Annotated in this window: 45 protein-coding genes and 1 pseudogene (1 of these 46 cut by a window edge); 32 read left to right on the top strand and 14 right to left on the bottom strand. The window is 45.5% G+C overall.

Annotated elements, in window-relative coordinates:
• The 4 genes from KUV50_RS11015 to KUV50_RS10995 form a co-directional block, all read left to right on the top strand.
• Positions 1-1,773 carry the 3' portion of a glucoamylase family protein gene (locus KUV50_RS11015; RefSeq protein WP_222580198.1) on the top strand. It extends 219 nt beyond the left edge of the window, so the window shows 1,773 of its 1,992 coding nt (coding positions 220-1,992); the start codon falls outside the window, past its left edge; it ends in the stop codon at positions 1,771-1,773.
• Complete coding sequence (locus KUV50_RS11010; RefSeq protein ID WP_222580197.1) at positions 1,766-3,337, top strand: glucoamylase family protein; 1,572 nt, start codon at positions 1,766-1,768, stop codon at positions 3,335-3,337. Before KUV50_RS11015 ends, KUV50_RS11010 begins: the two co-directional genes overlap by 8 nt.
• Before the next feature lie 317 nt (positions 3,338-3,654).
• Positions 3,655-3,942: a type II toxin-antitoxin system RelB/DinJ family antitoxin gene (locus KUV50_RS11000; RefSeq protein ID WP_222580196.1), complete on the top strand. Its 288-nt coding sequence runs from the start codon at positions 3,655-3,657 to the stop codon at positions 3,940-3,942.
• Positions 3,920-4,189 (top strand): Txe/YoeB family addiction module toxin, encoded by a 270-nt coding sequence (locus KUV50_RS10995; protein ID WP_222580195.1) that lies wholly within the window; start codon positions 3,920-3,922, stop codon positions 4,187-4,189. Before KUV50_RS11000 ends, KUV50_RS10995 begins: the two co-directional genes overlap by 23 nt.
• Before the next feature lie 394 nt (positions 4,190-4,583).
• Here KUV50_RS10995 and KUV50_RS10990 read toward each other — a convergent pair whose 3' ends face one another.
• Both KUV50_RS10990 and KUV50_RS10985 read right to left on the bottom strand, forming a co-directional pair.
• Complete coding sequence (locus tag KUV50_RS10990; protein WP_222580194.1) at positions 4,584-7,748, bottom strand: HEAT repeat domain-containing protein; 3,165 nt, start codon at positions 7,746-7,748, stop codon at positions 4,584-4,586.
• Between the two features lie 169 nt (positions 7,749-7,917).
• Positions 7,918-9,447 (bottom strand): N,N-dimethylformamidase beta subunit family domain-containing protein, encoded by a 1,530-nt coding sequence (locus KUV50_RS10985; protein WP_222580193.1) that lies wholly within the window; start codon positions 9,445-9,447, stop codon positions 7,918-7,920.
• Positions 9,448-9,894: 447 nt separating this feature from the next.
• Here KUV50_RS10985 and KUV50_RS10980 point away from each other — a divergent pair, with 447 nt between their 5' ends.
• Positions 9,895-10,569 carry a hypothetical protein gene (locus KUV50_RS10980; protein ID WP_222580192.1) on the top strand — a complete coding sequence of 225 codons (675 nt, stop codon included), beginning with the start codon at positions 9,895-9,897 and terminating at the stop codon, positions 10,567-10,569.
• Between the two features lie 5 nt (positions 10,570-10,574).
• Here KUV50_RS10980 and KUV50_RS10975 read toward each other — a convergent pair whose 3' ends face one another.
• On the bottom strand, positions 10,575-12,116 hold the full coding sequence (locus KUV50_RS10975) for a DUF1501 domain-containing protein (RefSeq protein WP_222580191.1): 1,542 nt from the start codon (positions 12,114-12,116) through the stop codon (positions 10,575-10,577).
• A gap of 12 nt (positions 12,117-12,128) precedes the next feature.
• Positions 12,129-13,709 carry a DUF1800 family protein gene (locus tag KUV50_RS10970; protein ID WP_222580190.1) on the bottom strand — a complete coding sequence of 527 codons (1,581 nt, stop codon included), beginning with the start codon at positions 13,707-13,709 and terminating at the stop codon, positions 12,129-12,131.
• A 244-nt stretch (positions 13,710-13,953) separates the two neighbouring features.
• Here KUV50_RS10970 and KUV50_RS10965 point away from each other — a divergent pair, with 244 nt between their 5' ends.
• From KUV50_RS10965 to KUV50_RS10945, 5 genes are all read left to right on the top strand, one after another.
• A complete protein-coding gene (locus KUV50_RS10965; protein WP_222580189.1) occupies positions 13,954-15,519 on the top strand; it encodes a sulfatase in 1,566 nt (521 codons plus the stop codon).
• Positions 15,520-15,536: 17 nt separating this feature from the next.
• On the top strand, positions 15,537-17,033 hold the full coding sequence (locus KUV50_RS10960) for a sulfatase (RefSeq protein WP_222580188.1): 1,497 nt from the start codon (positions 15,537-15,539) through the stop codon (positions 17,031-17,033).
• Positions 17,034-17,144: 111 nt separating this feature from the next.
• Entirely contained in the window at positions 17,145-17,396 is a 252-nt protein-coding gene (locus KUV50_RS10955; RefSeq protein WP_222580187.1) for a type II toxin-antitoxin system ParD family antitoxin, read from the top strand.
• Positions 17,302-17,583, top strand: a complete 282-nt coding sequence (locus KUV50_RS19760) for a type II toxin-antitoxin system RelE/ParE family toxin (RefSeq protein ID WP_410000044.1) — start codon at positions 17,302-17,304, stop codon at positions 17,581-17,583. The genes KUV50_RS10955 and KUV50_RS19760 overlap by 95 nt, the downstream gene beginning before the upstream one ends.
• A gap of 167 nt (positions 17,584-17,750) precedes the next feature.
• Positions 17,751-17,891 carry a zinc-binding dehydrogenase gene (locus KUV50_RS10945; protein WP_222580185.1) on the top strand — a complete coding sequence of 47 codons (141 nt, stop codon included), beginning with the start codon at positions 17,751-17,753 and terminating at the stop codon, positions 17,889-17,891.
• A 330-nt stretch (positions 17,892-18,221) separates the two neighbouring features.
• Here KUV50_RS10945 and KUV50_RS10940 read toward each other — a convergent pair whose 3' ends face one another.
• The 5 genes from KUV50_RS10940 to KUV50_RS10920 all read right to left on the bottom strand — a co-directional run bounded on the left by KUV50_RS10940 (position 18,222) and on the right by KUV50_RS10920 (position 23,895).
• A complete protein-coding gene (locus tag KUV50_RS10940) occupies positions 18,222-18,863 on the bottom strand; it encodes a hypothetical protein (RefSeq protein WP_222580184.1) in 642 nt (213 codons plus the stop codon).
• Between the two features lie 93 nt (positions 18,864-18,956).
• Positions 18,957-20,138, bottom strand: coding sequence for a lipocalin-like domain-containing protein (locus KUV50_RS10935; protein WP_222580183.1), 1,182 nt, complete (start codon positions 20,136-20,138; stop codon positions 18,957-18,959).
• Between the two features lie 12 nt (positions 20,139-20,150).
• On the bottom strand, positions 20,151-22,700 hold the full coding sequence (locus tag KUV50_RS10930; RefSeq protein ID WP_222580182.1) for an FtsX-like permease family protein: 2,550 nt from the start codon (positions 22,698-22,700) through the stop codon (positions 20,151-20,153).
• On the bottom strand, positions 22,697-23,407 hold the full coding sequence (locus KUV50_RS10925) for an ABC transporter ATP-binding protein (RefSeq protein WP_222580181.1): 711 nt from the start codon (positions 23,405-23,407) through the stop codon (positions 22,697-22,699). Before KUV50_RS10925 ends, KUV50_RS10930 begins: the two co-directional genes overlap by 4 nt.
• The gene (locus KUV50_RS10920) at positions 23,404-23,895 is read right to left on the bottom strand and encodes a CIA30 family protein (RefSeq protein ID WP_222580180.1); all 492 of its coding nucleotides are present in this window, start codon (positions 23,893-23,895) and stop codon (positions 23,404-23,406) included. Before KUV50_RS10920 ends, KUV50_RS10925 begins: the two co-directional genes overlap by 4 nt.
• A gap of 293 nt (positions 23,896-24,188) precedes the next feature.
• Between KUV50_RS10920 and KUV50_RS10915 the strand changes: the two genes are divergently transcribed.
• Entirely contained in the window at positions 24,189-24,629 is a 441-nt protein-coding gene (locus tag KUV50_RS10915) for a hypothetical protein (protein WP_222580179.1), read from the top strand.
• 97 nt (positions 24,630-24,726) lie between these two features.
• On the opposite strand, the gene KUV50_RS10910 is transcribed toward KUV50_RS10915, so the two are convergent.
• Complete coding sequence (locus KUV50_RS10910; protein ID WP_222580178.1) at positions 24,727-25,593, bottom strand: formate/nitrite transporter family protein; 867 nt, start codon at positions 25,591-25,593, stop codon at positions 24,727-24,729.
• Positions 25,594-25,950: 357 nt separating this feature from the next.
• Between KUV50_RS10910 and KUV50_RS10905 the strand changes: the two genes are divergently transcribed.
• The 4 genes from KUV50_RS10905 to KUV50_RS10890 all read left to right on the top strand — a co-directional run bounded on the left by KUV50_RS10905 (position 25,951) and on the right by KUV50_RS10890 (position 32,092).
• Positions 25,951-26,346, top strand: coding sequence for a hypothetical protein (locus tag KUV50_RS10905; protein WP_222580177.1), 396 nt, complete (start codon positions 25,951-25,953; stop codon positions 26,344-26,346).
• Between the two features lie 352 nt (positions 26,347-26,698).
• Complete coding sequence (locus tag KUV50_RS10900; protein WP_222580176.1) at positions 26,699-27,271, top strand: pentapeptide repeat-containing protein; 573 nt, start codon at positions 26,699-26,701, stop codon at positions 27,269-27,271.
• A 454-nt stretch (positions 27,272-27,725) separates the two neighbouring features.
• Positions 27,726-30,929 (top strand): LodA/GoxA family CTQ-dependent oxidase, encoded by a 3,204-nt coding sequence (locus KUV50_RS10895; protein ID WP_222580175.1) that lies wholly within the window; start codon positions 27,726-27,728, stop codon positions 30,927-30,929.
• A gap of 11 nt (positions 30,930-30,940) precedes the next feature.
• Positions 30,941-32,092 (top strand): NAD(P)/FAD-dependent oxidoreductase, encoded by a 1,152-nt coding sequence (locus KUV50_RS10890; RefSeq protein ID WP_222580174.1) that lies wholly within the window; start codon positions 30,941-30,943, stop codon positions 32,090-32,092.
• An 887-nt stretch (positions 32,093-32,979) separates the two neighbouring features.
• Here the strand turns inward: KUV50_RS10890 and KUV50_RS10885 are convergent.
• Complete coding sequence (locus KUV50_RS10885) at positions 32,980-33,693, bottom strand: MBL fold metallo-hydrolase (RefSeq protein WP_222580173.1); 714 nt, start codon at positions 33,691-33,693, stop codon at positions 32,980-32,982.
• Between the two features lie 678 nt (positions 33,694-34,371).
• Here KUV50_RS10885 and KUV50_RS10880 point away from each other — a divergent pair.
• The 9 genes and pseudogenes from KUV50_RS10880 to KUV50_RS10840 all read left to right on the top strand — a co-directional run bounded on the left by KUV50_RS10880 (position 34,372) and on the right by KUV50_RS10840 (position 44,635).
• Positions 34,372-36,381: an alpha-amylase family glycosyl hydrolase gene (locus KUV50_RS10880; RefSeq protein ID WP_222580172.1), complete on the top strand. Its 2,010-nt coding sequence runs from the start codon at positions 34,372-34,374 to the stop codon at positions 36,379-36,381.
• A 1,209-nt stretch (positions 36,382-37,590) separates the two neighbouring features.
• Complete coding sequence (locus tag KUV50_RS10875; RefSeq protein ID WP_222580171.1) at positions 37,591-38,682, top strand: Fic family protein; 1,092 nt, start codon at positions 37,591-37,593, stop codon at positions 38,680-38,682.
• A gap of 91 nt (positions 38,683-38,773) precedes the next feature.
• Positions 38,774-38,905, top strand: a pseudogene (locus KUV50_RS19755) (type I restriction-modification system subunit M N-terminal domain-containing protein); the annotation flags it as partial.
• A 999-nt stretch (positions 38,906-39,904) separates the two neighbouring features.
• Complete coding sequence (locus KUV50_RS10865; protein WP_222580169.1) at positions 39,905-40,264, top strand: hypothetical protein; 360 nt, start codon at positions 39,905-39,907, stop codon at positions 40,262-40,264.
• On the top strand, positions 40,254-40,403 hold the full coding sequence (locus KUV50_RS10860) for a hypothetical protein (RefSeq protein WP_222580168.1): 150 nt from the start codon (positions 40,254-40,256) through the stop codon (positions 40,401-40,403). The genes KUV50_RS10865 and KUV50_RS10860 overlap by 11 nt, the downstream gene beginning before the upstream one ends.
• Before the next feature lie 122 nt (positions 40,404-40,525).
• Positions 40,526-41,479 carry a calcium/sodium antiporter gene (locus tag KUV50_RS10855; protein ID WP_222580167.1) on the top strand — a complete coding sequence of 318 codons (954 nt, stop codon included), beginning with the start codon at positions 40,526-40,528 and terminating at the stop codon, positions 41,477-41,479.
• Positions 41,480-42,142: 663 nt separating this feature from the next.
• Positions 42,143-42,874 carry a hypothetical protein gene (locus KUV50_RS10850; RefSeq protein WP_222580166.1) on the top strand — a complete coding sequence of 244 codons (732 nt, stop codon included), beginning with the start codon at positions 42,143-42,145 and terminating at the stop codon, positions 42,872-42,874.
• A gap of 273 nt (positions 42,875-43,147) precedes the next feature.
• Positions 43,148-44,101, top strand: a complete 954-nt coding sequence (locus KUV50_RS10845; protein ID WP_222580165.1) for a family 43 glycosylhydrolase — start codon at positions 43,148-43,150, stop codon at positions 44,099-44,101.
• 81 nt (positions 44,102-44,182) lie between these two features.
• Positions 44,183-44,635 (top strand): GNAT family N-acetyltransferase, encoded by a 453-nt coding sequence (locus KUV50_RS10840; RefSeq protein WP_222580164.1) that lies wholly within the window; start codon positions 44,183-44,185, stop codon positions 44,633-44,635.
• A gap of 40 nt (positions 44,636-44,675) precedes the next feature.
• On the opposite strand, the gene KUV50_RS10835 is transcribed toward KUV50_RS10840, so the two are convergent.
• Positions 44,676-45,599 (bottom strand): mechanosensitive ion channel family protein, encoded by a 924-nt coding sequence (locus KUV50_RS10835; RefSeq protein WP_222580163.1) that lies wholly within the window; start codon positions 45,597-45,599, stop codon positions 44,676-44,678.
• A 783-nt stretch (positions 45,600-46,382) separates the two neighbouring features.
• On the opposite strand from KUV50_RS10835, the gene KUV50_RS10830 reads away from it, so the two are divergent.
• From KUV50_RS10830 to KUV50_RS10820, 3 genes are read left to right on the top strand one after another with little or no spacing between them, the layout of a single operon-like run.
• Positions 46,383-46,865, top strand: coding sequence for an OsmC family protein (locus KUV50_RS10830; protein WP_222580162.1), 483 nt, complete (start codon positions 46,383-46,385; stop codon positions 46,863-46,865).
• A gap of 56 nt (positions 46,866-46,921) precedes the next feature.
• Complete coding sequence (locus tag KUV50_RS10825; RefSeq protein ID WP_222580161.1) at positions 46,922-47,392, top strand: SRPBCC domain-containing protein; 471 nt, start codon at positions 46,922-46,924, stop codon at positions 47,390-47,392.
• Positions 47,389-47,757 carry a DUF2200 domain-containing protein gene (locus KUV50_RS10820; RefSeq protein WP_222580160.1) on the top strand — a complete coding sequence of 123 codons (369 nt, stop codon included), beginning with the start codon at positions 47,389-47,391 and terminating at the stop codon, positions 47,755-47,757. The genes KUV50_RS10825 and KUV50_RS10820 overlap by 4 nt, the downstream gene beginning before the upstream one ends.
• A 142-nt stretch (positions 47,758-47,899) precedes the next feature.
• Here the strand turns inward: KUV50_RS10820 and KUV50_RS10815 are convergent, their stop codons facing one another.
• Positions 47,900-48,625, bottom strand: a complete 726-nt coding sequence (locus tag KUV50_RS10815; protein ID WP_222580159.1) for a LytR/AlgR family response regulator transcription factor — start codon at positions 48,623-48,625, stop codon at positions 47,900-47,902.
• A 57-nt stretch (positions 48,626-48,682) separates the two neighbouring features.
• Positions 48,683-49,735, bottom strand: a complete 1,053-nt coding sequence (locus KUV50_RS10810) for a sensor histidine kinase (protein ID WP_222580158.1) — start codon at positions 49,733-49,735, stop codon at positions 48,683-48,685.
• A gap of 287 nt (positions 49,736-50,022) precedes the next feature.
• Between KUV50_RS10810 and KUV50_RS10805 the strand changes: the two genes are divergently transcribed.
• The 5 genes from KUV50_RS10805 to KUV50_RS10785 all read left to right on the top strand — a co-directional run bounded on the left by KUV50_RS10805 (position 50,023) and on the right by KUV50_RS10785 (position 57,391).
• On the top strand, positions 50,023-50,424 hold the full coding sequence (locus KUV50_RS10805; protein WP_222580157.1) for a Spy/CpxP family protein refolding chaperone: 402 nt from the start codon (positions 50,023-50,025) through the stop codon (positions 50,422-50,424).
• A 98-nt stretch (positions 50,425-50,522) separates the two neighbouring features.
• A complete protein-coding gene (locus KUV50_RS10800; protein ID WP_222580156.1) occupies positions 50,523-53,330 on the top strand; it encodes a TonB-dependent receptor in 2,808 nt (935 codons plus the stop codon).
• A gap of 150 nt (positions 53,331-53,480) precedes the next feature.
• Complete coding sequence (locus KUV50_RS10795) at positions 53,481-54,944, top strand: sulfatase (RefSeq protein WP_222580155.1); 1,464 nt, start codon at positions 53,481-53,483, stop codon at positions 54,942-54,944.
• A 197-nt stretch (positions 54,945-55,141) separates the two neighbouring features.
• Positions 55,142-56,650 carry a sulfatase-like hydrolase/transferase gene (locus KUV50_RS10790; protein ID WP_222580154.1) on the top strand — a complete coding sequence of 503 codons (1,509 nt, stop codon included), beginning with the start codon at positions 55,142-55,144 and terminating at the stop codon, positions 56,648-56,650.
• Between the two features lie 213 nt (positions 56,651-56,863).
• On the top strand, positions 56,864-57,391 hold the full coding sequence (locus KUV50_RS10785; RefSeq protein WP_222580153.1) for a YceI family protein: 528 nt from the start codon (positions 56,864-56,866) through the stop codon (positions 57,389-57,391).
• Positions 57,392-57,671: the final 280 nt, after the last annotated feature.

The raw sequence follows: 57,671 nt of genomic DNA, 5'->3' as shown, positions 1-57,671 counted from the left end.
GTAGTTGCTGAGTCGGAAGAATACTTTCGGGTGCTCGAAGAATCCCGTCCCATCGAGACCAATGTCTCCTGGTCCACGAACCGAACAGAAGTAACACTGACTAACCCAGATTCCTGGAAAGAAGGAGAAAAATATAGCGTCATTCTAAGCCCGGCAATTTCGGCGGAAGATGGAGGTACTTTTGCAGGAGACACCCTCACTTTTTCGATCATCGTAGGAGAGTTAATGTTGACATTAAGAACCAGAAACGGTGACGTTCTGGACCGGGGAATACGAAATGCCGGAATTGCTTTACTACCTGCCTTGGACCTGATCCTTTCCCATCCTGTGCCGGAGTCTGTGATGCAAAACAATATATCCTGGTCAGGCTCCGGACCAGCGGCACTTATACTCACCGCTACTTCGGACACATCCTATCTCTTGACTACGGACCATCCATTGCCTTACTATACCTCTTATACATTGACTTTTTCCGGCGACCTGGCAGAGGACACCGGTCGTCCTTTTGTCCCCGTCACTTATGAGCTCTTCACAAAACTGGATTCGACCTATAAATTCCAGGAACTAACGGATGAAGCATTACTTACTTTGATACAGAAACACACATTCAAATATTTCTGGGAAGGCGCTGAACCGAACAGCGGTATGGCCCGAGAGCGCAACAGCAGTGCCAACACCGTGACCACGGGCGGGACGGGGTTTGGTCTGATGGCCATGATCGTTGCAGTAGAACGGGGATTTATCACCCGGGAAGAAGCGGTAAAACGATGGCAAAAAATATTTAATTTCCTGGCATCAGCAGATCGCTTCCATGGTGCTTGGCCCCACTGGCTCAATGGCGAGACAGGAAAGGTCAGACCTTTCAGTCAGAAGGATAACGGGGCAGATTTAGTTGAAACCGCCCTTCTCACGCAAGGGGTTTTGACAGTACGGCAGTATCTGGATCCTGATCTTTCCAAAGAAAGAGCGTTAATCGATCAGATCAATATGCTGTGGCGGAACATCGAATGGGACTGGTTTACCAAATCGGATGATAATGTGCTGTTCTGGCACTGGTCGCCGGACTACGAATGGGAAATCAATCTTCCCATTCGGGGTCACAACGAGACCCAAATCGTCTATGTCCTGGCTGCTTCATCACCAACCCACACCATTGATAAGAGCGTTTATGACGAAGGGTATGCCCGTTCGGGAGGAATGAAAAATGGGAACACCTACTATGGATACCCCCTTCCGTTGGGTCCCGAGAAGGGAGGACCGTTGTTTTTTGCACACTATTCTTACGTGGGCATGGATCCCCGAAACCTAAAGGATCAATATGCAGATTATTGGGGCCAGAATAAGAATCATACGTTCATCAACCAGGCCTACTGCATCGAGAACCCAAAGCATTTTATTGGGTATTCGGCAGATTGCTGGGGACTGACCGCCAGTGATGAGAAAGGAGGCTATTCCGCCCACAGTCCCACCAATGACCGGGGCGTGATCACTCCGACAGCGGCTCTCTCTTCCTTTCCATACACACCGGAAGAATCCATGCAGGCCCTACGTCATTTTTATTACCTATTGGGGGATCGGTTGTGGGGTGATTACGGATTCTATGATGCATTCAACATCGGCGAGGAATGGGTCGCCGACTCCTATCTGGCGATCGATCAGGGGCCGATCATCTGCATGATCGAAAATTACCGAACGGGGTTGCTGTGGGAGCTGTTTATGAGCGCCCCTGAAATACAAAATGGATTAGAAAAACTAAACTTTACCTATGAATAAGAACTATCGGTTGAATCATCCCAATGAGAAAGAAGAGGGAACTACTACTATCAATAAATCTCTTAGCACCCAGAACTTCAACATTTGCAGTAGCCCAAGTAGCGGCGACTTCAGTCGCCGAATGGCCGTCGGCTATCTTTTTAATCCGCGGTTGTCCCATGCGGATGACTCTGTGAAACCACCGCTAATTAAAATCAAGAGAAGAATTAATGATCCTTATCGTACATTTTGTACACTTGGCTACTGTCTCTTGTTCGTAGCATTTATATTATTCCTCCCCTCCTGCAACCGCAAGATTGCTGAAAAACCCTTGTCACACCACGGCCTCCTGGACAAAGTACAGGAACAAACCTTCAATTACTTCTGGGAAGGCGGCGAACCCATATCAGGAGGCGCCCGGGAAAGGATTCACATGGACGACGTATATCCCAACCACCCAAAAGACATCATAACTTCAGGTGGAACCGGATTTGGAATCATGGCTACACTGGTCGGAATAGAACGGGGATTTATTACCAGAGAACAAGGCTACGAAAGACTGTTAAAACTCACCAATTGGCTGGCTACATCGGACCGATTTCACGGTGCCTGGCCACACTGGTGGATGCCCGATGGCAAAGTGACCCCTTTTAGTAAATACGACATTGGTGGTGATTTGGTGGAGACTGCCTTCCTGGTGCAAGGTTTGTTAACAGCGCGTCAGTATTTTAAAAAAGGCAATGCGAAAGAAAAAGAACTGGCGCAGAAAATGGATGAATTGTGGCGGGGGGTAGACTGGAAATGGTACACCAGGGGTGAAAATGTGCTGTACTGGCACTGGTCCCCGGAATACGAATGGAAGATGAACTTCCCCGTCCATGGGTATAACGAGTGCTTGATTATGTATGTGCTGGCAGCAAGCTCACCGACCCATGGGGTAGACGCAGCCGTTTACGAAGAAGGCTTTATGATGGATGGGAAAGTGGTGAGCAACGATAAGCACTATAGATTGCCGGAGGTACTGTACCACTATGGTAACGCAGACCGTATGGTGGGTCCTCTGTTTTGGGCACATTATTCGTATCTTGGACTGAACCCGCAAGGTCTGAAAGATCAATACGGCGACTTTTGGAAACTCAATCAAAATCATGCACTTATCCAATACCGGTATTGCGTGGATAATCCCAATGAATGTGAAGGCTACAGCGATTCGTGCTGGGGGCTGACCTCCAGTTATTCGATCAAGGGTTATGCCGGTCACAACCCGGATAATGATTTGTGCGTGATCTCACCCACGGCCGCATTGAGTTCATTTCCTTACACCCCGGAAGAAAGCAATCGCTTTCTGCACTTTCTCTATGATGACCATCCCGAGTTGATCGGCGAGTATGGACCTTATGATGCGTTCAGCCTGGAGAATGATTGGTTCACGCCGCGCTATCTGGCGATCGATCAGTTACCCATCCCGGTGATGATCGAGAATTATCGAACAGGGTTGTTGTGGGATCTTTTTATGTCGGCACCGGAGATACAACAGGGATTGGATAAACTGGGGTTTGAGTATCTTAAGGCTAAATCTTATTAGGATAAGTACAAAAATGAATTCAGATTACATCAAACAGATTTATTTAGGACGAAAGTTCAAATCGCATATTTTATATTTTATCAGGTATCAGATCCAAATGAACTAAAAATCATCAGAATCCTTCACGAGAAAATGGACATCCCAAATATATTGGAGGATTAAACTACTGTTATAAAATCAACACATATCTGCTTTTTATTTTCAGGATATACAACAGCACAGTCCGGTTTTAGGCTAAGAAAGAGAGAAGCGAAAAAATAAATTTGGCCAGATAAATCATTTGTATCACTTTTGATACCAACAAATATAATAGAACAATGGCTGGCAAAATAATTACCACCCGAGTGGATCCGGAAGTACTAGGTGATGCAGAGGAAATACTGACTACCCTTGGTATAAGCCGATCTGTAGCAATCAACATGTTTTACCGGATGGTGATTTTTAAGAAAGGGTTGCCATGGGATCCTAAACTCGATGAAACAGAGTATATCCAGATGAATGAAAATCTTGTAGAGCAAATCGAGAAAGGATTGAAGGACTTTGAAGAAGGAAAATTTTTTCCAGCACCATCCAGCATGACAGATGAGATCAATAGCCTTTCATAACAGGTCATTTCAGGAATATGAAAAGCTTCGACAAAAGAACAAGAAGTTGCATATAAAACTGTTAAAAATCCTTGTCGAGATGCAAAGAAGTAATCCATGGGAAGGTACTGGGAAACCGGAAATGTTGAAAGGAGAATATTCCGGATTATGGTTGCGACGGCTCAATGCAAAGGATAGATTGATTTATCGATTTGACGAGAAGACGATTTATATTTTTGCGATCGGCGGCCATTTTGATGATCATTAGTTTGGAGAGATAGAGCAGCCAGCTTCATTTAACTATTTATCATCTGACCCCAATAGTACTCACCCGCCTGTTGCCATAGGTTTATTCGATGGAGTACAGTTTGGTTAGTAAATATCGCTATAGTACGTGCTGTGTTACGCAGCGTATGCGGCACAAACTCTGCGAAAATCTGAGAGATCAACGGGCAATATAGTATCGAGGATTTAATTCCCTACGGTCTAATACCATTTGTATTTGATCATGCCGTATAAGATTTTGTAAAGATTTTCGAGGAAAAAAACGGAGGTATAGCTGGAGTTACACCACGTATTTTGACGAAGAGAATCGAAGTATATTTCGGAATATATGCGGCAATTACGAATTCAAATGGTATAAGTCAAACGCTCCAAGCGTCTTACTCTGACAACTCCAGCAGCCGGTCCACCGTATAGGGTAGTGCTTCCATAAATGCGATTAGATCGGAAAGTTCCTGATTCGAAAGCGCCTGATCCAGTCCGGGGGGCATCAAAGATAGGTCTCCGGGCTCCATAGAAAGTATATCTTCCCTCGCAATCCGGATTTCCTGACCCGGCGCCGTTTTGACAACGACCACATCTTCCGCCAAGGATTCTTTCAACACCCCGGTATAGGTTCGCTCCGCTGTTTTTATGACATAAGTTTCATATTCCCGGGCAAAACTGACACTCGGGAAGGCAATAGCTTCCAACAGATCATGCTTCGAACGAATGGCGCCAATATTGGTGAGGTCCGGTCCGAAATCATCGCCATCCTGTCCGATGGCATGGCAGGTGGAACAAATCGCTTTTCCAAAAAACAAATCCCGACCCCGCCCAACATCTCCCTTAACCAATCCTTCTTCCATCGCATGCAGTTGACTCAACCGGTTCGCATTTTGTTGACGCAATGTTTCCATCAGTGGTTCTGCAGATTGCTGCACCGAAGTGGGATACCCCTTCAATACGTTGGTCAAATCCTGTTCTGAGAGCGCACCCAACAAATCCTGTTGTTTCAAAAGAGACCCCACCACCAACTCACCGATCTCTGCGGTAGAATCTTTCTCAAAAACACGTACTAATCCTGGAAATACTACTTCATCTGCTTCCGGCAAACTGGATTTAGCCAATAGAACCAGCTGATCCTCGTTCAATGAAGCCCGGTCCATAACCTGTATGGCCGATCGTCGAACGGGCATCGAAAAGGTAGAGTCCATATAGGACTGAACCTGGCCAAACTCCTTTTCGGACAACTCAGGCTGGCTGGTCAATCGGGCGTTGAGGACTTTAAGATACAATGCAGGTTCCTGTGCGGAGGAGGCTAATAAGTTCGTTAATTCGGGCTCCAATTCCTCGATTTGACGAGTCTCTATCACACTCAAAGCGGTGGACCGTACCACTTCTGAAGATGATTGCAGCTGTTTCCCCAGACTGACAATCCATTCTTGCGGTACCGATCCGGCGCATTGCCTCATCACACCGAGCAGCGCCAGCCGAACGGGCTCCGAGGAAGACGACCGGGTCAGTGTCTGACGTATATACGATTGCATTTCAGAATCTCCGCAAAAGGAAATCATTAGATTTTTCAAATCATCCAATTCTTCTTCACTGAGCGTTTTTGCATTCAATCTCCCTTTCAGATAATCGGTGACCATCGAAGACCATTCACTGTGATGCCGGGTGACCCATATCCCCGCTTCTTGCAGTGGTTTCTCTTCACTATCCAAAAACGGGCGAACTTGTTCTTTGGTCAGCGGTGAGTCATCCAGCTGATCCAAAACCATCAAGGCTGTTATTCGGACCGAAGAAGAAGTGTGGTTCAATGCTGAAACCATAGGATCGGTTTGATTCAACGTAATCAGCGCATACCGTATAGCATGCAGCAAAAAACGATCTTCAGCATTCACAGAAGCTTCAATCAAGGCAGGCACAGATTCAGCATCTCCAATCTGACCAAGCGCAGTGGCTGCCTGACGACGAACAGGCAGAGAAGGGTCGGTCACTACAAGATTCATCAACGTGGAAACAGCCTGCTGATCTTTAGCTAATCCGCTTAAGCGGGCGGCCGCTGTACGAACCTCGGCCTTGGCATCCAACAATCCGGAGCGAACCCGTTCGTTTCCTTTTTCCGTACCGATCCGATGCAGTGCATAAATTGCCTCCAGCCGTACTAATTCATCTTCAGATTCATATAGAGTGGACAAGCTTTCCGTTGATGTACCACCCAGCGCTATCAAATGTTCCAGTGCCTTTTTTCGAACCAGGGGTCGATCATCTTCGACAAATGTGAGCGTTTCCTCCGGGGTCATTTCTGAAAATGCGATAGTGGTGCCCCAGGGATCCTTCTTTTCAGGCGTACCATTTTTCTTGATCCGATATATGCCACCCGGCACATTCGGCTTGGCAACCCGGGACAAAGGACACCCCTTGATAAACCAACCACCCGTCACGACGACCAGCATATTTCCATTTCCATCTTGAAGGACATCGGTTGGATGAATATCCGGTAAGTTGGCTGACAAAAAGGTTTCTTCCTCGGAAACGTAAGAACTTCCTTCCGGACGAATGTTATGACGCAAAATTTGACCCGTATTAAAAATAGCACTAAACCACGCCCCCTCATAATCCGACCCCCACTGATCTCCCCGAAACCGGACAATCCCCGAAGGAGCCACCCGGGGCATTTTCGTCACCACCGGCATGAGATCACCGGTCAGCTTTAGTTTATCTTCCGCAATCACAGCCTGTGGTTTGGGATAAACGCCTCCCTTTACCCAATGCATTAAAGCATCCCGCTGGCCATCCGCCGGATCCCGGAAGTAGGTCATGGTGCCGATGGGATCCCCGGAAGGCATAAAATCAATTTCTATACTGTTATCAAACCCACCACCGCTCAGCCACTCCAATTCACTCCCATCCGGAAGACAGCGCCAGATTCGGGCACCTTTGCCCTGAAACCGAACCCCTTCCTGCGAAGTGACATCAAATCCCCGTCGTGCCCCCGCCATGTAGAATCGGCCATCCGGCCCCATAAACGGACCGCTAAGAATAGCTCCATTCACATTTAGGGTCCAACCTGTGAGTACAACCTCTCGTTCATCTGCTATCCCATCCCCGTTCGTATCCGTCAATTTTAACAAATCCGGAGAAGCCACGACATACAGACTGCCATCGTGAAATGTACCCCCCATCGGAAAAGGAATCTTATCCGCATAAACCGTCGATTCATCAAAAATTCCGTCCTGGTCCGTGTCTGTAAGCAGACGAACCTGGTAGGACGGTTCAGCAAGCATATCTTCGGTACTCATCTCATTGGCCTCTGTAGATTCAAAAACAAACAGTCGACCATCCGGATCAAAGCTGGCAAAAAACGGATAAGCAATCAAACTGGAATCTACCACAGGCTCTATGGTGAATCCTTCCGGTACATTAAAACCATTATTTGGAGGTTCCGGTGACGTACACGCTGACACAAAAAGGATCAGTATAATTAGGACCAAGGCGGAGGGTATATACCGCACCTTAAAATGAGAATTTACTGGCTCTGTGCGTTTTCTATTTTTCATATGCTCTATTATTCTCCCAATGTAGGAAATTGAAAATTAATCACCGCTAAAACGGGTGAATAGTCAAACCGACACTATTCAACACAACACCTATTATTTGCTCTTATAATCAACATTATCAACGATTTATTCTTGGAAGGTCTTTGTGTAAAATCCATCCAAGACCGATTTATTTTATAGACCGATTCAAAAGATTGTGTGTGATTTGCTGCACCCGTTCATCCGGCCCGTGCGGACGGCTAAAATGGGACCAGGGCAAGGTGTGCCCGGGTGGCCGGCTCAATCCCTGGCACCAAAATATAGTGGAGGCATTGAATACAAAATTATTTTTGGGACCGGGGTAAAGGACGGCAGACCAGGTTTGTGGATTGTCACCACCCTGCCAGGCGGTTCCAGAGGCCACAACTTCCAGACCGGGTATGTCCGGCGGATCCCCATGGTATTCCCACCCCACCAATCCAGGGATGCCATCTCCTTTCCGAATTTTCGTTTTATCAAAAATCCAATGATCCGGGTTCGTGATCACCCAATCACCCCCACCGTTCACCGGACTAATGTTTCGCACGCCCATCAAATACCCTTCATCGGGCCCTCGCTCAGGAAACGGGCCGTGTCGTTCTTCTCTCAGCACAGCGTATTTGTAATCACCGCCATAGGGTCCGCCACGAAATAGCGTCCGGTTCTCTTTTCCGCTGCTATTGGGGGTAAATGGAGATACCCAACACACAGAATTACCGGAAAAAAATAATAAGTTGATCCCCTGATCTCTCATTTTCTCCACGCTGCGATATTGGCGGATATCCCAATATTCATCGTGGCCGACACTCAAAAAGGCTTTGCATTTCAATCCGCGATCCGGTGTAACCAGATCGCTATTGGAACAATAGGTCACATCGTAACCGTGCTTTTCCAGGAAGTACGCCATGGGAAATTCGAAGGATAAATACTCGCCGGATCCAAAAGACAGGGGATCATTGACTATCGCATTGTACTGGGACTGACGGCCATAGGGTCGGTCGAAGCTGACTTTTGCCCAGGGCCCTTGAATCCCTTTGGGGTCTGTATAGACAGAGTATTTATCGGGCCATCGATTGTAGGCTTGCCAGGTATTGTCCGAGCACTGAAATAGTACATCGGCTGGCCGATCGTCTTTAACGATAAAAACAACATAGCTCTGCCAATACGCGTCCGAAGCATCGGTCTGTACCGTGCTCAGTCGCCCCAGATATACGCCACTGACCCAATCTTCTTCGATTTCTACACTCAAGGCCGGATCCCACTGACATTCATGAATGTTTTTTTCGCCCGGTTCAGGCGTCTTTTGAATGACGCCCTGGAACGGACCCAGTTTTTTCATTAACCGGGCGCCTTTTCCATCATAGTAACCGGTTCGAAAAATCTCTACCGTGAATTCCCGGACCGGATCGGTGGAGACCATGATATCGATGGTCTCTCCGGCCCGAACACTTTGCCGAGAACAATACCCTTCGATCCAGGGCATGCGCTGACCGGATTGGTCAGGCCGCACCCGGGTGAGTTGCCAGTCATCTGAGCCAGGCTTCCCGTTTTCGATAGAAATTACTTTGGATCGTTTTTCACCACTTGAAATGGTGGTCGACGAGAATGGCAACGAAGCGCCAACCCCGGCTAAGGTGGCCTTTTTTATAAACTCTCGTCGTTCGTTTTTCTCGATACCCATAGAAGATGTTTATGTATTTTTCAAATATAAGAAAAGTTAACAAAGACTTTTCGACTTATTTGCACTGCTCTTCTCTAATGCAGTTTCTAATTCTATGCTTTCACGGGTACAGGGTATGGTTGTAATGGCTTGGGTATTTGTGGAGAAGAATTCAAACAGCCTGCATATTACCAACATACACACAAGTTGCATTAAGTGTAATTTCGTACAGAACAAGATGACAAATTCAACGTCTTACGAGTTTATTGACTAAACCTTAAAGACCCACCAATTAAAAGAGGGATGACTTCGGTATCTCTTTTAAAAAATATATCAATAAACTGTGATTAATCTACCAACAGAACTTAATTTAGTATATTGAATGCTTAATTCGAAATTAAGTTAGGTTAGAACAAATCTGAACTAACATCATTTAAGCTGCTATTTAATTATGTAAAAAACCACAAAATGAAACAAGGTATTTTATTATCAATATTGTTATTACTATTCTGTACATCTATGAATTCTCAGGATTTGACTAATTCCAATAATACTATTGTCAGATTCAGTGTAACTTTTACCGGCATACTGGACAAAATGGACCCCTATGAAGCTTCGACAAAAAAAGAAGAAGCGATCCTCAAAAAGAATAAAGAGAAGCTGTATCAAATCCTGTATGATCAAATGTATGGGTATTTTACTGATAAGTTGTCAGATAATCAAGTCCAAATTGAAGATATTGCCGTATTGACTGATCGCGGGGTCATCTATCTCAAGGAGGGATACCCCAATCCAATGTCTGCAAAAAGTGCGATCAAAAAAGCTAATAAAAAGGGGCATACCACGGATTATTATCTGGATGTTCGGATCTCAGTTGGCGCAACACTAGATGTTCTTGGTGGGAAACTGACACGCCAGGTAAAACCTACATCCACGGTAATCATTAATGTATTGGACAATGAAGGGAATAAGCTTGTAAAGCTGGAAGAAACGATAAAAGCAGAGAAACGACTGAAATCTACACAGGTTGTTTCTTCAGGGGGTGGATTTGATAAAATGGATGCTGATCATTATCCTCTGCTTGTTAGTGCGCTCACTCCAATATTGCATGATTGCATTGATAGTGCTGTAGAGCAGTTGTAGTTGCTTCATTGAACGATCACCTTCTTGCTTTGTGTCGAAATGGCTTGATGCACACGGAGGACATAGGCTCCTGCGGGAACAGATGATATATCGACTGATTTTTCAATGCTTTTCGATCCGCTACCGTACAGGGTCCATTTTTTAATTTGACTACCCTGGAGGTTAATTAATTGAGCATTGACCTCTTTTGATTCAATTCCATCCAGCCGGATGAGCAACTCACCACTGGCGGGGTTGGGGTATACATCAACCTCAAAAAAATCCTTACTTCGCACCCCAGGTTCTTTAGCACTGCGCACGCCACAGCCTGGTCTTAAAAGATCCACGTGCTCTGGCGCGTGATCTGGAAGTAAAGTGGGTAGATCGGACGCCGGGACCGCAAACCAATCACTCAGGATGGAACCATATATATTTCGAAAATCTATTTCATACGGGACCCCGTCTTTGGGGCTCACTTCGGGATCGATCACCGGATTGGTTCCGATAATAGAATTCTGAAGGCATGATCCGAATAAAAACATCGGTGCTGCATCTCCATGGTCCGTTCCAAAACTCGCATTGGACCGGATTTTCCGGCCAAATTCGGAATACGTCATTGCCAGTACCCGGTCTTCCAGGCCAAGCAATGCCAGATCATCCCAGAATGCTTCCAGCGCATCGCCGAGGGTCTGCAACAATCCTGGAAACGTCCCTTCCAACGGATTGCCACCATTGACCTGACCAGCATGCGTATCAAACCCCCCGAGCGATACAGTATAGACAGGACTTTGCAGCCCACCCGCCATCAATGTGGCGATCGTACGAAGCTGTTCTGCCAGTGGATTATTGGCCGGATATTTATCAGACATGCTCTTTCCGGCATTGTATTTTTCTTCAAAAAGTGCTCCATATACATTGTTGGCTTTTATCGTGGAATGGATGAAATTCATGTTTTTTGCAAAGGCTCCGTCTCCCCAGTCATATGCTTCTCCATAGGGAAGTTCATTGATCTGTGTGGGATCTTTTAAGGAAACACCATGATTGGTGGCTAAGCCCTGACATGTCTCCGAAACCGTCCGGCCCAGACTTACGGCCCATGGATACTCGACCGGTTCTCCGGATGCCATTTGATCGACATACCGGCCGACCCATCCTGTATCGAGGTATTCATTGGATTGAGAGGCAGTATTCCAGATGTCGGTCGATCGAAAATGGGATCGATTTTGAAACGGGTACCCCACATTTTGCACCACGGTCATTCTATTCTTCTCAAACAGCGAATGAAACCCGGTCAGGCTTGGATGAAAACCGTTTTTATCCCCCGCTTTAAGAAAAGCTTTTTCATCAGGCAGGATATTGGAACGGACCGCCTGGAGAGCACCGTACTGATCTATGGGGATAAAAGCATTGAGCCCGTCACATCCCCCGATCAGCTGAATAATAATCAGTACCCGATCCGTTTCCATTTGCATAAGCCGGGGGCCCCAAAAACCTGAGAATCCCGGAAGACCCAGCCCGACCGGAAGCGTTATAGCAGAAAAGTTTTGTAAAAATTGTCGCCTGTTCATAATCCGTGTTTTTTAGATCACCTGATAATCGGGTAAGGAAATAATGTTGTAAGCCAGAAACTTCAACTTGTCATTTAGGGAGCGTTTCAGCTTTCCATCCGATGGATTATTGAGGTACTGATTGTACTCCACCGTCCATTCATAATCCGGTAGTCCCGGGATAAATAGTTCTTTCAGCTGGATAATTTGTTCATCGCTCAGTGGCTTCGGCAGCATGAACAAGGTCAATTCCCGAACCAGTTCAGTGGGATCTTCGGGTTTTTCAAATTCTTCCAAAAGTTGAAGCATATTGGCTCCAAAACGACTTTCATCAAACCGGGTGTTAATTTTTAGCAAACGCTGGGCATATTCATTTCGGTTGCTAAGAGAAGTTGTCGTAATCCAGTGCTGATACCAGGCCGGGCTCTGGTAATATGCCTTCCAGCCTGCCACCTGAGGGATATTGAAAAAAGCCTGTCCCAACAAATTCGTTGTGTAGTAAACAGACCGGAAGCCTTGGAAGTACTTTTCGGATTGGTCATCCAATTCAAATGAAATATGGTAATATAGCGGCAGCAGAAACTCGAGCGGGGATTTTATGATCGAGCCACAGAATGCTTCGTCATAAAGCACCTGACTGTTCAGCAAGGCCTGAAGTGCCGGTCTGATTTCGTAACCAGAATCAAAGATGAGCTCCCCCATGGGCTGGATGACATTGGCTTCGGTCTCTTCGTCAATATCAGAACCCACAAACCAACGAAAAAGCTTGCGGCTGATAAAATTGGCCGTTTCTTTTTTACTAAAAATGATATCGATAACCCGCCGGTATTCCTGTTCTTCCAGATTGGGTATTTTTTCATGGTCAAACCGTGCGGACAATGTTTTGGTGGACTTATCATGTCTGTTCGTTCTGAAAAAGGAACCAATATCACTTCGCTCCTCGCTGAAATATCCATAGTCCCGCCACCCCGTCAGGCATTTGGCAATCGCCTGCACATCCTGTTCGGTGTAGTTCGAATAATCCCCTTCACCAGCTAATTCGCCTTTTCCGATCGTAAACAGTTCCAACAATTCCCGGGCAAAGTTCTCATTGGGATTTCTACTGGTGTTTTTATTCCCGTTCAAGTACCTTAGCATGGCGGGATGGATGGTCATCTCATAGGTCAGATGCTTAAAGTTGCCCAGCGCATGCTTATGCAGCAAAATGTAATAGTCATAATCAAACCGGAGATCATTCACCTTTGCAATAGGAAAATGATTGTGCCAAAAAAGGATCATTTTTGGATAGATCAAGGCATCCTTTCGCGTCATCTCATGGATCACCCAAGAGATCAAACTATTCCGGCGAAACCGGACAGCCTCTTTATTCTTGCGTGGATAGGGCTTATTCACCCAGGTCTCTCCTATTTTTACATACGGATCGTCCGAAAAATCAATATTGACAGGTGGCTCCGGAACGGACCGTTTCTTCAGTAACGTATTAACCACCTCCTCGCGTGACAGCTTTGATCCTTCATTCCACATGGATTTGCTGTATCCCATCATCGTACGATTCAATAAGGTTCGAAGGTTTGCCGGATTCCAGTCGCTGGAGAAGGGTTGGAGAGTTTTCATAAGTGCTTTTATTGATAACGCAACCTTAACATTCAAATATATGTGTCGGTTTGTTAATTAGATGCGAAATGGCGCCATAGGTTTAAACGCGGAATGAAATATTTTGACAGAAATCAAAATATGTCATCCACATGTCAAGCTATTTAAAAATACAGACTAAATCGGTATATTTGAATTTACAATTGCGTCGCCCGGGTATTTCTGTCATCCAGACCCGACCACTTACATCTAAAAAAAGAGAATTGTGAACTACCGTTACTTTGTGCTGTTTCTTGGTCTTTTGGTTCTGGCTTGTAATCCGGATCAACAGGAAGAAAATCCCGAACCACCCAATATTATTTTCATCATGAGCGATGATCATGGGTACCAAGCCATCAGTGCTTATGGCCATGGCATCAATGAAACACCCAATATTGACCGGATCGCAGACGAGGGGATATTATTTAATCGTTCGACCGTGACCAATTCTATTTGCGCACCCAGTCGGGCCGTGATGTTAACCGGAAAACATAGCTTTGTCAATGGCAAAGTAGACAATCTTCAGCCCTTTAACTGGGACCAGCCCAATTTCCCCAAAGTCCTGCAAGCCAACGGGTACCAGACGGCTATGATCGGAAAAATTCACCTCGATGGATTACCGCAGGGGTTTGATTATTCGATGGTACTCCCCGGACAAGGCCATTACTACAACCCCGACTTTATCGTCAATGGAGAGCGAAAGCGATTCCCGGGCTATGTCACTGATATTACCACCGATCAGACTCTGAAATGGCTCAAAGAAATGCGCAACCCGGATCAACCGTTTTGCCTGCTATACCATCAGAAAGCGCCGCACCGAAACTGGAAACCGGCAGAAGAATACCTCACGCTTTATGATGACATCACCTTTGATCCCCCGGCCAACTTCTACGACGATTACGAAGGACGGGGCAGCGCTGCCAAAGAACAGGAAATGGAAATCGTGCGGGACATGCGTTGGGGACACGACATGAAATTCGTGGTCAATCCGTACACCGGCGACACGACAGCGTTGGCGGGTCAGCTTAAGCGACTGTCTGCGTATCAACTCAAAAACTGGAAAGCGGCGTATGATCCCAAAAATGAAGCGTTCGTAAAAGCCGATTTGAAAGGCAAAGAATTTGCAGAGTGGAAATTCAACCGATACATTCGGGATTACCTGCGCACCATCAAGTCGGTGGATGATGGTGTCGGCGAGCTCTTGGACTTTCTGGATGAAACCGGCCTCGCGGAGAATACCATCGTCGTCTACACCTCTGACCAGGGTTTTTACCTGGGTGAACACGGCTGGTTCGACAAACGATTTATGTATGAGGAGTCGTTCCGGACGCCTCTATTGATGCGATACCCTAAGGAAATCAAAGCCGGCACCGAAACTGATGCATTGGTTCAAAATCTGGACTTTGCACCGACCTTTTTGGATTATGCCGGGATAGAAGCACCAGAAGAAATGCAGGGCGAATCGTTCCGTGACTTGGTCAGCGGAGAAGATCCCTCGTGGCGAGATGCGGTCTACTACACCTACTATGAGTACCCCGCAGAGCACATGGTCAAACGTCACCATGGGGTATCAACCGAACGATACAAGCTCATCCATTTTTACTATGATGTAGATGAATGGGAGTTATACGATCTGCAGGAAGATCCCCGGGAAATGAACAACGTGTACGACGATCCGGCCTATGTAGAGGTACAGGAACAGATGCACCAAAAGTTGGATTCCATACGGGCGGAGTACGGGGACAGCGATGAATTGGATCAAAAATTTCTGGATGCGTGGTTAAATAGATAGAGACAATGGTTATAAGCGTGATTAGAATAACTTCCATAGTACTTCTGTTTTTACTTCTAAGCTGTACCGGCCAAGATAACACAGAACCCGAAGAACCCGCCCGACCCAATATACTTATCCTGATGTCCGATAATCAGTCCTGGAATCATGTGGGGGCCTACGGGGATTCTGTGGTCCACACACCGGCGATGGATCAGGTCGCGAAAGAAGGGGTGTTGTTTGAAAATGCTTTCTGCTCCGCACCGTCGTGCTCACCGGCGCGGGCAGCTATGATTACCGGTCAGGACATCTGGCGGCTGCAACAAGCGGCGAACCTATGGAGCAGTTTTCCAGAGGAAGTTGTATTCCCTGATTTATTAGCAGAAGCAGGCTACCGGGTAGGTATCGAAGGCAAAGGTTGGGGACCGGGCGATGCAACGGCCACCGGATGGCCGCACAATCCAGGTGGACCATCGTATAAATCATTGGATGTGTTTTTGGACTCTACAGCCTCAGAAGAACCCTGGATGTTCTGGTTTAGCAGTCGTCATCCGCACCGCCCGTACCCGGAGAATGGCTGGGAAAATGCACAGGTTAATCTGGAAGATATTGAGGTGCCCCCTTATCTCCCGGATGTACCAGCGGTCCGGGAGGACATTGGAGATTATTACGATGAGGTACAGTCCTTCGACCGTCAGGTCGCTGAATATTTAGACCTTCTCAAACAACGGGGAGAAAGAAAAAACACGATCGTTATCGTCTGCAGCGACAATGGATGGCAGATGCCCCGGGGATTGGCCAATTTATACGATTTTGGCACCAAGATACCTTTCATCGTATCCTGGCCCGGTCACTTCGAAGGCAATCGAAAAGTAACCGATTTTATCAACTTGAGTGATTTGGCTCCAACGATTTTGGATTGGGCCGGACTGGAAACACCGGAGGAAATGACCGCCAAAAGTTTTGCCGACATCCTGGATTCCAAAAAATCGGGGCAGATTTCAAACGACCGCAACCAGGTCTACATGGCCCGGGAACGACATGCATACGTCCGATCTGAAGGATTAGGGTATCCGGGGCGGGCATTGCGCACCAAGGACTACTTGTACATCCGGAACTACGAACCGGATCGTTGGCCAGCGGGGGATCCACCTTTGTATGGGGATGTCGATGCGCATATGTTGCATTATCCAGCCCCCACCAAAATCTTTTTACTCAACCACCACGATCACCCAAAAATCAGACCTCTATTTGAAGACGCATTTGGAAAACGTCCTTATGAGGAGCTGTATGACCTAACCATTGACCCTTACCAAATGAAGAACGTTGCCGACTTCGAAGCCTACCGGTCTATCAAACAACGTCTGTCCAACCAGTTGATCAATTATCTGGTTGCTACGGGTGATCCACGGGAGACAGACGCAACCTTTGACTGGGACGGCGCCGATTACTACAAAGAGCGGGATAAAAATCCAAAGCCCTCTGAAGAGGCGAGAAGGAAGCTGGGGCTAAAGGAGATGTATCATTATGATTGAAGGATCTGGAGGGGAAGATTTCTGACCCATTGGAACGGATTTTCACGATGAGGCTGTCCCAAAATCAGCAAAATGCTTAAATTGCATCAATAATAATAACTTTGGTGCGAAATGAGTGTAGTTAGAAAATCTATAACATTTACAGAACAGCAAGATGCATATATAAAAAGCCTGGTAGAAAAAGGGGGTTATACGAATGAGAGTGAGTTCCTAAGAGATTTGGTACGCAAGGATCAAGAGGAGCGAAGGCGACTCGTAGAGTTGCAAGATGCCTTGGTTGATGGGATTGAAAGTGGACCATCAGATGCAACTATTGAAGGTATATGGATGGAGACTATACAAGAATATGAAGCGGGAAAATAAGTATATTCTAAGTGTCAGGGCGAAGCAAGACATTGGGCATATCGCCCGTTGCACCATCGAAAAGTTCGGGGTTGATCAGTCTTTAATGTATTCTGAAGAACTAATAAAGACAATAACTAAGCTAAGTGCTAACCCGGATATTGGCAGAGCATATATTCCTACGAGAAGAAAGATGCTCAAGATATAAATTCAAAACCCATATGATTTTTTATCATCCCACTCCAGATGAAATATTTGTGGTTAGAGTATTGGGTGGAAGAATGAATTTTCGTAAGCATATTAAGTGAATTTCAATTAAAGAACACACTGCAGTCAGAGATCTTTATGCATTAACAACCAATAAGAGAAAAAGAAATGAACCAGCTTGTTCAGGATATTACTTCCGGAAAAATAAAACTGGTCATCGAAAAAGAATACTCCTTTGAAAAAGTGCTGGACGCCCTTGAGATAACAGAAACGCGTCATGCCAGAGGAAAATTAGTGGTGAAGATGTGAGTTCCCCAACAGAGCAACTAATGAATAAATGACTGGATTATCAAAAACATAATCGGCCGTTATCAAGATGAAATTAATTCATAATAACCATCCTTACTTAATGAACAACCTACAAAAGCATTGTACTGCTCTTTATCTAAACCAAGTTGTTTAGCAAGATTTCTTGCTTTTGATTAACCAAAATTTTTATTGTGTGGATTTGGAATTTTCACTGTGCTGAAGTAAACATCACCAAGATATATTTTTCCTCTCCAATGGGGTGCTCTCTTATTAGCTATTTTTGGTGCTGCTTTTTTCAGTATAGCCTTTCGAACTTCTTTTTCGGAAAAACTACGAAACGGCATCCAACTGCAATTTAGATTTGAAGATATCCTTAATTGATTTTGCTCTTGAAGATAAGGTGTGATGTTCTACGAAGAGATCATTAAACAAATCGTCTAAATCTAATTTTATTTCATCAATGACTTCATTGAGGTCATTGGAATATGCAAAAATATTTAATTCTGGTATGGATCCCACAAATTGATCATCATCCTTTTCTAATTCAACTTTCAGCAGTGATCTGAACTGAAGCCGGGAAGTACAGCTTAGATAATAACAAGCATCCTCGAAAGATTTATCGATGATATGGCTTATTTTGCAACCACTCTTCATTTCTACCATAAAATCATATGCAGTCTTTTTATTATCAAATGAACGACTCTCCAAAAGAACAACACCATCTAAAGTGATTTTAAAATAGTGACAATCCTCATCCTCACAAAACTCAAAGATATAATCCGTTGAATCAGGATTCAAATAACAGCTTAATTTTGTCAAAGCCTCTTCTCGCGAATCAAGATCAGCACTTCTTAATATAGGATAACCTCGTGAATCCAGGCATTCAAACCTGAATCTATTGGTGCTTTCTCTTTTAATCTCACAGGTGTACATAATAATTTTGTAACATCCAACAATAAATATTAGTTTCAAATTTAGGGAAATTTTCTACTACATATCAGCCGAAACACTCCTTCGCACTATCTATAAATCCATGAATAAATTCGTCATTACACCTCCACGTGACTATTTACCTTCATACCCTGTCATTTCAATAAACCCATGGCCGCTAATTTCTTCCCCGTTCATGGTCCCGGCTACGGCCACCGCTCCTTCATAATACCGAACGGACACATCCATTTCCTGATCCGGAAATACCGTATTTATATCCAGTGATAAATCGACCCGTGGTATCGTCAATTTCCATTGGGATGGGTAACTGGATTTGCTGTGCGGGCTTTCCCAATGATCCAGTACTTCAAGGGTAGCATCTTCCTGATCGATCGGCACCTTTTCACCCGCCGGATCTACCAACGTGACGGCTTTAAACCTACTGACAGAGCCATCCTTTAGCCGGAGTTGATAGTACATCAGATCATACCCGTTGGACAGTTGGATGGAAAACCAGTCCCAGCCTTTCTGGTCTTCGTCCAGGGCAGAGGTGCTCCATTCGTGATCCATCCAGCTGTGGCCAGATACTTCAAATAATTGGTCATTAATTTTCAAAGTACCTTTCGTATCCATCCGAGTGAAGGAAAGGTAATAAGATGCATTCCCTGCGGTTGATCCTTTTTGATCATAGCCTCTATCACCTTGCAGCACCAGTGGTTTTGCCGGCGTGATCTGTAGGTCAATGGCGGCACCACCCACCATTTTGGCTTTGAGCCGAACCGGAAAACGTGGATCAGAACCAGATTCACCACCGACTCGTTGCACCTCCCAATCTTCCAGCCAAATGCGATAAGGCACAGCCCGGGCTCCCGCCAGTCCAATCGCGCCCCGGCTCGATCGCTCCTCATAAATATGGTTTTTATTTTCCACATCAGACAGGGCAAAATGGCCCAGATAAAATTGATCAGTACTCCAACCTGATTCTTCCGTAACCGTATCCACCCCTTCCGCTGGTGGATTTAATTGATTCCTAAAAATGGTGAACTGATACCCGAATTGCCGACCATCCCCGGTAAACAAATTACCGGTATAATACCACCATTCCGTTTTGAAGCCCTCATGTGCTCCGTGATCATCGGGGAACACAAATTCACGCGGCCCGTCGGCACGTAGATACCCTTCCGTATCTCCACTCATCGCATCCACGGCCGACAATGACGTACGAATTTCAACCTCAGGTGGGATCGAAATCCACCAGATGACGCCAATAACTGCCATTGTCAAAAACCCAATAACAAACCATCCGGATAGTTTCATACTGTTTTTCTTCTAATTATTACGCAATGCATCGGCCGGGCTGGCTTTGGCCATTTTATAGGATGGATAAATACCAGCTAGTAATGCTGCCAAAAAAGCCAGTAAGACAGCCTGCATGAGCAGTGCGGGCGAAACCATCAACTGCAAGGTCCAGCCAAATGATCGCATATTGATCACATACACCAGAATATACGCCATTATGATGCCCAAAGGCAAGGACAATATACCTGCTATCAAACCCATGGCCCCACTCTGTGTGATCACATAACTCCATAACTGCCCGGGCGTCATTCCGTTCGCTCTCATCACCGCATGCTCTCTTTTCCGCTCCAGCTGAATCGCCATCAGTGCACTCAACACCCCGACAAAAGCCACTAGCATGGCGAGCATCCGAAGTACGATCGTCACCGTAAAGGTCCGGTCAAAAATTGCGATCGAGGCCTCCCGAAGTCCGCGGTTGGACTGAATCAGTACTTCCTGCAGACCCTCTGACCTGCTTCGAAGCCGTTTCACCAACTCATCCACATCCGCCCCATCCGTCGCATACAAGGCAAGACCGGAAACCGCCGGATCATCAAAATACGCATCGTAGGTATTCCGGCTGATCGTTATGGTCCCGAGATCGGAGGCATAGTCATAGAATATACCGGCCACCTGAAATCCTGCTCTACCACGGTCAGTCCGTATAAAAACCGAATCGCCTAAGTCAACATGATGTCGATACGCATAGACTTCCGAAACCATGACGATAGCTTCGTTTCTAAAGCGGTTCCAAAAACCGGGTTCGCTTTCCTTCATCTGATAGGTATTGTGCGAACTTACCTCATTGTCCACCGCCACCAGTTGATCAATTCCAAAGTTTGTGTGGACATCTACACTCCGTACCGTATGAAAACCTGCGACTCCATCCGTTTGTTTCAGACGAAGGACAACGGTCGGATCCAGTTCTCCATCCGCTTTGCGCGTCACTGCCCGTGGAACCTGCACATAAACATCCGCTTGTAATTGGATCTCCAGCCACGACACAACGGTCGTGCGGAAACTATCCACCATAACCCCCACGCCCACGGTAGCGGCTACCGCAACGACGAGGGACGCGATGGCCACAGAAGTCCGGCTCAGTTCCGTCACAATTCCCTGAGCAGACATTTTACCGATCAATCCATTTATGGTGCTCAAAACCGGACGGATCAATCCAGTCAAGCCTGTAACCAATAGTGGAATCGTCAATGAGAATCCGATAATAATCATCAGCAAAGAAACGTACCCCATCCCTATTCTCCCATTTGGAATAAGAAGAAGACCACCCCCCAGGCCTCCGACTACGATTCCCGCAAGAGCCAGTGTCCCTATCCTGCCTTTGATTTTTGATTCACTGGACGACCGGTTAAGAACGGTGGAAACTTCGGCATTGGATGCCTCCCGAGCCGGCCAATAGGCGGCCAACAGGGTGGCGCCCATTCCCAAAACAGCCGCTTTGATCAAGGGATAAATCCCGATCGACAACTCTTGCACGGAGACCACAAAATAAAGATCATTTATCGATTGGGTCACCAACTTTAGCAAAACCTGCGCTAAGAAAAATCCGGCCAAAATTCCGATCGCCGTACCGATCACTCCAATCAGAATCGCTTCCTGAACCACGACCCGGAGAATTTCTCGCTTCGTCACACCAATTCCCCTGAGACGACCGATCAGGGGTCGTCGCTGCACCACAGAAAATGTCATGGTATTGTAGATCAAGAACATCCCCACCAATAAGGCCAGCATACTCAGTGCCTGCAGGTTGAACTCAAAAGCATTGATCATCTGCGAGACAGCCTGTGATCTGGAGTCCGAGCGCGACAGATCAGCACCTTCCGGCAACAAAGTCGTGATGTTTTTAATGGCTCTTTCGTTGGTGTTTTCCGGCAGGATCAGATCGATTCGCGATAATTTCCCGGGCATATTCAGGAGTTTCTGGGCTGTTCCAATATCCACAACCAATAAATTCTCGAGAGCCCGGCGGGTCTGGTCGTTGTCGGGGTTAATCAGACCGATCAATCGCAGCGGAAAAGTGTGTCCACTCACTGACACCATCAACGTGTCCTCCACAGCCAGACCGAGTTCACTCGCCACATCGTGCGAAACTAGCCCTGTAGTTTCTCCGCTGATAAAATCAGAGAGGTTAATCCCTGCTTTCTGACTAGCAAAACTGCGGAAGGGGGCTTCTGCGATGGGATCTACCCCCAGGATCCGGAAGGTCCTGTTCACTACGGAAAGACGACCATAACCTTCTACGACCGGTGCGGACTTCAGCGGTTTCTCCGCCATTCTAAGTTGACGATAGACCGACTCATCGAGCCCGTCAGCAGCTCCGGTGACCTGATGCGTAGCCTCACCGGTGACCGCCTGCGTAGATAGTGAAAAGGCTTTTTGGGCAGAGCTGTTCGACAGATCAATGGAGACCACCATGGACACCCCCAAGGCTACCCCCAGTATAGAGAGTGCGAAGTGCCAGGGATGCTGCAACAAAAACCGGATGCTGGATCGCCACAGGAGATTCGTTTTGGACCGCTTCATTCCCCGGTAATTTCAGTGTGGTTTTTCACTTCATTCAGCACCCCGTCTTGCAAATTGAAGACACGATCCGCAATTTGGCATATATCCCGATCGTGGGTAGCTATGATTATCGTTCGATTGTTTTTTCGAACCAGCGTATGCAGCATTTTGAGGATGAGTTGGCCGGTCTTGTAATCCAGGTTGCCAGTAGGTTCGTCAGCCAGGATCAGCAGCGGTTCATTGGCCAATGCCCGGGCAATAGCCACTCGTTGCCGCTCCCCGCCAGACAGCCGGTCTGGATAACTATCACCCCGATCGCCCAATCCTACCTCTTCCAAAAACCGGGTGGCTTTCCGGAACGCTTCCCGATCAGCGTTGTTTTTTAACTTCAGCGGCAACAGTACATTTTCATGCACCGTCAACGTCGAAATCAGATTGAACGATTGAAACACAAAGCCGATGTTATTCCGGCGAAAGAGGGTTCTTTGTTTTTCATTCAACGAAACCAGGTTTGTACCCCCGATTAAAACCTTTCCCGTATCCGGCTTATCAATTCCGCTGATCAAATTCAGCAGTGTGCTTTTTCCAGACCCGGACCGCCCCAGGAGAACAATCATTTCCCCTTCATCCATATCCAGACTGAGATCCCTGAGAACAGCCCGCGTTACAGATCCTTCCTGATAGCTTTTGGTCAACCGACCCAGCGATATGTATGGTTCGTTATTCATCCGAACATGATCTTATCAATTTCCAAACTAAAATCCTCGTCTTTCCCATTTCCGATCAAAAAAGCAATCCCTTCGATGCAATCACCTTTAAAATTTGACTGGTCCAGTTTTTTACCGCGAAACCAAGGGGTCAACTTGTCCAGAGAAATCGATATTGTTTGCCATTTTCCATTGGTTTCAAAATACTGAATATAGGAATGCCGGTCGTTCCGTTGATTCTTGATCCGAAATTGGTAACGCTTCCCATCGCCTTTGACCCGTATTAGGACTGTTGAATATTCCGAAACATTCCATGGTTTGCCATAATACTGCACCATCGCAAACCCGCCATTGTTCTCCAGAGAAACCTTGCCTTTGAAAACGCCATTTCCTGCTTCATTGCAGACCAGTTTACTGTGGGACAGTCCACCCATCACGGTATCATTCTGGATTTCCCATGGTGACAAATCGTGTTGTTCGCTAAAATCAATATAAGTATTTGATGTCATGAATAGGAAGTTTAAATCAAAACATAAATTATTGGTGTCATAAAAACGCAGAACTTATCATGTTTGCGGCACAGCTCATTTATGATTATGCGAAAACCATATATATTTCCTCTCAAGCTCGCATGTTGCGAATTAGTAAATGATTCTCATTAAAAAAGAAAATACAGCGAAATAGTTCAAAAACGATTCTAATGAAATCAATATGTAACTCTCTTAGAATGGAGAAATTCAAGCTAGCGCTGTAACAATCAGGGCGGGCTGTACGTCCTAGAACCAAAGAAAATAGAATTGGCATGAAATACATTTTACTTTTACTGGTGGCTTCATCGGTTTCAAAGGTCTCAGCCCAGAATCCTACAGTTTCCATTTTGGAAACTGTCCTGACGGATGGTGAGGTTATGAAATACATCTCAGATTATGGTGAAATAGACACCCTTGATTTTGTCCTCTCGGGCAAGGACGTGGACTATGTGTTCCACCACGGAAAAGTCCACTTTTCATCACCGGATTCGAGCACTCCCCAAGAATATGCGGGAACCATAAGGAAATTGAAAGTCCATCCTTCCAAAGCTGCGGTAAAAATATACTTCCATCAAAACAATAATTTTCTGGTCAAAATCAAACTGAAGCATTTTTCAAAAAAAGGTCCATGGCATGTAACATCCCGATTGATTCGACGGAAATTTAAAAATCGTAAGGACCAGCCCGGATTGTTTTATTTTAGCTTGAACTGAGCTCCATAAGAACGACTCTTTTTTAACCAGAGATTGTTAATGCCCATCTCAAAATTCAAAAAGCTATGGAACAAATGGGTTAGTAAAAAAATGAATATCAGAGGTCCTCAATATTGTTGATAAATGCGCGGTACCTCAGCAAGGCCACAAAGACCACGCCTCCGATACCATTCCCCATCAGCGCCAGGCCTATAAACCTCAAATACTCCCATGCATCTATTTCCGGAGAAACCACCAATCCGGAAAAGGCCTCGACATTCCCCACAATACTGTGGTGTAAACCTGTAAACCCCATGATCGCAGTGATCATATAAATCACCAAAATCCGGCTCACCGTATCCCGGGATGAAGTCAGCAACCAGGACAGCAATCCCATCAACCAACCAGCTAGAATGGCGCTGACCAGGATGACAAACCACGGGTGATCGGTCACATGGATGGCAATATCTTCAACGGCTGCATGGTCTGAAATTCCCAGTTTTGGGCCGATCCAAATCAAAATACCAGACATTAAAAACCCACCGGACAAATTCCCCGTTATTACCAGCCCCCACAATTTAAACAGATCCCAGACCGACCGTTTGTTGTTCAAAACTGGAAGGCTCAATAATGACGTTTGTTCGGTAAAGAGTATCGATCGTCCCAATATCACCATGATAAAGCCGACCGGATAGACAAACGTGGTCATTTTCATCACGGCTTCTTCGGACAGTTTGCCCGTAAAAAATGTTACAACCGCACCCATCAGCAGATAACTAAACCCGATTTCGAGGCCGGCGGTGAACGAGCTGATTAATATGCTCCGCTCATTGATATCGTAGATGGCTTCACCTTCTTCAATCTGTTCACTCAGGATCTCCTGGTGAGATTTCCGGGAATCCTCCTTGGATTCCTCGGTATGCTCCAGCTCAGAATCAATGGCTTTCTGCTTCCGAATCTCCTCGAATTCGTCTTTTTCTGTCATAGTCGTGTTCTATTTTACGTCGAATCGACAAACTGCAGTTCGACGTGGGACATAATAAAAGTAATGATTCCAAATCTTTTAGTTTAATTTATTCAAAAAACATGTGAGATAGTTTGTATCTTAAGCAAGTGGAAGCTTGTGAGGCTTTTGATTTCCAGAAAAATTGACAGGATGATGTTCAAGCCAAACTAATTACCAACTGGAGAAAATCATCGCAGCCTGGAAGGCGAAGGGATTTCCGGTGGAGGTAATGGTTAATGGTTAATGGTTAATGCTTAATGGTTAATGGTTAATGGTTAATGGTTAATGGTTAATGGAAAAAATTAGAAATACAATGCAACACCTGACAAAACAATAATGAACCGATTGCCCGTACTTTTTGTTCTTCTAGTCATTACAACCAGCTGTCAGAAAAAGAATGACATCGATACCATCCAGCCTGCGTTGTTCAAAAACACCTGGATCGAATCGTATGAAGAAAACCCCTCGCACGATATTCGGATATACCGGCCTGATGATTACAAAGAATTTCCACCCGCCCGATTCAGACAAGTTTTTGATTTTAAAACCCACAACGATTGTCATTACCTGGTATTAGCACCCAATGACGCCCACTATATGACGGAGGGAGTCTGGACCTACGAGAATTCCAACCGGGTGCTCACCATATTGAATCCGGATTCGGAGGTCGCGCACCGATTTGAAGTCATCGAGTTAAAAGAGGATCTGCTGAAGCTGAAAAGGTGGGAATGAAGTTCGTACCATGAGTCGTGGTACATGGTATCACTGTCAAATCATTCCGCCTGAATATGTATTTAGCGCTGTTGATCCCCTGGGAAGTTAGAGCTCCAGCTCTGACAGCGCCTTCTGCATTCTAATCAGAATTTCAAAGAACGGAGCTGAAGCTCCATTATCCCGGGCAAAAACACGCTAAATATATGTCTGTTTTAGACGAGTCGGACAAGTTTGTCCATCCCGTTTTTGTTAAAATCTTTGCAATTATGAACTACGTACAAACAACTAAACAACCCAATTGTATGTGATTCAGCTGCTCACTCAATTCATACATACCGGGTAAAACCATCTGTTAGATAAAACACACCAAATGACATACATAGAAGACCAGAATTACAAGCAAAAAGACTTTACCGAAACCCCGTTAGAAAAAGGGGAGTATGAATTTTGCACCTTTTCAAACTGCAACTTTTCCAATTCAGATCTGACAGGAATCAAGTTCGTAGATTGCGAATTTTCGGAATGCGATTTGAGCAATGCTCGACTGAACAACACCTCGTTTCAAAATGTAAAGTTTACGTCATGCAAAATGCTGGGTCTTCATTTTGAACTGTGCAGCAAATTTGGTCTTGAATTTGAGTTTGTGGATTGTATTCTGACCCACTCGTCCTTCTTTGACTGTTCCATCAAAAGAACCCATTTTAAGGACTCCCAACTGGAAGAAGTGGACTTTACAGAGGCCGATCTATCCGAAGCTATATTGGATGAATGCAATTTAAAAGGCGCTGTTTTTGACCGGACGAATCTGGAAAAAGCAGATTTCACCACCGCATACCACTTCTCGATCGATCTGGATACCAACCGAATCAAGAAAGCCGAATTCGCACAGAGCAGACTCGCCGGATTGTTGGAGAAGTACCCCATTGTGATCAGAAAAATGTGAGAGCTGAAACTCTGGCGCACTAGTGCATGGAATCATAAATAATGTATAGGATCCATTTCGCGCTTCCATCCTCAAATTTTACCTGTTTAGCGAATATGACACAGTTATACATGGGTGCTGTTTTGCCCCGTCATTTATGGCGGGGTTGGGAATACAAAACAATATTGGGCTTCAGCCCCCATCTGCGACATTTATTAAAGGCTAAAGCCTGACTTGGTAAATCATATTTCTCCCCGGGCTAAAGCACCGGGGCAAAACACTCTAAACAGATAATCCAACTTATTGTGGATGGGAGCGCTTCATATAATACATACAACTTCTGAATTGGAACACTAGACAGTCAACTATTTTCCAAATAATATATTAATTTAACTTGTATACATCTGTATATTTTCCTAATTTTAGTCAAATACAATTGTATTTTCTACTGCACTTCCGACTAAATGAATTACAAATGGCTACAGACAAAAACGATCAAAACAAAAAGCCATCAGCCAATGATGTGACCTGCTGGGACTCCGAAGGTAATATTCAGACCGTGACCAAACGGCTCAAAGAGATGTTCGTCGAAATGGGACAAAAAACCCGGATTGAACGGGGTCAAAAGCCAGCTGAACGGTCCGTGTTCCGAAAGCAGCACGGCATAGCCTATGGCCATTTTATGATCAATAAGGATTTGGATGAAAAATTCAAAATTGGAATTTTCAACGGGAACTCGTACGAATGTGCGGTTCGCTTTTCCAGCGATACCGGACCCAGTTCACCCGACCTGCATTCCACTATTGGCGTCGGGCTGAAGCTTTTCGGAGTCGAAGGCCCCAAACTATTCGGAAAAGGCTCCACAGCGGATTTTATCTTTCAGAACATCGACCGATTTTTTGCACGTGATGCACAGCAAATGTGCAGTTTTACGACGGCCGGTGTCGTCAATCGCGATTACGACTCCTACATCAAGAAGCACCCCGAACTGGCAGCCATTCTGAGGGCCATGACCAAAGAAGAGGCCAGCTGTCTGAGTGCCAGCTACTGGGCCATACTACCATTCAAACTGGGCGAATCTCAAATTGTAAAATATCGACTGGTTCCTGAGGACACCTACCAGGGCGCCCCTTTCAATGACGACGACTATCTTTCACTGGATCTGCAACAGCGATTGCGCAAAAAAGAAGCGACCTTCCGGTTTGAAATACAACTCCGGAATGACGAGGACAACATGCCACTCGACGATGCGCAAGCAGTATGGGACACCGATAAAAGTCCCTACACCTGCATCGCACGGCTCCACCTCCCCCAACAAGATATTTGCGCCATCGGACAGGAATATTTTGGCAGCAACCTTTCATTTAACATCTGGCGCACCTTGGCCGAACATGAGCCTCTTGGATCCGTCGCGCAGGTTCGAAAGGAGGTTTATGCAGCCAGTGCCCGGGCCCGTCACCAGGCGAATGGTCAGCAATTGCAGGAACCAGATGAACGAAATCCCAATTTTGAAGAAAATACGGATGCCAACAGCGATTGCATCGTCAAAGCCGGAATTTATCCGCCGATCGGAGTCATGCGGGTCGGCAATAGCGAAAAGGAGTATTTTATCGGACCTTTGGTGGACAATCCGGAGCCTAAGCCCGATGTATATGCGTACAGGGATGAGATCGGCGCCTTAAAACGACAGGCTGCGCAATTCCGCATATACGGATTCAACGCTGCCGGGAAAGCAGTCCGAGAACTGACCTCAGAAAATGCAAAAATCACCTGGCACGCCCATTTGGCCAATCAAAAAGCATCGTGGTACGAATTTCAACTGGCCATGGATATTCCCGAAGCCGCAGATGCGCCGCCATCGAGATTGCGGAACATCAACGTGAGTGATCGCAGTGAATTGTTGATTGACGGAGGAAAACAAACGGTCGCCGGTCCCGGTATATACAACGGTCCTACTTTCGAAGGCACCTTTCTATCCGAAAAAGTTTATCTGGGTGAAATGCGAACCGATGAGAAGGGGCGACTGATTATGCTGGGTGGACATGGAAAATCCAAAAACACAAACAACAATATTGCCGTGACCTTTGCGAATAATGAAGGCTGGTACGATGATATATCAGACGGACCCGTTACCGCCGAAGTAGAATATGATGACACAGTACTAAAAGTGGATCCCGCTTGGGTGATCTGTGCACCGCCGGATTATGCGCCCATGCAAAAATCCGTCCGGACCATGTGGGATCTCATGCGGGACGTGGCCATCAAGTCCAATATGCTGGCCCGCCCGGCACGTCCTTCTTTTTCGAAAGACATCTTACCCATTTTTCAGCGAATGACCAATTTGCAATGGGCGAATGCCGGGTTTGCAGCGGCCTTTGGGTGGGGTGGTCAGTTTGACTATACCACCAGCGAATGGATTAAAAAACTAGGCAACCCCTCGCCGGCCTATTATGAAATGCGAAGAACCATTTCCAATAATTTCCGGCGCGTGCATATTTCAGGCGCTGAATCCGCTCAATTGTGGCCCTGGCTTTATGGCGATGCCATCAGCATTCCGACCACCGGGTCCATACGTCAGCACGCCACCTTATCGGATTTGCAACTGGAATTTCTGGATCAATGGGTCAAAGGTGATTTTGATGCCGACTACGTGGATCGGAGTGAATGCCCGCATGATCCGAAGCCACCGACCATCGACAGCTTGCCGATTGATGAACAACCGGAGATGCTGACCAAAGCAGCCATGGAATTTTGTCTCGCGGATGCCTTTCATCCGGGCTGTGAGATGACCTGGCCCATGCGGACATCTGGCATGTATATGGCACCTTTTCGATTAAAACATGCCCCGAAAACACCGCCGGTGAACACAGATTACTATGGGCCGGTCTTAAGTCCGGATGTACTGACCCTCGCCAAAGGCCCCTTACAGGGCGGGCAGGTAGCCGGAGGAATCACCCGTTGGATGGCCATTCCCTGGCAGACAGATACCGCCAGCTGCCGGGATGGGTACACCAAATCATACGACCCGTATTTACCGACGTTTTGGCCGGCACGGGTACCAAACACCATTTTGAATGAGGACCGGTATAGAAAAACGATGGATCCGAATCAATCCGAAGAAACCCGAATCGAGTCCTTTGCCTTCCGGTCTGCCTGGTTGGACAATCTTCCACTGGAAGGAAAACCAGCCAATTATACGAATCAGATCAACAGCATGATCAACCATTTTGACAAACTGGCCATCTTGCAGAAACGGCCCGGGCTTCCCGATGATCCCAATTTCCCAGATGAAATGCAGGTGGGAATCCCACCCAGCCCCGACCAAGAGGCTGCTCTGTTATCTGCGGCACAACACGAAATCCGAAAGCTATTGGGAGGAGAGAATGATCTAAGCCATGCAGGGCAAAACCTGTTGGCATCCACTGTCGACAGATTATCGCATGAAAACCTGTTGGATGAGCAGGAATTACTGGAGAAAGCCAAAGTTCAACTCAAGAAATTGGTCAAGACCGAGCTGGAAGACGATCATGCGCTGACACCAACCGTTAAAAAACTATTGGGTCTGCTGGAAACCAAGACGCACAAAGTGGCGAAGTCTACGGCCATGCGTCATCAGACTGAAAGAGTGGAGGTAGGCGTCCCGGAAAAGATGAATCGGTTTACCAGATATCATCCATAGCGGGACCGGATATGTCTTTGGAAAAGCATGCAAAAACAGATCTGTTGGTTATCGGGGCCGGAGTTGCGGGGTGCCTCACAGCAATTTCTTTAGCGGATCAATATGACGTGACCCTCATTGATCAATTGTCAGAGCCATCAGACCGCATCGGCGAATCTTTGGCACCGGCAGCACAGCGCATTTTAAAGCAACTCGGCATTTTTCAAAACCTGAATCCCCGGAAAAAAGAGCAGTTGTATCGTAAAAACATCGGGATGCAATCCTATTGGGGGAGTGATCGAGTGCAAATCGAAGACCATTTGAATAATCCGGACGGACCTGTTCTCTGCCTGAACCGGAAGGAGTTTGAAAACCACCTTCGTCGCACAGCAATGGAAAGGGGTGTCCGGTCCATCTGGCCGACCAGGTTTTATAGCAGTTTTTATGAACAGGGTCGATGGCTGGTCACTACCACGGCAGGTACTCCGTCGCCGAATAATATAAAACAACAGATCACAGCCCGCTTTGTGGTCGACGCCACCGGTCGGCCCTCCCGCTTTGCCAGACAGGTCGGTGTCCGACGCGACCATTTTGACAAACTGATCTCCTGCTGGAGCACCATGCCCGATCACGGAAAAAACAAAATGAGCACCATTTCTGCCTGCGAATCAGGCTGGTGGTACAGCGCAGTCGTGCCGGGCCATCGAAGAGTGCTGGCTTATCAGACCGATGCCGACCTGATCGACCGGAACCAAATGAGAGAACTTGAGGGCTTCCTATTGCTTGCAAAAGAACACCAACCGGTCCGACGCCTACTGCATGAGTCCCATGATGCCATTCAGTTTCATGGAACGGTCAGCGCCAATTCGACCCGCCTGGAACACGTTGCCGGAAATCAATGGGTGGCCATCGGTGATGCAGCCCTCAGCTTTGACCCGCTGTCCTCCCAGGGCCTGTTTCACGCCATGGCGAGCGCCATGCAGTTCAAGGAATTAATTACAGGACTGGATCTCATCAAGGATCCTACCTCCCGGAAGATGGATCAGTTTCGATTACTTTATACCCACCAAATGGACGAGGTATGGGAACGCTACCTGCATCATAAGCGCGTTTATTATGGAGCAGAAAGGCGGTGGGCGGCTTGTCCGTTTTGGCGGCGAAGACAGGAGCGCAGCGACCAATAGGACCGATCCCATTATGTCAATGGATTAAAATCGCATGTGCGACTAGGTCACTTTTACAAGGGGTACTGTTTTGCTCCGTTCCCAACTTGTCCCTCTTCAGCGCAAATAAAAGCTCTATTTGAATTTGATTCAAAAGACCTCGGAGAGGTCATAACTATGTTAGCAGATGGTTTTGCAGTATTTATCGACTTCGGAGAAGTCGCAATGTCTAAATATACATTACGATCCGCCCAAGACCGATCGATATTTTGACAATAACCGTTGCTAAGATACTTCGACCTCGGTGACACAATTGGCGGCAGACTATTTACATATAAAAATAGAGTATTGAATTTAGAAAATCAACGACTAGACTGACTTAATCTCTGTGAAATAGTTAGTATTAATTTACATTGTGTGGTATAAATTATGACGGGATAATTTTCCTTGTTGTTAAACCATAGCTATAATGTAGAGAAATATAGTTGTTCATGAAATTTTGACCGCCATAAATTATCTTGCTATTGTAGATGAGAAAGCTTCTTATTTCGAGCGACTAAAGTCAGCTTGCCCCTATGGAATTTGGGGCCGTTACAGGGGTGCAGTGGTTATTTTTATATTACAAGGATAGTATGTCTTTGTGGGATGAGAAGTGTTTATAAGCGGAAGCTATAATGTAAACTGAACAATTAAATTCTTTGACTCGTTGGGGATGACGGGATGGAAGGCAAAACGATAAGGAGCTTTATTAGCCCTAAATACCATTCCATCAAGGGCTAAGCCTAACCCAGTAGACCTCTGTGAAAAATCTCTATGAACCTCTGTGAAAAGGCCAATCGCTACAGGTGGAAAATCGGATAACCAACCTCAGATAAACCAAATCCATATTGGTTGGACTGCATGAAAATTTACCTCCACGCCATTAACGCGCTATTCAAGACCTCCTCTGCGCGCCATTGCGGTTTATGAAAATAGATCATGCCATGACCCGGAAGCATAATATCCGGATCCAGTTTGGCAAATCGGCGGAGCGACTCGATATAAATTTTTTTATCAAAATCGATGGATCCATCCCATCCAAAATCCCCCACCATCAAGGTTCCAATGATATCACCACTGATCACAATATTTCTATTTTCATGACGTAATGAGAAGGCCGTACACCCCATGGAATGCCCCGGGTAATGGCCTACCTGAATTTCAACACCCAGCAAATGGAGGATTTCACCATCAGACACGACCCGATCCACTTCCACCGGAGTAAAGGTTTTATGGTACAAATACCCGGCACATCGTTCATCTCCAGCCGAGACAGCATCCGCTGTTTCCTCGATAGCGACCAATTCGACCCCTCTTTTTTTGAGAAGATGACCCGCCCCCGCGTGATCTAAATGAGGGTGGGTAAGCAAACAATATTTAATGCCAGCCGGATCCAGATCCCAATACTGCATATTCTCAAATATCTGATCGAGAGTATCTCCACACCCGCAATCAAACAGGATTAATCCGGCTTTCGTTTTCAGGACATAGGAATTTCCGTCGTTCCACGAAGCCCCCTGCAGATCAAAAGTGAGGCCATTGATGTCACCCCCGGTTTGATACAGGTCTTTAAGTATTTGCATGTCAGCACTTTTTGATTGGGTAAATCTGAAAATTAGTGAAAGATTTTGTATTTTGACTTATCGTAGGTTTGATAACTTTACTGCAGATCAATCCTTGGGGTTCCAGGTGAAATTAAGATTAAAAGCATGCCCGGGAATATCCCTATTTGGATGAGGAGTGTATCGAATGGGATGAGCAATATTAGAAACTCTGCTTTGATCATCAGAAATCTATATTGCCTGCTGATCTCGCAGATTTTCGCAGAACTTGTGCCATAAAAAGTGGTATTTACGATCAAACCAAGCCACTGGCTTGCGTGTTATCTGCGTTGATCTGTGTAATCTGCGGGAAAAGATAATGATAAGAACGTTGTTCTTGGTGCACAAGTGCTGCAAGAACGAGAGTCGATAGGTATTTGGGTAAAGTTCGTATTTCATTGACCAACTACTCATATTTCTTCTTGGGCCATGGGTGCACTCCTACCATTTGAATTCATAATTACCGCATATATTTCGAAATATTCTTCGATTCTCTTCATCAAAAATACTCGGTGTAACTCCAGCTATACCTCCGGTTTTTTTCTCGACAATCTTTGAATATTTACAAAATCTTATACGGCATTATCAAATGCAAATGGTATCATTTCCAAATTTATCCGGTAAATTGAGACCTATATAATTTCACTCAACTTGAACGCCATGAATGAATCCAGTAAAATTGCCTTAATAAGAGAGGAGGAGTGGCTACAGGGCTATGAATCCAAAATCGTGGATCGGGTCCATCGATTCCAGGGCGCACTAAAAGCCATCCAAGAGCGCAGCGGAAGCATCGTAAATTTTGCCCGCAATCATGAATATTTTGGGATCCATTTTGATGCAGAAAGAAACGGCTGGGTGTATCGGGAATGGGCTCCGGCGGCACATCAACTCTGTTTTTTTGGTGATTTCAATGATTGGAATCGCTCCAGCCACCCCATGGAACGGAAAGAAAACGGCGTCTGGGAAATCTTTCTCCCCCGGGATGAATACATAGATCGTCTCGTGCACGGAAGCAAAGTCAAGGTACGGGTCCGCTCCGACAAAGGAGAGTTGGATCGTATCCCGGTGTACATCCGCTGGGTCATCCAGGACCCGGATACCCACGACTATACCGGGGTACTGTGGTTCGATCAAAATTTTCAATGGACCGATCAGGACTTTTCATCGAAAGCCAGTCTCGATCAGCCCCTGATCTACGAATGCCATGTGGGTATGGCGCAGGAAAAATTGTGCGTCGGGACCTATCAGGAGTTTGAGGAATTAACCCTCCCCCGGATTAAAGCCGCCGGATACAACACCATCCAGCTGATGGCCGTCATGGAACACCCCTACTACGGCTCATTTGGCTACCACATCTCTAACTTTTTTGCGGCCTCCTCCCGGTTTGGCACCCCGGAAGCACTCAAATCCCTGGTCAACAAAGCCCATGAAATGGGAATTGCGGTGGTCATGGACATCGTTCACTCCCATGCGGTAAAAAACGTCAATGAAGGGCTGAATGAATTCGACGGAACCGACTACCAATACTTTCATGCCGGAGACCGGGGCTATCATACGGCCTGGGATTCCAAGGTGTTCGATTATGGCAAACCGGAGGTCAAGCAGTTTTTACTATCGAATATCCGGTACTGGCTGGAAGAGTTTCACTTTGACGGCTTCCGGTTTGATGGCGTGACCTCGATGATGTACACCCACCATGGATTGTATATGGATTTCGACCACGCGGATTTGTATTTTGACGACCGGGTTGACGACGATGCGATTGTGTATCTGCAACTCGCCAACACCCTGATCCACGAACTTCGGCCCGACGCTCTTTCGATCGCCGAGGATGTAAGCGGCATGCCGGGATTGGCCCGAAAGATTGAGGATGGCGGCATCGGATTTGATTTCCGGATGGCGATGGGTGTCCCGGACTACTGGATCAAGACCCTCAAAGAAAAGTCCGACGAAGAATGGAACCTGCACGAACTCTGGCACCAGCTTACCTACCGGCCCGCGAAAGAACGGTCCATCGCTTACGCCGAAAGCCACGACCAGGCTTTGGTGGGTGACAAATCCCTAGCCTTCTGGTTGATGGACAAAGAAATGTACTACAGCATGTCCACGATGCAGCAAAATCTGATCGTTGATCGGGGGGTTGCGTTGCACAAGCTGATCCGGATGATCACCTTTTCAATCGGTGGCGAAGGGTATTTGAATTTCATCGGGAACGAATTTGGCCATCCGGAGTGGGTGGACTTTCCACGAGAAGGAAACAACTGGAGCTATCAGTACGCTCGGCGGCAGTGGTCGTTGGTGGATGATCCGCTGCTTCGATACGCGCATCTGGGCGCTTGGGATCGGGCGATGATTTCCCTCGGCACCAAATACCAGGTGTTGGCGGCGCCATCAGCCCGTCAGCTTTATCTCGATCCGTACCGAAAACTGCTGGCCTACGAAAGAGCCGGGTTGATTTTTGTGTTTTCGTTTCACCCTTCAGAATCTTTCACCGATTTCCATTTTTGGGTTCCTGAAGCCGGAACCTACCGAATCATTCTTCATTCGGATGCGACAGAATTTGGTGGATTTGATCGTTTGGACACGACGGTGGACCATTTTACCGACGAACACCAAAACCTCAAGGTGTATGTGCCGAGCCGGGTGATGCTTGTGCTGGAAAAGGAATAGGTTTTCCTAGGTAGCCGGAGCCTGCCTCTGCCGTCGCAAAGCAGGCAGGCTTCCAGCTCCGCAAATGATTGACCTTAACAGGTTGTGCTTTATTGATCTAAAACCCATTATTACGAATTATATTGCACCCATATACTGGGTAAAGTACGCTATTCAAACACCGAGATTCAGCACGGAATATATTTCAAAAGCAAGATGCTTTTGCTACATTTATTCCGGACGCAATTGTACTAAGGGTTTGGGATGTAATAAAATAACTGGAATTGACGACGGTATTTTGTGCATTAACGAGGCAAAAAACACAGCTATAGCTAAAGCGAGTCTTTTTAACGAAGTGAATGTGCAAAAGAGCAAGTCAAAACTGTTAGGTTATTACGTACCGGTCCCTAAACCAGGGAGTTTTATATATTAGTCAGAAATCACTGAAGCTAATCCATTACTGAGAAAACAAAACTCATTATAAATTATAAGCCAAAGAATATCGAATAGATGGGGAATTCATTGGCATCCGATGAATAACATCCTGAAGTATATGCGCAACAAAGATATGCTTTAAGTGCAGATTAGAGGGGATGGGTGTAGCTTTTGTTACGCATCAACGGCCCGCGACTAACGGGAGTCCGTATGGAAACTGCCCCGTCAACAACATCTCAATTTTTTAGACCCACTAAATAAATTACAAAGAGGAACTTCTTATCCTGCTGTTCGTGATAAGGATGTTTTTTCTCAAATGATATCTTTACCTACTTTAAACGAACAACATAAAATCTTTCAAGAAACCGAATCCCGTTTATCCGTTTGTGATAAAGTAGAAGAAAGCAGAACAGAGAGTTTAGAAAAAGCAGAAGCTTTACGACAGAGTATTTTGAAAAAAGCTTTGACGGTAAGTTATTAACGGAAGAAGAAATAACGCAATGCAATGCAGATCCGGACTATGAGCCTGCGAGTGTGTTATTGGAGGGGATTAACCCGCTTTATTCACCACGTCAATCTGTTATGATACATAATATACAGTGCATCAATTGCTTAAATCCCAAAATTGGGCCTATTACATAGCCCAATTTTGGGTGACGTTTGACTTTTGCGGGTTAAAGAGGAGAAGAAATATAATGTTTGCAACTCATCCGTGAGCCACAAGTTGCTTTATGACTCATATTGTCGTATATTTGAGCCACAAGCTTTTTTGTTACTCCCCCATAAGCCACAAAAATGAAACCTTATATTCCAGATACCTTACCGCTTAAAAACATAGAATGGGCTAAGTTTATCGACCTGATGGGTAAAGCCAACAGGTATATCGCGCGTTATGATGGCTTGTTGCAATCGGTTATCAATCCCGATGTCTTATTAGCACCTTTACGCACCCAAGAAGCGGTGCACTCCTCAAAAATTGAAGGTACCCAAGCCTCTTTAAGAGATGTTTTGCAGTTCGAGGGGGAGCAAGAGGTCGAGGATTACAAGAAAAGCGACATTTATGAGGTCATTAATTATCGTATTGCCTTAAAGGAAGGAAGAGAGCAGATGCAAAGTAGGCCTCTGACGTTAAACTTGATTCGCAAAATGCACGCAACATTAATGCACGACGTTAGAGGGAGCAGTGCTGATCCGGGAAACTTTAGACGCATCCAAAATTTTATCGGTACACCTGGCTCAACTATAGACACTGCTCGATTTGTACCACCAACTGTTTCCAATATGACAGAAGCATTGGGCAATTGGGAGAAATACATGCATTACGAAGAACAAGATGTTAATGTGCAATTGGCCATTGTCCACGCTCAATTTGAAATAATACATCCCTTTTTGGATGGAAATGGTCGAATGGGCAGAATCCTGATACCATTATTCCTGTATCATAAAAAAATCATTCACGAACCGGTTTTTTACCTCAGTGATTATTTAGAAAGCCACCGATCGGAATATTATGATGCATTAAAAAATATTACGGATAGTGGTAGCTGGACAAATTGGATTCGGTTTTTTCTTGAAACAATTATTGTCCAGTCCGAGAAAAACATTAATAAAACCAAAGCAATTATCCATCTTTACGAAGAGGTTAAAAAAGAGATTATAGAAAGTACCCGTAGTCAATATGCGGTACATTGCTTAGATACTATTTTTATTCAACCTATATTTTCCTCTAAATATTTTTCAAAACACTCAGAAATACCCAAATCGAGTGCCACCCGACTTTTAGATATATTGGTAAAAGAAAGTATACTGGATATTGCAGAAGCTGGCTCGGGTAGAAGACCATCTATTTATGCTTTTAAAAAATTACTGACCATTGTAAATGATTAGCAGAATATCCTTTGTGAATCATAGATAAGCCACAAAGTATTTTGCAACTCATAATCAAAGAAATATTAGTTACAAAATTATAGAACTACAAATGTCCGACTCAAGCATCATATCAAAAATTTGGAACCTTACCAATGTCCTCCGCGATGACGGCGTAGGCTATGGCGATTACCTGGAACAAATCACCTATTTGCTTATCTTGAAAATGGCAGATGAACTCAATTGGATATTCCGGACCAAACTGTGCCACCTATTTCGGAATAACTGTGCCAATATTATGATACTGACCATGACGAATTTCGGTTCAAACCGTGCCACTCTTTGAAAGGTCAAAGCAGAAGTAAGCAAATGCCATCAGATTTAGCCCGCTTTATTCACCACGTCAATTTATTATGACGTATAATACACAGTGCATCAATTGCTTAATTTCCAAAATTGGGCATATTACATAGCCCAATTTTGGGTGACGTTTGACTTTTGATTCATACATTATCCTCGGGACAGAGCCCTCGGTTCTCTCATAGAAAGTTCACTGAACTTTCTGTCTCAGCTCGGCTTTACCGAGATGAGACTACATTCGTTCATGTTACTAACTCCTTGAAATAGAATACTATTCGTGAGGCTACCCTTCCAAAATGAGGGCATTTTGGTTCCCTCATCAAAGATGGATTTACCATCTTTGGTCTGCGTTGCACTCCGACTATATTCAGTCATTCCTTGCATCTGCACCTGTCTAACTGCCATTAAAACAATAATCAACGCCAGGTAGGTAAATCAAAAGCCATGAATTTTGCGGGTTAGGGCCTGTTCTCGGCTGAACTATGACCTCCGATGTACGTGTGAAGGGGATGCACCGTAGAAGCGGCACAAGTTCTAACCCATTTGTGTCACCCCGGCAGCCACGTGCCAGACACTACCCTTGCGCACAAGCCTTCCACGGCAAGTGTCTGACACCACATCCAACACTTTCCAAAAATGTAAGAAGTTGATTCGCAATGTATATATTATAATTTTAGTACCAGGTGAGAGTAATTCACCAAACCATGTCACTGGTGCATTAATAAAGGCAATTCGGCAGATTCGGGAATCCAAAAAAAACTGGCAATATGTGGATAGCTAAGGTATTCGCAACAGCAATCGGCCAGAAAACACAATAGAATGCACACCTACCCTGTTTTCTTTTGTGAAGGATCTGTAGTAAGCTCCACTCAAAAAATAGACTATGAGAAGTATTTTCACCCTTTTCCTATTTGCATCCATACTCTGTGGATGCCAGGACACGGACCAACAAGAGGAAGAATCAACCACACCCTCAGCCATTGAATTGGATCAAAGTGTGGAGGACCTCACGGATCGCATTCAAATCAAAACCATTCAAATCGGGTCAGAAACCACTACCGACAAAAACAAATTCCATACCTCTTACCCCTATACCGAGTATGAATTTATCAACACGCACCAGGAAGAATATGCCTATTATATTATGGAATCTGGACCCCATGGATTGGAAAGATCGCCACGCCGAAACGGTAGCAGAAAGAATGAGCGAGGCCAAAGTAAACGGAATAGTTTTGGCTCATGATATTCACAAATCCACCGTGGATGCGATACCAGCGGTGATTATCAATTTGCAGACAAAAGGATATCACCTGGTCACCATCGACGACCTGTTTTCAGGCCAGGAGCTGACCAACGGCAAAATTTATAATCGACGAAGATAGAACTCTATGCTCCATCTTTGGTTCGCCTGAAAAAGAATTGGCTACATGTTTTTGAACTGAAAATAAAAAAGAAGAGTTTCAACCCATTGTGGTACATTTGAGCAGAACATCCAGTATGGACTATGCTAATATCCTCTATCTTAATCATTGCAGGGTTTACAAGCCTGATATTTGGTGCAAACTGGCTGGTTGACGGGGCTTCCTCCTTAGCCAAAAAGAATCACATATCTGATTTGGTTATCGGGCTGACCATTGTGGCTTTTGGTACGTCCGCACCTGAATTGGTCGTCAATGCGGTCGCTTCATTCAATGGGTTATCGGACATCGTTTTCGGAAATATTATCGGGAGCAATAATTTCAATTTGTTTATTATCCTCGGCATTGCCGGATTGATTTATCCCATTACCGTTCAATCTTCGACGGCTTGGAAAGAAATCCCCCTATCACTGATCATCACCATATTGTTTTTTATCCTTGCTAACAATTTCTTTATTTATCAAAACCTGGCAATTTCAAGATGGGAAGGAATGATATTACTCATAGCTTTTATCGGCTTTCTGTATTATGTGTTTCATCAGCTGAAACAGGAAAAATCGGAGGCTGTCAATTATGAAGAAAAATCAAACTTCAAAATCTGGAGTCTTATACTCTTTGGTATCACTGGATTAATCGCAGGTGGCAAATTGGTCGTCGACCATAGTATAGAAATAGCGACTGAGTTGGACGTCAACCAAAAAATAATCGGATTAACCATCATTGCGGCAGGAACCTCACTACCAGAGTTAGTTACCTCCATCGTTGCAGCCTTAAAAAAGAATAGCAATATTGCTATTGGGAACGTAATAGGCTCCAATATATTCAACATACTGCTGATCCTTTCCATTAGTGCTTTGATTCATCCCATTTCTTACAACACGAACTTTAACCGGGAATTACTGATCTTGATGGGAGGAACCGTTTTTCTAATTCTAGCCATGGTTACCGGAAAAAGGAAAAAGCTCGATCGATGGGAAGCATTCATGATGTTCAGTTTTTACATCATCTATACGTCCTATTTGGTATCAGAAGAGCTATAAAACGTATTCCAGGACTTTTCTTCTGTCCGGACTTAGATATCTGATCTAGGATCCGAAAATGGAGCATGTATTAAGACTATTCCAATAATTTACACGGGTTGATCCGGTTACCACATCACATCTGCGCTTCTGCTATTGTGCAAATAGGTTTTAATGTAGATGCTATGCCTGCCCTAGCCCGCAAAATTCATGGCTTTTGATTTACCTACCTGGCGTTGATTATTGTTTTAATGGCAGTTAGACAGGTGCAGATGCAAGGAATGACTGAATATAGTCGGAGTGCAACGCAGACCAAAGATGGTAAATCCATCTTTGATGAGGGAACCAAAATGCCCTCATTTTGGAAGGGTAGCCTCACGAATAGTATTCTATTTCAAGGAGTTAGTAACATGAACGAATGTAGTCTCATCTCGGTAAAGCCGAGCTGAGACAGAAAGTTCAGTGAACTTTCTATGAGAGAACCGAGGGCTCTGTCCCGAGGATAATGTATGAATCAAAAGTCAAACGTCACCCAAAATTGGGCTATGGAATATGTCCAATTTTGGAATTTAGGTAATTGATGCTCCATGTATTATGTATCATAACAAATTGACGTGATGAATAAAGCGGGCTAGGCAATTTCATCACGAACGATATATTTGCACCCAAAATCGCACAGATCAAATGAATAAACTCTTCCTGATATTACTGGTATTCGCATGCACAGCGTGTCCTACTCATAATTCGATAGAAAGCCCGGTGACCCACCTGGTTGGAAATCTGGTCATCAATAAGCCATCGGATCTGGACGACCCCGCTATTCGGGCATACAAGACCCTCAGTGGCAACCTGGTCATCAACTCTCCGACCATTGAATCAATTGAAGAGCTAAAAAATTTAGAAGAAGTGAAGGGTATATTGATTTTTAAAAATCCAAAATTGAAATCCCTGGATGGTCTGCAAAACATTCAAAAGGCAGACTTCTTATCGATTAGAGATAATAAAGAACTCCAATCCCTGGCGGGGCTTGAAAATCTGGGCATGATCGACGGTGATTTTTCCATTGACAACAATGATCACCTGACCTCCCTGAGTCATTTGAACAGCTTAAAAAAGATAGGTGGCTTGTTTTACATCAACGACAATCGGCGATTAACCAATCTCAATGGTTTGTCAAATCTCGCAGAAGTCGATGAAGTGATCATGCTGAACAACATCAACCTGACAAATATCAATGGTCTAAACGGCATTACTTCTTTTTCTAAAATGACTTTTGTCTCCAATGATTCATTGACCGACTTTTGTTCACTGGCGAATGTTCTTAAAGGAATGGCGGATGCCCAGTCATTTGGAACCATCTACAATAAATACAATCCGACCATTGAAGATATGCAGGCTGGTCGTTGTTCCGAATAAAGCCCCGTCATACCGCTTTATTCCCACCGTCACCCAAAAATGGCATGACTGAAAGAAGAACGGTGAGCTCCTGTAAACAGCGTCAAGGATGTTTGGAGTTTAATAATTGATGCACTGCATATAATGTATCACAATAGATTGATGTGGTGAATAAATAGGGATAAGTAAGCTACCAAAAAATATTTCAACGCTGAAACTTCTTTGTGGTACGCTACGTCTTATACATAGACCAATGCAACGGGCAGATTGGCAGGAACCACTCAAACAACAGACATGAAACTATTCATAGGCACCGTCTTTTTAACCGCATTGATCATTCAGTCGTGTGAAAAAACAAAATCAGATGAATTAGAATTTGATCAGTGGACCCGGACATCGACACCGGTGCTGAGAGATTCGATCGCCAGTGAAAATTATCAGGTCGCCAGTGATGCCCACGTATTTGTGGATGGTAATTCGCTTCAAATGATCTACTCCGGGGATAAAAATGGAAAGTCATCCATAAAACTGGCTCGCTCCAATGGCTTAGATGCATGGAGGCCTTCCAACACCTTGTTAGGTTCTGTGGGTCCATCCGGACTGGATGTCCACAAAGAAACTGCGTATTACCGAAAGGCTTCGACGGGTAAACACCAAATCTACTACATCGGGTATGAGGATGAAACCGCCTATGAAGCCCAAATCTTTCTGGCTGAAGCAGATGTGCTGGACGGACCCTATACTCAAATGAAAAACCCCGTAGTGGCAAAAGGAAATATGGCCGGGAAACAGGTTTATTGCATGACTTCTCCAAGTGTCGTAGAACATGAGGGAACGCTGTACATGACCTTTATTGGCTGGAACGACGCCCCAAAGGACGTGACGGAAGTATGGATCATCGGAGCAACCTCTCAGGATCATGGCCACACGTGGAATGATTTTCAGTTGGTTGACACAAGAATCGGAATGGAGGGTCAGGTAACCAAAGCAGGCGAAAACCAATTCATCGCAGTACGAACCGGTGATCTCGATGGAAAAGAAGCGATATATTATTCGAGAGCTTCCCACCCTTTTGGACCGTGGAACGAATCAGAGCACCCCATATTGATCCAGGCCGGACCACCCTATGAAAAAGATGAAATCATCGCCCCACAAATTTTTATAGACCCGGAAAGCGGCGACGAAGTATTGTTTTACACAGGAGCCGATTATTCGATCGGCTGGTGGATCATGCTGGCTAAAAAATGAACAATGGCTGCTGCCGCGGGATTAACCTAAAATAGCTGGCCCCCTCCGAAGTAGTGAATATAAGATACAAACGAAATCACCATGAATAAAGTCAACTATGTAACATACACTAACTCAGATTTTGACCACCTTCTCAGGATGAGTCAAAAGCTGTGGACAGATTATTCGAAAGATCAGTTGGTAAAATTGCTGACTCAAACGGTCAAGTCTGAAAAGTACCATACGCTAATTGCAAAAGATGCACCAGCTGGCAGATATGCGGGGTTTGCCATTTTTTCAATACGGACGGATCCCGTAGAAGGCGCCGTAAATTCACCCACAGGTTATCTGGAAGGGATCTTTGTGGAATCGGATTACAGAATGATGGGAATAGCTAAAGAATTTCTCCGCATGGGTGAGTTGTGGTGCAAAGAAAAAGGATGCACTCAATTGGGTTCGGACACCTGGTTAACCGATCAGGAATCCCGAGCCTTTCATAAAAATATGGGATTTTGGGAAGAAGAGGAGGTTGTACATTTCTTGAAGAATCTCTAACCATGAGGTTACGTATTCAATAGAATCATTATCACAACCGTCACCGCAGCGTCCCTTCCGGAAACTGCACCTTATCCGGCGCTTCATTTAACAGGGCCAGCGCATACCGCAAAATTCGATTTCGACGGCCGGTCGTATCCCGGGGTTCCACCGGGTACGAAATTACGGCTTCCATCCACGCATAGGTATTTATTCTAAAATAAACCGCCGGCTCCCATTCTTCCCATTCATGCGCTGCAAAATGCCGATAATGTTCTCTAAAATCCCGGTTTGTTGCAGCCAACAGACATTCTTCCACAAACTCCAGATCACTGGTATAAGCCACCTGGATCGGCGTTTCATTCCATATAAACGGAAAGTCTGGTCCCGAATAATTAATTACCTCCTCTTTTAGAATCAGGCTGTTTGGAAAACGGATGATCCGGCCGCTTCTCCGATCATTGACCAAATAATCTCCGCTGCATTCCAGCATCGTCGTATCCAGATAATTGATTTCTACCACATCACCGCGGAGTCCGTTAATCTGGATTCGATCCCCGACCAAATAGGGGCGTCGAAAAATCAGATATATCCAGGCGATAAATGAAGTAATGGGCGCCTGTAGTGCAAAACCAATGATCAGAGAAATTAATCCAAAACTAACCACCGCTGCATACAGGTTCTGAAATAAAAACGAAGTGGCCACGATTAAACTGGAAACGATCGCCAGCAACCGGGTAATGCGCAATAGATTGTACCGGTCGCCCTCCAGATGAGCCCGTGTATTGATCAGCTTCCGAATGATTTTGCTGACCATAAAAATTAATGCAATCAAAAACAAACTCATACTCAGCTTTTCCAAAAAGGGAACGTACTCATTCCAGACCTCGAAAACAGAAAGCTGCAACACATAATGCAGTGCAATCAGCAGTGCGGCGATCACACCATAAATCAGGATCCATTTGTTTGTTTTCTGCATTTTCATATCGCGTAAGTTATTTATTTGACAGACAACCTGCCTTTGGGTTTATAGGGATAGATCTACACGATCTCAACAATAAGATCAATTGTATCTGTTCAAAATAAGGCCATTTTATTACAAAAGAAGAACTGGTTCTCCAATTCACAAATAATGTACAGGTACTATTTCGCACTTCCATCCCCAGCTTGACCCTGCTTAGCGCAAATAAAAGTACTATTTGAGCTTGATTCAATAGATCTCAGCGAGGTCAAAACTAGGTTAGCAGATGGTTTTTGCAGTATTCATCGACTTCGGAGAAGTCTCAATGTCTAAGGATACATTACGACCTCTGAGCGATCGGATTAGGTTCTGAATAGCTTAATTTTGTTAGTTCTATTTTAATTATGAAACACCACTAGTGCTAATCCTCTGTAATGGGACAACTTTTCTTCCTGGCTCATGATCAGGATAACTGACGACGCCTTATGACGCATTATCCCCTTTAAAAAATACACCACCGATCCTGCGAATGCAAAAAAGAGGTGGTAACTCGTTATAAATTTATTATCTTGAAGCGGTTAGAATGAAGCCATTCGTATGGATGCACTGTGGGCAGGTAAAAAAACATACATGTACCTCATACTGGTCAGTAACTTCGTTGAATGAAGGGCGATTAGTACAGAAGACAAAATGACTCAGCCTTCTGAATTTGTAATTTTTTACCGTTCCCACACTCCGATAGGCTTAACGACTTACCTGGGAACAGTCAATCGCATGAAATAATCACATGATAAAGCCAATGTCACGATGAAGATACACAAATACAAAGCCACCATAAGATGGACCGGAAACGAAGGCCAGGGGACGGTAAGCTCGGATGCTTACAACAAAAACCACGACATCAGCGTCGATGGAAAATATGAGGTGATCCGGGGCTCGTCCGATCCCGCCTTTTACGGCGACAAATCCAGATACAACCCCGAAGATCTTTTGTTGTCGGCCATTTCGGCCTGCCACATGTTGTGCTATTTGCATTTGTGCACCGTCCACCATATTGTAGTCACGGCATACACCGACCATGCCACAGGCATTATGGAAGAAGACGCAAACGGTGGTGGGCGGTTCACGAAGGTAACCATCTATCCAAGGGTTATTATTTCAGATCAAAATAATATCGACAAAGCCAACGCACTGCATGAAGAAGCGCACAAACAATGCTTTATTGCCAATTCGTGTAATTTTGAAATTAACCACCGCCCTGATACACGGATCGAGGCGCCTTCGGGTTGAAGTCATTGTAAGCTCAGAATCTTGCTAAACATGATTTTCACACAAAAACAAATAAGATGAAACTGATCGCTCAAGCTATGATTCAAATTCAAAAACCAATTGAAGAAGTTTTTGAAGGCATTGTTAATCCGGATAAAATGACTGGTTACTTTATTTCTGAAAGTAGCGGACGGCTTGAAACCGGTCGTGAAATCACCTGGAAATTTCCGGAATTTAAAGACACCTATCCACTCAAAGACATTACGGTCGAACCACCCCACTTCATATCCTATGTCTGGGATCCGGAAACCGTAGTGACCATGACCCTGGAAGAACAACCTGACAAGAGCACCGTCATCAAGGTAGTTGAAAACGGCAAAAGCCTCAGCGAAAAAAACCTTCAATGGCTGGTAGGCAACACCGGTGGATGGGCCAATTTTCTAGCCAGTATGAAAGCCTACCTGGAATATGACGTTTCCCTGCGAAAAGGAGCCTTTGATTTTATGAAAAAAGATGAAATCGATTCACCTGATCACACCACACCATGAAAACCACACCCGAACACAACCGCCGGATGGCTGAAATGACTTTTGCCTCGGTGTATCCGCATTACATCACCAAGGTGGAACGCAAAGGACGTACGCAAGCAGAGCTCCATCAGGTCATCGAATGGTTAACGGGATTCACGTCGCAAGACATTGAAAATCTCATCGACGAAAAGGTCACCTTCAAAGTCTTTTTTCAAAAAGCCCGCTTAAATCCCAATGCACACCTGATCAAGGGGGTCATCTGTGGTTATCGAATCGAAGATATTGACAACCCGCTGACCCAAAAGGTACGATACCTGGATAAGTTGGTGGATGAATTGGCGAAGGGGCGTAAAATGGAGAAAATACTGCGAAGTGCTTCGTAACCCGGTTTATTCACCACGTCAATGTGCTATGATACATAATATGCAGTGCATCAATTGCTTAAATTTTAAAATTGGGCATATTTCATAGCCCAATTTTGGGTGACGTTTGATTTTGCGGGCTAACCTGGCTGTTCCGATTATTTCAAAAAAGCGCTTCGATCACTGCTTTTCTGTAACTCGAGCCAATCGGAAGTTTTTGGTTGCCAACTTGGACCTGATTACCATCGAGCGCAGACACCTTCGCTTTGGATACGATATAGGACTTGTGAATACGAATAAATTGATCGGCAGGCAGCTCCTCTTCCAGACTTTTCAGAGACCCCAACGACAAGGTGCGTCCTTCGGGTGTATGATAAGCCACATATTCCTTCATACTCTCGATGTACTGGATGTCTCTAAAGAAAATCCGGTACACCTTAAAATCTGATTTCACAAGCAGATAATCCTTGGACTCCTGCTTTTCCGCCGGTCCATCACCCGCAAGATTCACCGCGGCCCCGACCTTCGGCTTCAATATATGCATCGCCTTATGGACCGCCTGAACAAACCGCTCAAACCGAAATGGTTTTAACAAATAATCAACCACATCTAGTTCATAACCTTCCAGGGCGTACTCCTTGTAGGCGGTGGTGAAAATCACCAAAGGCCGTGTCGTCATCGTTTTGAGAAACTCCACGCCCGTCAGTTCCGGCATTTGGATATCGAGAAACATCAGATCCACCTGGTGTTCCTGCATCACCTCAATGGCAGAAAGGGGATTGGCACATTTTCCAACCAGGTGCAGGTTCGGAAGCCGGTTGATGTAGTTCTCGATGAGTCGTCGTGCCGGCTCTTCATCGTCGACGACGAGACAGTTAATTTTACTCATATCAACTCTAATTGACTTAGCATATACGTTGAATTACTGATCAGATGTCTTCCACGACTATACTTCATTTCTGCTTATCTTTAACCGAAGAAAGACTTCAAACTGATTCTCCAGATGACGGATGTCCAGTTGATGCTTCCCCCCGGGGTACAACAAATCCAACCGCTTTCGGATATTCTCCAGACCGACGCCTCCGACTTTATCTTTTGTGTATTCATGCTGCGGCATGCTATTGACCACGCGAAAAGTCACCTCTTCTTCGTCCACCTGGAGTTCTATATCAATAAACGCATCTTCCGAGCTTTCGATCTTGCTGTGTTTAAAAGCGTTCTCCACAAAGGGGATAAATAACAGCGGCGGAACATTTACCCCTGCCACTGATTCCGGCAGATCGAGACGGATATTTCGCCTGTTCGGATCTGAAAGGTTTTTTAGGTGGACATAGTTTTTGATATAGTTAATTTCATGTTCCAGGGGAACCACCTTCGCATTGGAATCATAAACCATATAACGCAGTATCTCTGACAGCTGGATCACACTTTCCGGGGTTTGTGGCGAGCGATCGACGGCCAGGCTGTAGATATTATTGAGTGCATTGAACAAAAAGTGAGGGTTGACCTGTGACTTTAAAAACTTGAGTTCCGTGGCGAGGTTTTCCTTTTCCTTTTTATTTATAAACCATGAAATCTCTACGAGCGTACTGCCCAAAAATGCAAATATAAACGGGATCATCCGGTTGAGCCAACGCACGCCGATAAACATATTTCGCATGCTTCCTCCACGTCGAAATCCCGAACTGCTCCGTCGCTGGTAAGTAAACCAATCCGACCAGGGAAGTCCGTCACTATGAATCAGCAGCGCCGTCAGTATTATCAGTGCGAGACCAGCCAGTACGAACACTCCATGCCGCTTCTTAAAATAAAACTGGGGCACCAAATACCGTATGTTTACCGAGACCACCAGGATGATTCCGACCAAACTGGCCGAACCACGACGGGCAAAAGATTGTGGAGATTCGAGGCCGTTCGTCAAAAAGAAAGAGACCAATATCCACGAGCCACCCCACATCAGGATCTGCCACAGGATCTTATTTTGTTCATATCGCAACATGGCTTAAATGTCAACAAAATTTTGCGGAAATAGAAAAAGACTCAACGTGCATCGCTTTGGTCTCTATAAACCAGGCTATGGTCTCTATAACCTCCCTACACATCACGACATCGCCGGTCATTGAGAAAGGCCACCTCTTTGTGGAGGCCTGCCCTCGATTGGTTGAATTAATTTTAGTGAGCATCCAGGCGGAGTTACATTTACAATAACATAATCAGGAATTATGAAATACAAACTCTACAGAATATTCACAGAATACATTTTTTTAATTCAAAACACACCTTATCATGAAACCATTTATTAAATCAATCACACTCACCGTTTTTGCCCTGTTCGTTGGCATCACCACCTATGCTCAGCGTGGAGAAGGACCAACCACACCCGAGGAAATGGCAGACAAACAAACCGAACGAATGGCAAAGCACCTCGAATTAACCGAGGAGCAGAAAAAGGAAGTCCGTGCCATCAACCTCGATTATGCGCAAAAAATGATGGAAATCCGGAAGGAAACCAAAGAGGACCGCAGCGCCGCCCGGGCTTCTATGAAATCGATGAATCAGGAAAAAAGCGAAGCGCTTAAAAAGGTTTTGAGCGAGGAACAACTCGAAAAACTGGAAAAGGCAGACTCACGAGAAAATCAATCCAAGCGCGGAAACAGGGGAAAAGGCCGACGTGGCAATCGTGGTTAATGAATCACGGCTAATGAAAGATGCAGCTCACACTTTTCAGGATAATCGGGTGATCTGGCATCCATCCCGATTATCCATCTTCTATACATCCAAATCAAATGAAAACATTTCTTTTTCTTCTTCTCTTTTTATCCGCCTTCGCCGCGGTTGGTCAAAACGGCACACTACGTGGCTTGATCAGCGATGAAAATCAGGAGCCGTTGGTAGCAGCCAACGTGGTCGTGGTCCACACCAACACCGCTAAAGTCCATACGGCCACCACAGACATTGATGGCGGGTTCCGGATGGACGATCTACCGAAAGGGGCATACTTGGTCGAAGTCACCTATGTCGGCTTCCAAAAATTAGTCCGACAGATCGAGGTGGACGCAGCAAGTGTTGACCTGGGAATCCTCCGAATGAAACCGGGTGTAGAACTGGATGAACTAACCATAGAAGGTGAAGTGGTGCCCGTGCAGCTGCGGGGGGATACTTCCGTGTATGACGCTGCTGCTTATAAGACTCTGCCCGATGCCAATGCGGAAGACCTGATCGCAAAAATGCCAACAGTGGTATTACAGGACGGAAAGGTTCAGACACAGGGCGAAGACGTGAAAAAAGTGCTGGTGGACGGGAAACCTTTTTTCGGGAATGATCCGACTGCTGCGCTGAGAAACCTGCCCTCTGAGGTGATCGATAAGATCGAAATTTTTGATCAACAAAGCGAGCAGGCTAATTTTACGGGTTTTGAAGATGGAGAAACCTCCAAGACCATCAATATCGTAACCAAAGCCAGTATGCGGAATGGTCAGTTTGGCAAGATTCAGGGCGGCTATGGGTACGAGGACAAATATCAAGCTGGCGGCAACTTAAACATTTTCAATGGGGATCAGCGGATTTCACTGATCGGTATGTCCAATAACGTGAATCAGCAAAATTTCAGTACAGAAGATCTCCTGGGGGTAGTGGGTAGTTCCGGGAACAGCCGGGGCGGTCGAGGTGGAAGAGGCTCTGGCGGGGGTCCTGGAGGAGGTGGTAGAGGCCGAGGAGGTTCTGGCAGCTCGACCAGCGATTTTATGGTGGGGCAGCAAGGTGGAATCACCAATACGACAGCGGCCGGGATCAATTTTTCAGATCAATGGGGCGACAAAACAGAAGTGACGGCCAGTTATTTTTTTAACAAAGGGGATAACACGACCAAACAACTCCTTTCTCAGCAGTTTTTCGGAGAACAAGGCAACAATGAGATGTATTCGGAGGATAATCTGTCCCAAAGCACCAATTACAACCATCGGTTTTCCGCTAAAGTGGACTACACCATCAATGAAAATAATTCGCTCAACTGGAGACCCGGAATTTCACTTCAGACCAACAAAGGCATTCAGTCTGTATTTGGTCAAACCATGCAGGCCCAGGATCTGCTGAGTCAGTCGGACTATGATTTTACGGCAGATTTGTCAGCTTTAAATTTTAATAATGACCTGACCTGGAAACACAAGTTCAACAAACCACGACGAACTTTTTCCGTGCGGATCAATTCGGGTTATGCGCCCCGGAAAGGAAGCAGTTATCTCTATTCCGAAAACATCTTTCAGGATAATATAGGCATTCCATCGATCCTGGATCAGTACGCTTCGTTGGACAATTCCTCATGGAACGCGTCCGCTAATCTGCAGTTCACAGAACCGATCGGCGAGAAAGCTATGTTGATGATGAATTATCGCAGCAGCTATCAGCAGGAAGAAAGTCATAAAGAAACCTATGATATGGATGAAGGTTCGGAAGAATACGACTTGTTCAATCCTGATCTGAGCAATGTGTTTTCCAATGACTATGTTACCCAATCCCTGGGTACTGGATACAACTACCGGTCGGGGGACTTCTCTATGATGTCGAGAGCCGGTCTTCAATACGCCAATCTGTTGAATGAACAGCGAGTGCCGATGGTCAATACCTACGAAAACAGTTACTGGAATGTATTGCCAATGGCTATGCTTAGGTACAAGTTTTCCAGATCTGAAAACCTACGGTTGATGTACCGGACCAGTACGCAGTTGCCTTCCATAGATCAGCTCCAGAATGTACTGAACAATAGTAATCCGCTTCAATTGACTGTAGGAAATCCGGATCTGAATCAATCCTACAACCATAGTCTCTTTGCCCGATATACGAAGACCAATACCGAAAAATCCTCTGTATTTTTTGCCATGGTAGGTGGTAGTCTGACCAATGATTACATAGCCAACAGCACCTTTCTGGCGGCTGATCAGCACCCGATCCTGGATCAGTATGATGTGGAAAAAGGCGCCCAGCTCACACTGCCTGTCAACTTAGACGGCCAGTGGAATATTCGGTCATTTTTGACCTATGGGTTTCCCTTGCGTCCTTTACAGTCCAATCTCAACATTGATCTGACCGGAGGATTTATTCGTTCGCCCGGATTGGTCAACGAAGAGCTGAATTATTCCGACAACACAAATGTCGGCATAGGTCTTACTCTGGGTAGCAATTTTAGCGAACGGGTGGATTTTACACTGTCCAGCCGGAGCAACTTCAACACGGTTCAAAACACCTTGCAAGAGGCTTTGAGCACGGACTATTTTAACCAAAGCACCCGGTTAAAATTTGACTGGGTACTGGGCAATGGAATTGTTTTTCGTACAGATGCGACCCACCAATTTTATAGCGGACTGGATGACAGCTTTGATCAAAATTATCTGTTGTGGAACATGAGTATTGGCAAAAAGCTCTTTAAGAATGACCGCGGAGAGATTAGTTTGGGTGTATTTGATTTGCTCAATCAAAATAACAGCCTGACCCGCCAGGTCACGGAAACTTTCATTGAAGATGTGCAGACCAATGTTTTGCAACAGTATTTAATGCTGAGTTTCAAGATGGATATCCGCCATTTTAAGGTCGGCTTATAAACATGAACAGGATAATACTGATCTACAGCGCGTTTATTCTTCCGGTCATTAACCCGGTTTGTTTAAGAACTTAGTTTTGCCTGCTTTCTCTTCTATGCTAAATCAATGATAGCAAACGTATGATTCTCATTTTTTTCTATCTTAGGTGGTATGATCAAAACCCTTCCATTTATAACTGGTCTTTTATTTTGCATCATCGTAATGTCTTGTCCGGCCACATCGGACCATCCTTCTTTACAAAATAAACGTCCCAATATCATACTGATGATGTCAGACGATCAGGGATGGGGCGATGTAGGATATCTCGGTCACCCCCACCTGAGGACCCCGCATCTGGATCAAATGGCTGCAGAAGGGGTCCGATTCAACCGGTTTTATGCCGCTTCGGCGGTTTGTTCTCCCACCAGAGGCAGCGTGCTGACGGGACGGCATCCCCTGCGCTACGGGATTTGCTACGCCAATTGCGGCCACCTTCTACCCGAAGAAATTACATTGGCGGAAATGGTCCAAGACATAGGATACCGAACCGGACACTTCGGAAAATGGCATCTGGGAACGTTGACCAGAACTGTTCGCGACGCCAACCGCGGCGGACGCCCCGAGCATTATAAGCATTATGCACCACCCTGGGAACATGGGTTTGATGTGTGTTTTTCTACGGAGTCCAAGGTTCCCACCTGGGATCCCATGATTACACCAGACCGATTGGCAGGGGATGTGAGCGCGGGCTTGGAGCAAGGCGCATACTTTGGCACGGCCTACTGGACCCGGCAAGGAGCGGATGGCCCGGGCGAAAAAGTGACAGTGAATCTCCTGGGAGATGATAGCCGGGTGATTATGGACCGGGTGCTGCCATTTATTGCCCAATCTGTGAAAGAAAATGTTCCGTTTTTAAGTGTAGTTTGGTTTCACACCCCCCATTTACCGGTTCTTACGGGTAAAGGGTACCGCGCAATGTACAGTAAATTCTCAGACGACCAGCAGCATTATTATGGTACAATAACCGCCATGGACGAACAGATTGGTCGGTTGCGTATGCACCTAAAGAAGCTGGGCATAGCAGATAATACGTTGCTCTTTTTCACCAGCGACAATGGTCCGGAGGGGCAGAAAGTCGAAGGCAGGAAACAAGGCATCACGAATGGACTTCGCGGACGAAAACGAAGCCTGCATGAAGGGGGGATCCGCGTTCCTGGTTTGATGGTCTGGCCCGGGCACATAGCCGGTGGGCAGGTCATCGATGTGCCGTGTTACACGTCGGATTACTTCCCCACCATCGCTGCACTGCTTGACATTAATACTACAGAATATCAAAGACCCTACGACGGGATTGACTTGCAGAAAGTCCTCAGCAACCCGGAAATGACCCGCCACCTCCCTTTTCGAATAGAAAATCAAGCCGCTTTGATCGGGAACAGGTACAAAATATACAGCAAGGACGACGGTCATTCATTTGAAATGTATGATTTGGTGAACGATTTCAGCGAAACCTCGGATGTAGCGAGTAAACACCCGGCAGAGTTTCAGGCCTTGAAAGCCCAATGGCAAACCTGGAAAACTTCGCAGGAAAAAAGTGCTCAGGGCCTTGATTATCCGACGATCGGCGATCAGTAATAAAGAGCGCTGAAATATCCTTCCATAGGTCGAGCATTCATCAATACCGCCGCTCGAAGCGTATATGTTCAGCTTCTATGCAGATAATATTTCCATGAGACTACATCCTGCCCGAGTATGAGGGAACAAACTGATTACATTCGGATAAATTCCATCCAAAAATTTATTAATTTACACCTCACCGTAACACCAACCTTATGAAATCCACCTTCATCCTGCCTTGGTTCGTCCTTCTATGGGCAGCATTTGGATGCCAGTCTACCGCTGACGATTCCATGGAACCTACAAAACCCAATATTCTCTTTTTGTTTGCCGATGACCTCAGTTATGAAACCATCGGAGCACTCGGTTATGAGAAGGTGCACACACCTCATCTGGACCGATTGGTGAACATGGGGACTACATTTACACATACGTACAATATGGGCGGTTGGAATGGTGCGATCTGCGTGGCTTCCCGATCCATGTTAATCTCCGGTAGATACCTGTGGGAGGCTCAGGAAATGGCAAATCGGTGGGGACAGGGTGACTCCACCGCGCTTGAACAAACCTGGGGTCGTCTGATGGCACAGGCAGGCTACGACACGTATATGTCGGGGAAGTGGCATGTCAGAGCCCCTTCCTCACATGTTTTTGATACCGTGCGTCACGAACGGCCGGGCATGCCACCGGATGCCTGGGGCAAAGGCGGAGGAGGCAAAGGTGTATCGGATGCCATCAAAAATGGTGGGGACGTGGCAGCTGCTATGCCAGTGGGCTACAATTACCCCAGGTCCCGAGAGGATAAAAGTTGGGATCCCACGGATACTACCTTTGGTGGATTTTGGTCCGGGGGTCAGCACTGGAGCGAGGTGGTGCGGGACGATGGCATGAATTTTATTCATCAGGCCGCAGAGAAAGAAAATCCATTTTTTATGTATCTGGCATTCAATGCGGCGCACGACCCGCGGCAGGCTCCGCAAGAATTTCTGGATCAATACCCTGTAAACGATATCCCGGTTCCCGAGAATTATTTGGAAGTTTATCCCGATTATGACAAAATCGGTCTCGGGCCCGGTTTACGAGATGAAGCACTGGCTCCATTCCCAAGGACCGAGTATGCGGTCCAAAAACACCGCCAGGAATATTTTGCGCTCATAACCCACATGGACGAACAGATCGGTCAAATCCTGGATGCCCTGGAATCGTCGGGTCAAATGGAGAACACCTACATCGTTTTCACGGGGGATCATGGATTGTCTGTCGGCCACCATGGACTGCTGGGTAAGCAGAGCATGTACGACCACAGCATGCGCGTTCCTTTTATCGTCACCGGACCGGGTGTTCCGCCCGGCGAACAGCGTGATCAGGCGATTTATCTTCAGGATGTCATGCCCACCTCCCTGGAATGGGCCGATGTGAAAATACCGGACTACGTCGATTTTCATAGTATTACCCGATTACTTCAGGAACCGGAAGCCGATAGTCCCTATCCTGAGGTGTACGGTGCTTATATGAACATCCACCGCATGGTGGTGTCCGGTGACTACAAATTAATCGTCTACCCTACGATCAATACGGTAAAATTGTACAACCTCGCAGAGGACCCGCAGGAAATACACAACCTGGCTGATTTGCCGGAATACGGTAAAAAGGTGGAAGAGATGAAGGGGAAGCTACACCAATTAATGGAAGATATGGATGACCCCCTGGATGCTTCATTGTGATTTTCTGGGGTGTAGCGGTTTGAGCGCCGAACATGACGGGAGGCTACCGCCCCACACCTGGAGAGGCTTATATCAAAAATCAATATCTAGGGGGACTATACCCGGTTTCACCAGGTCATCACCGCACTTCTTAACATAGATCAATGTACAGGTGTAACTGGGGTCTTATCTTTGCTATCAACAATTAATAACCAAGTAAAATTTAAAGACAAAATGGAAACAGCAGTCAAGACAATCTGGAAAATCGATCCTACGCACTCAGAAATCAATTTCAAAGTGAAGCACATGATGATTTCAACCGTAACGGGCAGCTTCGAAACGTATGAGGGTGTGATCGAATCTGAAGATGATACCTTTAAAGGAGCTGAGGTTAAATTCAGTGCAGAAATAGATTCCATCAACACAAGAAATAAAGACCGGGATGCACACTTGAAGTCCGATGATTTTTTCAATGCTGAAAAGCACCCCCAGCTGACCTTTGTTTCCAAATCATTTGATGGAAGCACTTTAGTCGGCGATTTAACCATCCGAGATGTCACGAAAGAGGTTACTTTGGATGTTGATTTTAACGGAATTGTTCAAGACCCTTATGGTCAAACCAAAGCGGGTTTTGAAGCCGAGACATCCATCAGTCGGAAAGAATTCAACCTTCGATGGAATGATGTCACCGAAGCAGGTAGCATCGTAGTGAGCGACAAAGTGAAAATTATTGCCAACGTTCAGTTTGTGAAGCAAGCGTAAGTTGTCGTGGTGATCTCACCACCAAATAACTCATCATAATCAGAAATCCTGAATACACATTGCATTTCGTGTATTCAGGATTTTTTTATATCACACTACTCATCACCACAATGCAATGGGAAATTATCAAAGGAAGGTGAAAAAAGGTCAGGAGCTGCCCACACTCACCAACCACCCGGCAAGCTTCCTCACCTGGGACCAGTTCCCTCCCTATGCTATAAAGACATGGTGATGGGCGGACAAGTCATTAATTGCTTTGTGCTTATAGTCTGACAACCCA

It is taken from the genome of Membranihabitans marinus (assembly GCF_019802045.1).
In the GTDB taxonomy this organism is placed as follows: domain Bacteria; phylum Bacteroidota; class Bacteroidia; order Chitinophagales; family Saprospiraceae; genus Membranihabitans; species Membranihabitans marinus_A.
This window is presented reverse-complemented; position numbering and strand designations above follow the sequence as displayed.

Excerpts from the sequence above, each read along its gene's own strand:
- KUV50_RS11010 (WP_222580197.1), top strand. The coding sequence starts at position 1,766 with ATGAATAAGAACTATCGGTTGAATCATCCCAATGAGAAAGAAGAGGGA.
- KUV50_RS11000 (WP_222580196.1), top strand. The coding sequence starts at position 3,655 with ATGGCTGGCAAAATAATTACCACCCGAGTGGATCCGGAAGTACTAGGT.
- KUV50_RS10995 (WP_222580195.1), top strand. The coding sequence starts at position 3,920 with ATGAGATCAATAGCCTTTCATAACAGGTCATTTCAGGAATATGAAAAG.
- KUV50_RS10990 (WP_222580194.1), bottom strand. The coding sequence starts at position 7,748 with ATGAAAAATAGAAAACGCACAGAGCCAGTAAATTCTCATTTTAAGGTG.
- KUV50_RS10985 (WP_222580193.1), bottom strand. The coding sequence starts at position 9,447 with ATGGGTATCGAGAAAAACGAACGACGAGAGTTTATAAAAAAGGCCACC.
- KUV50_RS10980 (WP_222580192.1), top strand. The coding sequence starts at position 9,895 with ATGAAACAAGGTATTTTATTATCAATATTGTTATTACTATTCTGTACA.
- KUV50_RS10975 (WP_222580191.1), bottom strand. The coding sequence starts at position 12,116 with ATGAACAGGCGACAATTTTTACAAAACTTTTCTGCTATAACGCTTCCG.
- KUV50_RS10970 (WP_222580190.1), bottom strand. The coding sequence starts at position 13,709 with ATGAAAACTCTCCAACCCTTCTCCAGCGACTGGAATCCGGCAAACCTT.
- KUV50_RS10955 (WP_222580187.1), top strand. The coding sequence starts at position 17,145 with ATGAGTGTAGTTAGAAAATCTATAACATTTACAGAACAGCAAGATGCA.
- KUV50_RS19760 (WP_410000044.1), top strand. The coding sequence starts at position 17,302 with ATGCCTTGGTTGATGGGATTGAAAGTGGACCATCAGATGCAACTATTG.
- KUV50_RS10945 (WP_222580185.1), top strand. The coding sequence starts at position 17,751 with ATGAACCAGCTTGTTCAGGATATTACTTCCGGAAAAATAAAACTGGTC.
- KUV50_RS10935 (WP_222580183.1), bottom strand. The coding sequence starts at position 20,138 with ATGAAACTATCCGGATGGTTTGTTATTGGGTTTTTGACAATGGCAGTT.
- KUV50_RS10930 (WP_222580182.1), bottom strand. The coding sequence starts at position 22,700 with ATGAAGCGGTCCAAAACGAATCTCCTGTGGCGATCCAGCATCCGGTTT.
- KUV50_RS10925 (WP_222580181.1), bottom strand. The coding sequence starts at position 23,407 with ATGAATAACGAACCATACATATCGCTGGGTCGGTTGACCAAAAGCTAT.
- KUV50_RS10920 (WP_222580180.1), bottom strand. The coding sequence starts at position 23,895 with ATGACATCAAATACTTATATTGATTTTAGCGAACAACACGATTTGTCA.
- KUV50_RS10915 (WP_222580179.1), top strand. The coding sequence starts at position 24,189 with ATGAAATACATTTTACTTTTACTGGTGGCTTCATCGGTTTCAAAGGTC.
- KUV50_RS10910 (WP_222580178.1), bottom strand. The coding sequence starts at position 25,593 with ATGACAGAAAAAGACGAATTCGAGGAGATTCGGAAGCAGAAAGCCATT.
- KUV50_RS10905 (WP_222580177.1), top strand. The coding sequence starts at position 25,951 with ATGAACCGATTGCCCGTACTTTTTGTTCTTCTAGTCATTACAACCAGC.
- KUV50_RS10900 (WP_222580176.1), top strand. The coding sequence starts at position 26,699 with ATGACATACATAGAAGACCAGAATTACAAGCAAAAAGACTTTACCGAA.
- KUV50_RS10895 (WP_222580175.1), top strand. The coding sequence starts at position 27,726 with ATGGCTACAGACAAAAACGATCAAAACAAAAAGCCATCAGCCAATGAT.
- KUV50_RS10890 (WP_222580174.1), top strand. The coding sequence starts at position 30,941 with ATGTCTTTGGAAAAGCATGCAAAAACAGATCTGTTGGTTATCGGGGCC.
- KUV50_RS10885 (WP_222580173.1), bottom strand. The coding sequence starts at position 33,693 with ATGCAAATACTTAAAGACCTGTATCAAACCGGGGGTGACATCAATGGC.
- KUV50_RS10880 (WP_222580172.1), top strand. The coding sequence starts at position 34,372 with ATGAATGAATCCAGTAAAATTGCCTTAATAAGAGAGGAGGAGTGGCTA.
- KUV50_RS10875 (WP_222580171.1), top strand. The coding sequence starts at position 37,591 with ATGAAACCTTATATTCCAGATACCTTACCGCTTAAAAACATAGAATGG.
- KUV50_RS10865 (WP_222580169.1), top strand. The coding sequence starts at position 39,905 with ATGAGAAGTATTTTCACCCTTTTCCTATTTGCATCCATACTCTGTGGA.
- KUV50_RS10855 (WP_222580167.1), top strand. The coding sequence starts at position 40,526 with ATGCTAATATCCTCTATCTTAATCATTGCAGGGTTTACAAGCCTGATA.
- KUV50_RS10850 (WP_222580166.1), top strand. The coding sequence starts at position 42,143 with ATGAATAAACTCTTCCTGATATTACTGGTATTCGCATGCACAGCGTGT.
- KUV50_RS10845 (WP_222580165.1), top strand. The coding sequence starts at position 43,148 with ATGAAACTATTCATAGGCACCGTCTTTTTAACCGCATTGATCATTCAG.
- KUV50_RS10840 (WP_222580164.1), top strand. The coding sequence starts at position 44,183 with ATGAATAAAGTCAACTATGTAACATACACTAACTCAGATTTTGACCAC.
- KUV50_RS10835 (WP_222580163.1), bottom strand. The coding sequence starts at position 45,599 with ATGAAAATGCAGAAAACAAACAAATGGATCCTGATTTATGGTGTGATC.
- KUV50_RS10830 (WP_222580162.1), top strand. The coding sequence starts at position 46,383 with ATGAAGATACACAAATACAAAGCCACCATAAGATGGACCGGAAACGAA.
- KUV50_RS10825 (WP_222580161.1), top strand. The coding sequence starts at position 46,922 with ATGAAACTGATCGCTCAAGCTATGATTCAAATTCAAAAACCAATTGAA.
- KUV50_RS10820 (WP_222580160.1), top strand. The coding sequence starts at position 47,389 with ATGAAAACCACACCCGAACACAACCGCCGGATGGCTGAAATGACTTTT.
- KUV50_RS10815 (WP_222580159.1), bottom strand. The coding sequence starts at position 48,625 with ATGAGTAAAATTAACTGTCTCGTCGTCGACGATGAAGAGCCGGCACGA.
- KUV50_RS10810 (WP_222580158.1), bottom strand. The coding sequence starts at position 49,735 with ATGTTGCGATATGAACAAAATAAGATCCTGTGGCAGATCCTGATGTGG.
- KUV50_RS10805 (WP_222580157.1), top strand. The coding sequence starts at position 50,023 with ATGAAACCATTTATTAAATCAATCACACTCACCGTTTTTGCCCTGTTC.
- KUV50_RS10800 (WP_222580156.1), top strand. The coding sequence starts at position 50,523 with ATGAAAACATTTCTTTTTCTTCTTCTCTTTTTATCCGCCTTCGCCGCG.
- KUV50_RS10795 (WP_222580155.1), top strand. The coding sequence starts at position 53,481 with ATGATCAAAACCCTTCCATTTATAACTGGTCTTTTATTTTGCATCATC.
- KUV50_RS10790 (WP_222580154.1), top strand. The coding sequence starts at position 55,142 with ATGAAATCCACCTTCATCCTGCCTTGGTTCGTCCTTCTATGGGCAGCA.
- KUV50_RS10785 (WP_222580153.1), top strand. The coding sequence starts at position 56,864 with ATGGAAACAGCAGTCAAGACAATCTGGAAAATCGATCCTACGCACTCA.